The 57,671-nt window shown below is 41.8% G+C and carries 46 protein-coding genes (1 of these 46 running past the window's edge); 41 read left to right on the forward strand and 5 right to left on the reverse strand.

All coding sequences use genetic code 11. The features are described 5' to 3' along the window. The 14 genes from R2B77_RS02400 to R2B77_RS02465 form a co-directional block, all read left to right on the forward strand. The coding region (locus R2B77_RS02400) for a flagellin (RefSeq protein ID WP_322555627.1) at positions 1–651 on the forward strand (651 nt) is incomplete at its 5' end. A gap of 113 nt (positions 652–764) precedes the next feature. After that, a complete protein-coding gene (locus tag R2B77_RS02405) occupies positions 765–1,583 on the forward strand; it encodes a flagellin N-terminal helical domain-containing protein (RefSeq protein WP_203245948.1) in 819 nt (272 codons plus the stop codon). Between the two features lie 98 nt (positions 1,584–1,681). Then, positions 1,682–3,406, forward strand: coding sequence for a motility associated factor glycosyltransferase family protein (locus tag R2B77_RS02410; protein ID WP_322555650.1), 1,725 nt, complete (start codon positions 1,682–1,684; stop codon positions 3,404–3,406). Continuing rightward, positions 3,381–3,725 carry a hypothetical protein gene (locus R2B77_RS02415; RefSeq protein ID WP_322555628.1) on the forward strand — a complete coding sequence of 115 codons (345 nt, stop codon included), beginning with the start codon at positions 3,381–3,383 and terminating at the stop codon, positions 3,723–3,725. The genes R2B77_RS02410 and R2B77_RS02415 overlap by 26 nt, the downstream gene beginning before the upstream one ends. Continuing rightward, complete coding sequence (locus R2B77_RS02420) at positions 3,722–4,945, forward strand: motility associated factor glycosyltransferase family protein (RefSeq protein ID WP_203245951.1); 1,224 nt, start codon at positions 3,722–3,724, stop codon at positions 4,943–4,945. Before R2B77_RS02415 ends, R2B77_RS02420 begins: the two co-directional genes overlap by 4 nt. 46 nt (positions 4,946–4,991) lie before the next feature. Further along, entirely contained in the window at positions 4,992–5,993 is a 1,002-nt protein-coding gene (locus R2B77_RS02425) for an NAD-dependent 4,6-dehydratase LegB (protein ID WP_203245952.1), read from the forward strand. Next, positions 5,990–7,144 (forward strand): LegC family aminotransferase, encoded by a 1,155-nt coding sequence (locus R2B77_RS02430; RefSeq protein WP_203245953.1) that lies wholly within the window; start codon positions 5,990–5,992, stop codon positions 7,142–7,144. Before R2B77_RS02425 ends, R2B77_RS02430 begins: the two co-directional genes overlap by 4 nt. A gap of 4 nt (positions 7,145–7,148) precedes the next feature. Next, positions 7,149–8,276 carry a UDP-N-acetylglucosamine 2-epimerase gene (gene neuC / locus R2B77_RS02435; RefSeq protein WP_203245954.1) on the forward strand — a complete coding sequence of 376 codons (1,128 nt, stop codon included), beginning with the start codon at positions 7,149–7,151 and terminating at the stop codon, positions 8,274–8,276. Continuing rightward, complete coding sequence (neuB, locus tag R2B77_RS02440) at positions 8,273–9,352, forward strand: N-acetylneuraminate synthase (RefSeq protein ID WP_203245955.1); 1,080 nt, start codon at positions 8,273–8,275, stop codon at positions 9,350–9,352. The genes neuC and neuB overlap by 4 nt, the downstream gene beginning before the upstream one ends. Further along, positions 9,345–9,968 carry an acetyltransferase gene (locus tag R2B77_RS02445; RefSeq protein ID WP_203245956.1) on the forward strand — a complete coding sequence of 208 codons (624 nt, stop codon included), beginning with the start codon at positions 9,345–9,347 and terminating at the stop codon, positions 9,966–9,968. Before neuB ends, R2B77_RS02445 begins: the two co-directional genes overlap by 8 nt. A gap of 3 nt (positions 9,969–9,971) precedes the next feature. Beyond that, the gene (locus tag R2B77_RS02450) at positions 9,972–11,024 is read left to right on the forward strand and encodes a nucleotidyltransferase family protein (protein WP_203245957.1); all 1,053 of its coding nucleotides are present in this window, start codon (positions 9,972–9,974) and stop codon (positions 11,022–11,024) included. Beyond that, complete coding sequence (locus tag R2B77_RS02455) at positions 11,017–11,712, forward strand: acylneuraminate cytidylyltransferase family protein (protein WP_203245958.1); 696 nt, start codon at positions 11,017–11,019, stop codon at positions 11,710–11,712. The genes R2B77_RS02450 and R2B77_RS02455 overlap by 8 nt, the downstream gene beginning before the upstream one ends. Positions 11,713–11,984: 272 nt before the next feature. Continuing rightward, on the forward strand, positions 11,985–13,208 hold the full coding sequence (gene fliB / locus R2B77_RS02460) for a flagellin lysine-N-methylase (RefSeq protein ID WP_203245959.1): 1,224 nt from the start codon (positions 11,985–11,987) through the stop codon (positions 13,206–13,208). Between the two features lie 748 nt (positions 13,209–13,956). Continuing rightward, entirely contained in the window at positions 13,957–14,676 is a 720-nt protein-coding gene (locus R2B77_RS02465; protein ID WP_203245960.1) for a hypothetical protein, read from the forward strand. 170 nt (positions 14,677–14,846) lie between these two features. On the opposite strand, the gene R2B77_RS02470 is transcribed toward R2B77_RS02465, so the two are convergent. After that, positions 14,847–16,838: a methyl-accepting chemotaxis protein gene (locus R2B77_RS02470; protein ID WP_203245961.1), complete on the reverse strand. Its 1,992-nt coding sequence runs from the start codon at positions 16,836–16,838 to the stop codon at positions 14,847–14,849. Between the two features lie 295 nt (positions 16,839–17,133). Between R2B77_RS02470 and flaG the strand changes: the two genes are divergently transcribed. From flaG to R2B77_RS02570, 20 genes are all read left to right on the forward strand, one after another. Then, positions 17,134–17,505: a flagellar protein FlaG gene (flaG, locus tag R2B77_RS02475; protein WP_203245962.1), complete on the forward strand. Its 372-nt coding sequence runs from the start codon at positions 17,134–17,136 to the stop codon at positions 17,503–17,505. Between the two features lie 20 nt (positions 17,506–17,525). Then, complete coding sequence (locus tag R2B77_RS02480; RefSeq protein ID WP_203245963.1) at positions 17,526–18,965, forward strand: flagellar hook-associated protein 2; 1,440 nt, start codon at positions 17,526–17,528, stop codon at positions 18,963–18,965. 30 nt (positions 18,966–18,995) lie between these two features. Beyond that, on the forward strand, positions 18,996–19,397 hold the full coding sequence (gene fliS, locus R2B77_RS02485) for a flagellar export chaperone FliS (RefSeq protein ID WP_203245964.1): 402 nt from the start codon (positions 18,996–18,998) through the stop codon (positions 19,395–19,397). Continuing rightward, positions 19,394–19,750 carry a hypothetical protein gene (locus R2B77_RS02490; RefSeq protein ID WP_203245965.1) on the forward strand — a complete coding sequence of 119 codons (357 nt, stop codon included), beginning with the start codon at positions 19,394–19,396 and terminating at the stop codon, positions 19,748–19,750. The genes fliS and R2B77_RS02490 overlap by 4 nt, the downstream gene beginning before the upstream one ends. A gap of 330 nt (positions 19,751–20,080) precedes the next feature. Further along, positions 20,081–21,547, forward strand: coding sequence for a methyl-accepting chemotaxis protein (locus R2B77_RS02495; RefSeq protein WP_203245966.1), 1,467 nt, complete (start codon positions 20,081–20,083; stop codon positions 21,545–21,547). 108 nt (positions 21,548–21,655) lie between these two features. Next, positions 21,656–23,131 (forward strand): methyl-accepting chemotaxis protein, encoded by a 1,476-nt coding sequence (locus R2B77_RS02500; protein WP_203245967.1) that lies wholly within the window; start codon positions 21,656–21,658, stop codon positions 23,129–23,131. Positions 23,132–23,194: 63 nt separating this feature from the next. Next, positions 23,195–23,572: a PilZ domain-containing protein gene (locus R2B77_RS02505; RefSeq protein ID WP_203245968.1), complete on the forward strand. Its 378-nt coding sequence runs from the start codon at positions 23,195–23,197 to the stop codon at positions 23,570–23,572. 107 nt (positions 23,573–23,679) lie between these two features. After that, positions 23,680–24,246, forward strand: coding sequence for a ribosome hibernation-promoting factor, HPF/YfiA family (gene hpf / locus R2B77_RS02510; RefSeq protein ID WP_203245969.1), 567 nt, complete (start codon positions 23,680–23,682; stop codon positions 24,244–24,246). 450 nt (positions 24,247–24,696) lie between these two features. Further along, entirely contained in the window at positions 24,697–25,143 is a 447-nt protein-coding gene (locus tag R2B77_RS02515) for a hypothetical protein (RefSeq protein ID WP_322555629.1), read from the forward strand. Between the two features lie 1,161 nt (positions 25,144–26,304). Further along, positions 26,305–28,812: a preprotein translocase subunit SecA gene (gene secA, locus R2B77_RS02520; RefSeq protein ID WP_203245970.1), complete on the forward strand. Its 2,508-nt coding sequence runs from the start codon at positions 26,305–26,307 to the stop codon at positions 28,810–28,812. Between the two features lie 36 nt (positions 28,813–28,848). Beyond that, positions 28,849–29,950, forward strand: a protein-coding gene (prfB, locus tag R2B77_RS02525; protein ID WP_212391128.1) for a peptide chain release factor 2 whose coding sequence is annotated in 2 segments (ribosomal slippage) — positions 28,849–28,920 and positions 28,922–29,950 — 1,101 coding nt in all. Because the reading frame shifts where the segments join, the coding sequence is not laid out codon by codon here. A 503-nt stretch (positions 29,951–30,453) separates the two neighbouring features. After that, entirely contained in the window at positions 30,454–30,780 is a 327-nt protein-coding gene (gene cccB / locus R2B77_RS02530; protein WP_203245971.1) for a cytochrome c551, read from the forward strand. Between the two features lie 332 nt (positions 30,781–31,112). Further along, complete coding sequence (ftsE, locus tag R2B77_RS02535; protein WP_203245972.1) at positions 31,113–31,799, forward strand: cell division ATP-binding protein FtsE; 687 nt, start codon at positions 31,113–31,115, stop codon at positions 31,797–31,799. Then, positions 31,789–32,673: a permease-like cell division protein FtsX gene (ftsX, locus tag R2B77_RS02540; RefSeq protein WP_203245973.1), complete on the forward strand. Its 885-nt coding sequence runs from the start codon at positions 31,789–31,791 to the stop codon at positions 32,671–32,673. Before ftsE ends, ftsX begins: the two co-directional genes overlap by 11 nt. A gap of 53 nt (positions 32,674–32,726) precedes the next feature. Beyond that, complete coding sequence (locus R2B77_RS02545; protein ID WP_212391129.1) at positions 32,727–34,016, forward strand: murein hydrolase activator EnvC family protein; 1,290 nt, start codon at positions 32,727–32,729, stop codon at positions 34,014–34,016. 424 nt (positions 34,017–34,440) lie between these two features. Continuing rightward, positions 34,441–35,061, forward strand: coding sequence for a hypothetical protein (locus tag R2B77_RS02550; protein ID WP_203245975.1), 621 nt, complete (start codon positions 34,441–34,443; stop codon positions 35,059–35,061). Further along, on the forward strand, positions 35,054–35,620 hold the full coding sequence (locus tag R2B77_RS02555; protein WP_203245976.1) for a peroxiredoxin family protein: 567 nt from the start codon (positions 35,054–35,056) through the stop codon (positions 35,618–35,620). Before R2B77_RS02550 ends, R2B77_RS02555 begins: the two co-directional genes overlap by 8 nt. Positions 35,621–35,822: 202 nt before the next feature. Beyond that, the gene (locus R2B77_RS02560) at positions 35,823–37,262 is read left to right on the forward strand and encodes a S41 family peptidase (RefSeq protein ID WP_203245977.1); all 1,440 of its coding nucleotides are present in this window, start codon (positions 35,823–35,825) and stop codon (positions 37,260–37,262) included. A gap of 1,953 nt (positions 37,263–39,215) precedes the next feature. After that, positions 39,216–40,403 carry a PDZ domain-containing protein gene (locus tag R2B77_RS02565; protein ID WP_203245978.1) on the forward strand — a complete coding sequence of 396 codons (1,188 nt, stop codon included), beginning with the start codon at positions 39,216–39,218 and terminating at the stop codon, positions 40,401–40,403. A 27-nt stretch (positions 40,404–40,430) separates the two neighbouring features. Continuing rightward, a complete protein-coding gene (locus R2B77_RS02570) occupies positions 40,431–40,682 on the forward strand; it encodes a CsbA family protein (protein WP_203245979.1) in 252 nt (83 codons plus the stop codon). 77 nt (positions 40,683–40,759) lie between these two features. Here the strand turns inward: R2B77_RS02570 and R2B77_RS02575 are convergent, their stop codons facing one another. Beyond that, the gene (locus R2B77_RS02575; protein WP_203245980.1) at positions 40,760–41,068 is read right to left on the reverse strand and encodes an AzlD domain-containing protein; all 309 of its coding nucleotides are present in this window, start codon (positions 41,066–41,068) and stop codon (positions 40,760–40,762) included. Continuing rightward, positions 41,068–41,784, reverse strand: a complete 717-nt coding sequence (locus R2B77_RS02580; RefSeq protein ID WP_203245981.1) for an AzlC family ABC transporter permease — start codon at positions 41,782–41,784, stop codon at positions 41,068–41,070. Before R2B77_RS02580 ends, R2B77_RS02575 begins: the two co-directional genes overlap by 1 nt. Positions 41,785–41,944: 160 nt before the next feature. On the opposite strand from R2B77_RS02580, the gene R2B77_RS02585 reads away from it, so the two are divergent. After that, the gene (locus R2B77_RS02585; RefSeq protein WP_203245982.1) at positions 41,945–42,583 is read left to right on the forward strand and encodes a TVP38/TMEM64 family protein; all 639 of its coding nucleotides are present in this window, start codon (positions 41,945–41,947) and stop codon (positions 42,581–42,583) included. A gap of 30 nt (positions 42,584–42,613) precedes the next feature. On the opposite strand, the gene R2B77_RS02590 is transcribed toward R2B77_RS02585, so the two are convergent. Both R2B77_RS02590 and fdhF read right to left on the reverse strand, forming a co-directional pair. Continuing rightward, positions 42,614–43,096, reverse strand: a complete 483-nt coding sequence (locus tag R2B77_RS02590) for a DUF1641 domain-containing protein (protein ID WP_203245983.1) — start codon at positions 43,094–43,096, stop codon at positions 42,614–42,616. 6 nt (positions 43,097–43,102) lie between these two features. Beyond that, entirely contained in the window at positions 43,103–46,042 is a 2,940-nt protein-coding gene (gene fdhF / locus R2B77_RS02595; protein WP_404830731.1) for a formate dehydrogenase subunit alpha, read from the reverse strand. A 182-nt stretch (positions 46,043–46,224) separates the two neighbouring features. Between fdhF and fdhD the strand changes: the two genes are divergently transcribed. The 6 genes from fdhD to R2B77_RS02625 all read left to right on the forward strand — a co-directional run. Further along, on the forward strand, positions 46,225–47,022 hold the full coding sequence (gene fdhD, locus R2B77_RS02600) for a formate dehydrogenase accessory sulfurtransferase FdhD (RefSeq protein ID WP_203245984.1): 798 nt from the start codon (positions 46,225–46,227) through the stop codon (positions 47,020–47,022). Positions 47,023–47,522: 500 nt separating this feature from the next. Beyond that, the gene (gene addB / locus R2B77_RS02605) at positions 47,523–51,020 is read left to right on the forward strand and encodes a helicase-exonuclease AddAB subunit AddB (RefSeq protein ID WP_203245985.1); all 3,498 of its coding nucleotides are present in this window, start codon (positions 47,523–47,525) and stop codon (positions 51,018–51,020) included. Next, positions 50,998–54,690 carry a helicase-exonuclease AddAB subunit AddA gene (addA, locus tag R2B77_RS02610; protein WP_212391130.1) on the forward strand — a complete coding sequence of 1,231 codons (3,693 nt, stop codon included), beginning with the start codon at positions 50,998–51,000 and terminating at the stop codon, positions 54,688–54,690. Before addB ends, addA begins: the two co-directional genes overlap by 23 nt. A gap of 2 nt (positions 54,691–54,692) precedes the next feature. Next, positions 54,693–55,889 carry a DUF418 domain-containing protein gene (locus R2B77_RS02615; protein WP_203245987.1) on the forward strand — a complete coding sequence of 399 codons (1,197 nt, stop codon included), beginning with the start codon at positions 54,693–54,695 and terminating at the stop codon, positions 55,887–55,889. A gap of 46 nt (positions 55,890–55,935) precedes the next feature. Beyond that, complete coding sequence (locus tag R2B77_RS02620) at positions 55,936–56,835, forward strand: fumarylacetoacetate hydrolase family protein (protein ID WP_203245988.1); 900 nt, start codon at positions 55,936–55,938, stop codon at positions 56,833–56,835. A 766-nt stretch (positions 56,836–57,601) separates the two neighbouring features. Beyond that, positions 57,602–57,671, forward strand: the 5' end (the start) of a protein-coding gene (locus R2B77_RS02625) for a YisL family protein (protein ID WP_322555630.1). The gene runs 314 nt beyond the window's last position; the window shows 70 of its 384 coding nt (coding positions 1–70); its start codon is at positions 57,602–57,604; its stop codon lies beyond the right edge, outside the window.

Below are 57,671 nucleotides of genomic sequence, written 5' to 3' on the forward strand. Positions count from 1 at the left end.
CAAATCCGTGGTTTGGATATGGCGGCTAAAAACGCTCAAGATGGTATTTCTTTAATCCAAACAGCTGAAGGGGCACTAAACGAAACACACTCAATCCTTCAACGTATGCGTGAACTAGCAGTACAAGCAGCAAACGATACAAACGTTACAGCTGACCGTACATCTATTAAAGATGAATTAACTGCACTTACATCTGAAATTGACCGCATTGCTAAAAATACAGAGTTTAACACTCAAAATCTATTAGATGGCTCATTCTCAGGTAAAACATTCCATATCGGAGCGAACTCTGGACAAGCAATTACACTAACAATTGGTAGTATGGATTCTACAAAATTAGGTGTTAATACTATTTCTGTAAGTAATACATCTAAGGCAAGTGACGCTATTACAAAAATTAATACAGCAATTGAATCAGTTTCAACACAACGTTCTAAATTAGGTGCTGTTCAAAACCGTCTAGAACATACAATTAATAACTTGGGTGCTTCAACAGAAAACTTAACAGCGGCAGAATCACGTATTCGTGACGTAGATATGGCGAAAGAAATGATGGAGTTCACGAAGAACAATATCTTAACACAGGCAGCACAAGCAATGCTGGCACAAGCGAACCAACAGCCACAAGGTGTTCTTCAATTACTTCGATAAGATTATTAATAGTTTAAAACAGCACTTTGGGTGAAATAGGCCAAAGTGCTTTCAGAAAAAAATTCTGAGTTTGCAAGGATGCAAACAATAGACACTCAAGGAGGAAATTAAACATGAGAATTAATCACAACATCGCAGCACTTAATACGCACCGCCAACTATCTTTCAACAATGCAAATGCTTCAAAAAACCTAGAAAAACTTTCTTCAGGTTATAAAATTAACCGTGCAGGGGATGACGCTGCAGGTCTAGCGATCTCTGAAAAAATGCGTGGTCAAATCCGTGGTTTGGATATGGCAGCAAAAAATGCGCAAGACGGTATCTCTTTGATCCAGACAGCTGAAGGTGCACTAAACGAAACACATTCAATCCTTCAACGTATGCGTGAGCTAGCAGTTCAAGCAGCAAACGATACAAACGTTGCTAAAGACCGTACATCTATCCAAGACGAGCTAACTGAACTAACTGCTGAGATTGACCGTATTGCTAAGAATACTGAGTTCAACACGCAGAACTTATTGAATGGTTCGTTTTCTGCAAAAACGTTCCATATTGGAGCGAATTCTGGACAAGCAATTAAGCTATCAATTACTACTATGGACTCAAAAGCTTTAAAAGTTACAGCAGGTGCTGTGGCAGTTGACACGACAACAAATGCAAGTAAAGCAATTACTGCAATTAATACAGCAATTGAATCAGTTTCAACACAACGTTCTAAATTAGGTGCTGTTCAAAACCGTCTAGAACATACAATTAATAACTTGGGTGCTTCATCAGAAAATCTAACAGCAGCAGAATCTCGTATTCGTGACGTAGATATGGCGAAAGAAATGATGGAGTTCACGAAGAACAATATCTTGACACAAGCAGCACAAGCAATGTTGGCGCAAGCGAACCAACAGCCACAAGGTGTTCTTCAGTTACTACGATAATTTATAACAATTATACTTGGACCTTCCCTTTATATTTAGGGAAGGTCTCTTTAAATTTTACTAAATTGACCGATATAAAATAGGAGGTGAAAAAGTTGGTGCAGACTTATATAATTGAAAAAATTCCTGCGAAAAATGGTTTATTCACACTTAAAGTGAATAATTTATTTTTACATAGTAAATATGATCCGTTAAAGGAATCAGAACAATTTGCCCAAAAACATTATACAGAAAACTATTTACACATAATGTTTGGGTTTGGACTTGGCTATTATGCAAGTGCTCTTCAAAGGAAATTTGGAGAAAACGACAGGCTAATCATTATAGATCCGTTATTTGAGAAACATGAAAACAGTACTGAACTAGAGGGGATTCCAATTTTTTACGATATTGATCCCCAAAAAATAGAATCGGAAATAAAGAAATTACTTGTTGAGTATGCGGTTAATGTAAAAGTTATTTGTTTGCCAAATCATGAAAAGTTATTCCCTACAGAATATAAAAGAGTATTGAATATCGTTCAAGATGTATTGAGAATAAATGCAATTTATCGTAATACTATTAATTTTTTTGCAGAGTCGTGGCAAGAAAATTATGTTCGTAATCTAATTCATGTACTAAAGGATGAAAGTTTGACAACATTGGAGAAAAGGTTTGATTTTCCAGTAGTAGTTGCATCTGGTGGACCATCGTTAATCAAGCAAATACCGAAGCTCAAAGAAGTAAGAAATAAGATAATTTTAATAGCATCTGGCTCCACAATTAATACATTGCTTCATTACAATATAGAACCTGATTTTATAGTTTCAATTGATGGTAGTGAAAATAATTATAATCATTTTAAAGACAATGTTTTTACAAATTCTTATTTTATTTACAGTATTCGAAACCATTATAAAATCCGTAACCAATTTAAAAAAAGAGCATTTAGTTTTATACCTTCAATTGAGTCTGATGTTCGGGAGCATGTAGAAAAGATAACCCACCAAAAACTACCTATGTTATTTGGTGGTTCTTCAGTAGCGAACTATGCTTTAACAATCAGCTTATATATATCAACTGGGAAAATTGCACTAGTTGGTCAAGATCTTGCTTATACTGATAATAAAACACATGCTGAGCATAACAAATATTTTAAGAAAGTGGATGATAATTTCAAGAAGGAAAGAAGTGCATTTTATATTGAAGGATATAATGGCGATCAAGTCCTAACAGATGCCCCGCTTCTATCTATGAAAAAGAATTTCGAACAAATTTTGGAGCTTTCAAATGAAAAAGATAGACTATTTAACTGTACAGAAGGCGGAGCAAAAATTGAAGGGTTTCAACAAATAAGTTTTAATGATTTTTGTTGTGATTTATCAGATATTAATATAGATTTAAATTTTGATGAGATTAATAATATAAATATAGGGAATTTCGTGGATGAAATCGAAAAGGAAATTATAACATACGAGAAGCTAGTGGTATCATTGGACAAGGCTTCAAAGTTATTAAAAAGAAATAAAAGTAATTCTACTTTTAATAATAAAGTTATTAGAGGATTAGATAAGATTGATAAAGAAATCAAAAAAATATTTGATACTGTTTCGATGAATTCGATTGTCGAGCCGATTACTATAGACACATTAAATTACTTTTTACCGAAACAAAATGAAAGTAAAAAAGAAGAGTTTGACCGAGTCTTTAGTCAAAATGACCAATTGTATAATCGATTATTGAGTGCAGCAAAGCTATCTAAGCAATATACCGAAGAATTACTAGAAGACGTGACTAAAATAACGGAAGGTGAGAATAATGATGGATCTACACGAACTAATTGAATCTTATAATGAATATATTAAAAAAATGCCTACTGGTTGTCAAAAAGTTGCAGATAGTTTACGGGAAGACCGAATTTCCGAAGCGATGCAAGATATTATTGATTTTTCAGAAGGAGCTAATTGGTTAGCTAAAATGAGTGAATATTTTAGAGAAAATGGTATTTTGGTTAACTTGGAAACAGGTAAAATTCATGAATATTTACATGAAGTGAATAGTGGATTGGAAATTCAAGATTATATCGTTGTTGCAGATATGTTTGAATATGAAATTATGCCTTTCTTTGATGAGAACAGTCAAGATGTTAAATTGATGATATGACATGGGAAGTGGAAGAAAGTCGTAATGGTTCCTATACGTTAAAAGGAAATGGTCTATATGTTTATAGTAAATATAATCCTGAACAGGATGTTGAGAAGTTTATAACAGCCGAAACAAATTTTTTAATGGACAGCTATTTTCTAATAGGATTAGGACTTGGCTATCATATCCGGGTATTACTGGAGAAGACTAATCATCAGAAAATTTATGTTTTTCCAGTAAACGATACGGAGTTAAATGTATTTGAAACCTACAGTAATAAGGAATTGTTAAATAATGAACGGGTTTTGTTAGTGAGTTTAGAGCAAATACCAGAGATTTTAATGATGGATAATCTACAAGTCATTATACCGTTACAATGGGTTAAGGCCCTAGGAAATAAACATCCGTTACATGACTATCTTCTTGATATTAAAACGCGACAAATGAGTTATAAATCTTCAAATCAGTTATTAAAAGAAAACTTTTATAATAACATTCAAAATGAGGATCCAACTATTACTGAATGGCAACAGTATTTTGCAGGGCAGGCTGCGTGCATTGTATCAGCAGGACCATCATTAGACGAAACGATTAGTTTATTACAGAAAATTAAAGATAAAGTTTTTATTATTTCAGTGGGATCAGCGTTGAAAGTGTTAGTAAGTCATTCTATCATACCGAACGCTGTCATCATTACTGATCCATCAATACATGTAGTTAGGCAAATTGACCAAGCAAAATATGTTGGCCCACTTTTTTATTTATCAACGGCAAATCATAATATGACCCAAATCCATAAGTATAACCGATATATTATTTTTCAGGAGGGTTATCCTGATGCAGAAAATTACGCAGATACTTTAAATGCTTCGCTGTTGGAAACAGGTGGCTCGGTCGCAACAACTGCTTTATCTTTATTGGAGTACATGGGGTTTCAAAACATCTTTTTATTTGGACAAGATTTAGGATTTACTAAAGGTAGAACGCATGCGAATGGTTCGACATCAGGTGTATCAGTCAGTGAAAAATATAACTTTCAAGAAGTAGCAGCGAATAGTGACGACATGATCTATACAACGCCCAATTTATTAGCTTTTAAAAAATGGTTTGAAAGAAAAGCGAAAAGGACTCATATGAATATTTATAATACGTCTTGGAATGGTGCAAATATCAAAGGTGCTCCATTTATTGTTGAAGAAGACGTGCTCAGAATAGTTAATTTGTCGGATCTAAATTAGAAATTATTAATAAAAGGTATTTCTACAAAGAATGGGATGAATATAATTGACTAAAAAAATTCTTATAACTGGCGCAGATGGTTTCATAGGATCTCATCTAACAGAAGAACTAATCCAACAAGGCTATGACGTTCGTGCATTCGTTTATTATAATTCATTCAACTCATGGGGGTGGCTGGATCAATCATCTCCGGAAATTCAGAACAATTTAGACGTTTTTGCAGGAGATATCCGTGATCCACACGGTGTGAAAGAAGCAATGAAAGGCTGTACGCACGTTCTTAACTTGGCTGCGTTAATTGCAATTCCTTATTCGTATCATTCACCTGATACATATGTCGACACGAATATTAAAGGGACTTTGAATGTTGTCCAGGCAGCGCGGGAGTTAGGCGTTGAAAAAGTTGTCCACACATCGACAAGCGAGGTGTATGGAACTGCACAATATGTACCTATTGACGAGAACCATCCTTTACAAGGACAGTCCCCTTATTCGGCAACAAAAATAGCAGCAGATCAGATGGCTCTTTCATTTTACCGATCTTTTGATACACCTGTGTCAATTATCCGACCGTTTAACACCTACGGACCACGACAATCCGCCCGAGCGGTTATTCCAACGATTATTGGACAGCTTGCAGCAGGAAACACAACCATCAAGTTAGGTGCAATTAGCCCAACACGCGATTTTAACTATGTAAAAGACACAGTGAATGGCTTCATCTCTGTGATGAATAGCGATAAATCTGTCGGTGAAGTGATAAATATCGGCTCTAACTATGAAGTGTCAATCGGTGAAACTGCCGGAATGATTGCCGACATTATGAATGTTAATTTAATGATTGAAACAGATGAACAGCGTCTACGTCCAGATAAAAGTGAGGTAGAGCGCCTGTGGGCTGCCAATCAAAAGGCAAAGGATTTACTTGGATGGGCACCGAATTATGGTGGTAAAGAAGGCTTTAGGCGAGGCCTTGAAGAAACGATTGAATGGTTTACAAACTCCAAGAATCTCGCATCTTACAAAACGGATGTGTATAACATATGAACGAGCAATGGATTAGCTTTGCGAATGGCATAAAAGATTTATATCAAAAGGATTTTGTACCACTTCATGAACCGACTTTTAATGAAACAGAAATCGACTATGTAACGGATTGTGTCAAGTCAGGTTGGGTTTCTTCAGTGGGAAAGTATGTTGATCGTTTTGAGCAGGAGTTAGCTGAGTTTACAGGAGTGCAGCGTACAGTTGCCGTAGTGAATGGCACTGCCGCCCTTCAGATAGCTTTGAAGATAGCGGGAGTACAACAAGATGATGAAGTGTTTATGCCCTCTCTAACGTTTGTAGCGACAGCTAATGCAGCCTCATACTTGCAAGCAGTCCCACATTTTGTTGATGTGAGTGAAAAAACACTTGGACTGGATCCAGTTAAACTTGAAGAGCATATTAAAGACATTGGGGAAATGAAAAGCGGGCAATTGACGAATAAGCACACAGGTAGAATCATTCGTGCGGTCGTCCCCATGCACACATTCGGACATCCAGTTGACCTTGATCCTTTAATCGAAGTATGTGAGCGCTATAATTTTGTTCTTGTGGAAGATGCCGCTGAATCACTTGGTTCCTATTATAAAGGAAAACATACAGGTGGTTTTGGCCGCGTGAGTGCACTTAGCTTCAACGGTAATAAAATCATGACAACTGGCGGTGGCGGTGCTATTTTAACGAATGATGACAAGCTTGCCGATTATGCTAAACACATAACGACGACTGCGAAAGTTCCGCATCGCTGGGCATATGAGCATGATGAAATTGGTTATAATTATAGAATGCCGAATATTAATGCAGCACTTGGCTGTGCACAGTTGCAAAAAATATCGACATTTATTGAAGAAAAAAGACAGCTTACAGAGATATACGAGGAATTGGTTAGTGGATTAGATGGCGTATCGCTATTTAAGGAACCCACTAATACAACAGGAAACTACTGGTTGCAAACATTGGTGTTAGAGCAAAAGCATAATCGTGATGCTGTCTTGGACTTTTTAAATGAAAATGGTGTCATGTCGCGTCCGATTTGGACTCCCATGCATGAGTTAGAGTTATTTAAAAATATGCCGACAGCTGATTTAACGATTACGAAGAAGTTAAAAAATACATTGATTAATATTCCAAGTACACCGCTGAAAGTGAAGTGAGATAATGCGTCGGAAAATATGTATTGTCACTGGGACACGTGCGGAATATGGACTGCTGTATTGGCTCATGAAAGAAATTCAACAAGATGCCGAGTTTGAATTACAAATCGTTGTCACGGGTATGCATTTGTCGCCAGAATTTGGTTTGACCTATAAGCAGATTGAGCAGGACGGCTTTGTTATTGATGAGAAGGTAGAGATGCTGTTGTCATCAGATACCTCAGTCGGAGTAGCTAAATCAATGGGACTTGCAACAATCGGCTTTACAGACGCATTGGATCGTTTAAAGCCGGATCTCCTTATTATTCTTGGCGATCGATTTGAAATGCTAGCGGTAGCACAAACGGCGCTTGTGATGCAGATTCCTATCGCTCATATTCACGGCGGTGAATTAACTTTTGGTGCCTATGATGATGCCATTCGCCATTCGATTACGAAAATGGCGACTTGGCATTTTGTCAGTACAGAATCACATCGTAAGCGAATTATTCAGCTTGGGGAACATCCAGAACGTATCTGGAATGTCGGGGCACTTGGGATTGAAAATATATTAAAAATTCCTTTGTTATCTAAAGCCGCATTATATAAAGAACTAAAAATTGATGATAACATGCCGTTGTTTTTAATTACCTATCATCCGGAAACAAATGGAGCTACAAATGGTATGCAACCGTTGTTATCTGCTTTGAGCCACTATCCGAATCACAACCTTGTTTTTACAAAAGCAAATGCAGATAATGGCGGAAGAAAAATTAATGAAGCAATTGAACAATTTGTATTAAACAATGCGAATGCATTTCTATTTGAATCGCTGGGACAATTACGTTATTTAAGTGCAGTAAAGCATTCAACTGCTGTGATTGGTAATTCCTCCAGTGGACTAATTGAAGTGCCTTACTTGCAGACACCGACGGTTAATTGTGGTGATCGTCAGTTAGGAAGGCAACGTCCGTCTTCAGTTATAAATACTTCCCTTGATGAAGAATCTATTGAAGAAGCAATTGATGTAGCGCTGAAATTTGAAGGACCCTACGGACAAATATTTGGTGATGGAGAAGTTTCGACAAAAATCATCAAACAAATTAAAAACTTATCGTCCTATTCAATTCAAAAGGAGTTTTATGACTTATGAGTAATCAAACGTACATCATCGCCGAAGCAGGCGTCAATCATAATGGCTCTCTTGATATGGCAAAAAAACTAGTAGATGTCGCAAAACAAGCTGGTGCAGATGCAGTGAAGTTTCAAACGTTTAAAGCGGAAAATTTGGTGACACGAGCTGCACAGCAAGCTGGTTATCAAGTGAGTAATTTAGGAGAAACAACATCACAATTTGAGATGTTGAAAAAACTTGAATTATCCTATGAGGAGTTTGCTGAGCTGAAGAATTACTGTGATTCTACTCAGATTGAATTTTTATCGACGCCTTTTGATTTTGAAAGTGTTGATTTTTTATTAGATGATATTGGGATGAATACGCTCAAAATACCATCTGGTGAGTTGACAAATAGTCCTTTTATTCACTATATCGCAACAAAGAGAAAGCCGATGATTATATCGACAGGTATGGCGACGATGGATGATATCCATGAAGCATTGTCTTTCTTGGCCTATGGTTTAGCCTTTCCAGATCAATTGGTTGAATTGGAAAAAGTGGAAATACATTATCAAACACTAGAGGCCAAAACACTTTTGAAAGAATTTGTGACCGTTTTACATTGTACTACGGAGTACCCTGCACCATTTGAAACTATTAATTTAAGAGCTATGAATGAGATGGAAAAAGAACTTCGATTGCCGATTGGCTTTTCAGATCATTCTGAGGGAATCGCGGTCCCAATTGCTGCGGTGGCACTAGGTGCAGTAATAATCGAAAAGCATTTCACGTTAGACTGTAATTTACCGGGACCTGATCATCGGGCATCATTGGAGCCGAAAGAATTAGAGGAAATGGTGGTTGGGATTAGAGTAATTGAGCAATCTCTAGGCTCAGGAAATAAGCAGCCAACTTCAATTGAGCTTGAAAACCGTCTAGCGGCAAGGAAGAGTATTGTTGCCAAAGTGCAAATTGCGCCAGGTGACATACTGACCGAAGCTCATTTAGCCATTAAGCGACCTGGCAATGGGATGCCACCAACTGCTTATTGGTCCTTAATTGGAAAAACGGTCAAGCAATCATATGAAGTGGATGCACTGATCGATGAATAGGCCTATTATTATGATTGGAAACGGTGGACATGCATCGGTTTTAGTAGAAACGTTGATTGCTCAGCAAAGAGAGATAAAGGGGTATACAGCACCTCAAGAAGAAAAAAACGTTTTTAACTTATCACATTTGGGGACTGATGATGTAATCGCTACATATGACCCGAATGAAGTGGAGCTTGTTTTGGGATTAGGTATGATTGATGTTTCAACTCTAAGGAAGTCGATATTTGAACAATTCATAGCAAAAGGCTATACGTTTGCTGACGTGATTCATCCAACGGCTATTGTGACATCTTCAGTGAAAATGGGGCATGGAGTTCAAATTATGGCGGGTGCAATTCTTCAGACGAATGTATCCATTGCTCATAATACTGTTATTAATACAGGAACGATTGTTGATCATGATGGTGTGATCGGTAGCCATGTTCACCTTGCTCCGGGAGTTACTTTATCAGGCGGAGTTAAAATAGGCGATAATTGTCATATCGGCACTGGAACTTCTATTATTCAAGGAATTACGATAGGTGATAAAACATTAATTGGCGCAGGCTCAATCGTTGTGAAAAATATTGGAGATAGGAAAACTGCCTATGGAGTTCCAGCAAAGGAAGTGTAGTAGATGAAAAGTTGGAAGGACGTTGTCATTCAACCAGAAACAACGATTTTACAAGCCATGAAAATCATCGATGCTTCCACTATGCAATTTGCAGCGGTCGTAGATGATACTATGCATTTACTCGGAACTGTAACAGATGGTGATATACGTCGTGGTATTTTAAAGGGGCTCCCGCTTGAAAGTGCAATCTGCGAAGTGATGAATACCTCTCCGTTTAGTGAACAAGATGGTAAAAATCTTGTTCACTATAAAAAAAGAATGCGCGAACGAAAGTTAAAGCAATTGCCAATCATTTCGGGGGATAATGTGTTGCAACGCATACTATTTTCAGATGAGCTTGAGTTAGCCATTCAGAAAAAGAATACAGTGGTGTTAATGGTTGGAGGACTCGGTACAAGACTCCGACCGTTGACTGAGACAGTACCTAAGCCGATGCTTATCGTTGGAAATAAGCCAATCGTCGAAACGATTATTGAAAGTTTTAAAAATTACGGTTTTACAAATTTTGTCTTGTCAGTTAACTATAAAAAAGAAATGATTATGGATTATTTCCAAGATGGCACACATCTCGGAGTGACAATTGAGTATATTGAAGAAACGAAAAGGTTGGGAACGGCGGGGGCGTTGTCATTGTTGTCAGAAAAACCAACCGAACCTTTTTTCGTGATGAATGGTGATTTACTAACCAAAATCAATTTCGAACAACTACTTAATTTTCATAATGAAACGAATTCTACGGCAACCATGTGCGTACGTGAATATGAGTACCAAATTCCTTATGGAGTTATTGAAACGGAAGATCATCGATTGTTATCTATAGTAGAAAAACCAGTACATAAAAGCTTTGTGAATGCGGGGATTTATGTGTTGAATCCTGCTGTGTTAGATTATGTCCCGAATGGTGAATTTTACGATATGACTGAATTATATAAGATATTGATAAATGAAAATGATAAAGTTTCAGCATTTCCATTGAGGGAATACTGGTTAGATATAGGTCGGTTGGATGACTATGAAAAGGCGAATGGGGAATATAAGGAGACTTTCAATGATTAATGACAAAAAAGTTCTTGCAATCATTCCAGCCCGTGGTGGTTCAAAAGGAGTTCTGCGGAAAAATATAAAAGAGTTAGCAGGAAAGCCACTCATTGCATGGACAATTGAGGAAGCAAAGAAATCAAAGTATATTGATCGATTAATCTTATCATCTGAAGATGACGAGATAATTAAAATTGCAAAAGAGTTTGGTTGTGAAGCTCCTTTTGTTCGTCCTAGTGAATTAGCACAGGATGATACCCCTGGAATAATCCCTCTTCTACATGCGCTTGAGGAAGTCATAGGATATGATTATATCGTCTCCTTACAGCCAACATCCCCTTTGCGTATTGTGGATGATATAGATGCTTGCATTGAAAAAATGATTGCGACGAGGTCGCCTGCTTGTGTTAGTGTGGCGGAGCCGACAAATTCTCCGTATTGGATGTATACAGTAGATGAAAAAGAGAACATGGTGCCATTGATTAAACAGGATAACCTTACGACTAGACGACAGGACTTGCCATCAGTTTATTTATTGAATGGTGCAGTGTATGTAGCGGAAGTAACATGGTTAAAGCAAACAGCATCCTTTTTAACAGCAGAAACTACTGCATTTATAATGCCCAATAATCGATCGCATGATATTGATACAGAAGAAGACTTTTTATTGGTCGATTCCTTGTTGAGAAAATTATTTGTGATTTAGGATATATCGCTGTTTAAAAAGTAGTTCACTAAACATTTTTTTTAATTAGAAATAAATATATTGATATCAAGGGTTTAGTAACAGATTATTTAAAAAATTAATTGTGGATATTGCTTAGTAGATAGTTACGTTACTGATTTATTCAAGGATGTCGTTGTAGCCTTGTGGAATATAATAAGATAAGGTAGTTTTGAAGGAATATAGGATGGTAGAGAAGTCGAAGTACTCAATATTGGTTTATTTTACTTTTTTAAAAAGGAGTGAACAAGTAAATGAAAGAACAAAAGAGAGAAATTATACTTCCTGAATATATGACTAAGTTTCAATGTATTGGTTCAGCATGTGAAGATACTTGCTGTGCTGGGTGGAAAGTAATTGTTGATAAAGAGACGTTCAGAAATTATAGAAATACGAAGCATCCTGAAATGAAAGAACTGTTGAAGAAAAATGTAAAAAGGAATCGTTCAGGGGCGGCTACTGATGAAAACTATGCCAAAATCAATATGGATAGTTCCGGGAATTGCACTCTTTTAGATGAGAATCGTCTATGTAAGATTCAAACAGAATTGGGTCCGGAATTCTTATCGAATACCTGCGCGATTTATCCAAGAACATTAAACCTAGTGGAAGATGTAGTTGAAAAGAGTGCTACATTATCTTGTCCTGAAGTGGCAAGGCTTGTTCTCTTGAAGGAAAATGGAATAGATTTCATCCAGGATGTCGAACCAAGTGATACAAGAGGATTTGTAAAACAGAATACCATGTCAAAGACACAGCAAGCACTATTTTGGGATATGAGAATATTCACGATTAAAACTTTACAGGACCGGAGAATGACGATTGAAAATAGACTTATTATTCTTGGGTTATTTCTTAAGAAATTTGATGAACTAGGTTCTGATAAGGAACCTGAAAAAGTTCAATTATTAATGCAGGAATTTGAAAAAGGTATTAATGATGAAAGTTTAGTGAATTCGATTAATCAACTTCCTACCAATATTTCATTTCAAATTAGCTTGTGTAAAAGTTTGATTGAATATCGGTCGACAACTTCGATAAATAGTCATAGGTATATCGAATGTCTTGAGGAAGTAGTAGAAGGGCTTGGCATGAATGGGAAAGCTACTGACGAGGAGATTATTCATCGTTATAAAACTGCTTATGAAGTGAATTATAAACCATTCATGGAAGACCATGAGTATATTCTTGAGAACTATTTAGTAAATTACATTTTTATAAATTTATTCCCGTTCGAAAAACAGACAGTTACAGATAGTTTTGCAATGCTCGTCATTAATTTCTCGATGATTAAATTACACTTAATTGGGATGGCTAAGTATCATGAAAATTTAAATCTTGACCTTGTCATTAAACTTGTTCAATCTTACTCGAAGACGATTGATCATAATGCGGCTTATTTGAAGAATGTCGAAAGTCAAATGAAGTTGCAAGGATATATAACTTTGGCCCATATGGCAGTGCTTGTTAGAAGTTGAGGCGAGTATTCTGTGACGTAGTACATAAACTAATAATTGGGAAAACAGGTATCATTTGGTGCGCGCATGAAAAAATGCATTCTTGTCTTATGGCAAGTAATCTATTGACGATGATGACATTGCGGCGGTAGTGGAAACATTACTGGGGTCGATTATACGGCGGAAATAGTGACGGGGATGTGAGTTAATTAACAACGTATATTACGTTTGTAGTGATATCAAACGCAGTGTTATATTGCGGTGTAACACCAGTTTTTCGGACGTTGATGAGCAGAAGTAAAATATTAATTCGCAAGAAATTAAGAAGGAAATTATTGCAAAAAAAGCTATCATGCCAATAGATTTTACGGGACAAGCAATTAGTCAAGATGCCATTATGGAAGCCGCTAATCGCAATAACCAAACTTGAATAGAAGATGGTGCTCATTCTGAGTATGCTTTTTGGTTGAAGGAAATTTGAAGGTCATCACTTAATTGTGATGGCTTTATTTGTAGTTTTATAATAAGGAACCTAGCATCTCTAAATAACCGTCGTAAGAAAGTAAGTCTTATAGTATAGTATAATATAACTAATGATGAATGAATGTATAGGACTATTAGGTAGCGTATTTCTGTGTTTCTGAATTGATAATTTAGGATAGCGTGATAAACTATGGTTTTGTTCATGAATTAGTCACTTAACAACTAGTTATTTGTATTGCTGTAGCTAATAAATTTTGATTTTAATAAACTGTAACGGGGTGGAATGATGGGTTTTCTAAAAGAGGTCTTTTCGTTTGTAGGGGAAGTTGCGGGAGAAGTGGTGGGTGGTACGGTTAATAAAATCGGTGATGTAACAGGCAGTGAATTTATAGGAGAAATTGGTGACGGCATTAAAAAAGCCTCTTCCTTTGCGGGTGATAAGTTAGGTGAAGCCGCAAGTGGTACATGGGATATTGCTGCCGGCATTATTACGCAAGATGAAGCACAATTAGATGTTGGACTGAATGATATGGGAAAAGCGATAGGAGATACCGCTAGAGCGGCAGGTCATACAATTTGTAATGTCGTTGAAAATGGTACGGATGTTGTAGGCGGTTTAATAGATGGGGATAATGAGCGCTTGAAGGAAGGGGCAAAAGGTGTTTTAAAAGTAGGGGTTGTCGGTGCGCTATCATTTGGGATCATCGATTTGGTTGATGGGGCGGACGCAGTTGATGGTAATTCTACGGCAATTGCCATGGATGGAGCAAATGGACAGACAGCGCTAGCTTATGATCATTCGCCAAGTGTAACGAGTGACCCTGAAATACCTGCTTCCGATAGCGATGTGACATTGGTGGACAACCCTAATAACCATCATGTCGAGCCGCATTGGAGAACATTGTCGGATGGTACAAAAATTTGGGTTGATGGCGATGGCGATACATCCGTTAATACATTTGAAGGATGGAATCAATCAAGCCCGGATTATAGGGTCGAAGGGTAATGGGTTGAAGGAGTGTAAGTTAACAAATCTAGATAGTACGTTTTGAAACATTTTACTTCATATCCTGTATAAGTCGTCAATCGAGTTTCGTCATCACTAAAAATAAGTATATTCGAATAACAGACAAAACCCGCTGTAGACATAATGTCTAAGCGGGTTTTGCTATTTTTTTACACCTTAAACCGATTAACCGCCAAGCTTAATTCCTCACTCAACTCCGTTAACGTTTCCGCTGCATCTGTTACAGATTGAATCGCACGTAGTTGTTCGTCTGTTGATGCGCTTACCTCTTCACAGGCAGCTGCTGTTTCCTCTGAGGTTGCCGCCATCGTTTGAATCGTTTCTGAGACATCTTCTTTATGTGCCGCGACTTTTTGAATTTCAGAGTAGACAGCATCGATGGAGTCTTGCATGTCAGCCATCAATGTAGAAATTTCCCCGAAAGTAATTTCAGTGTCGTTGACGACAGTTCCTTGACGCTGGAAGTTTTCGCGTGTGTCGTTCATTTGCTGGGTTACGAGCTGCGATTCTGCTTGCAGTTCTTGAACGGTCACTTTCACTTCTTCCGTCGAACGTGCGGATTGTTCTGCGAGTTTGCGGACTTCATCAGCAACTACGGCGAATCCTTTACCGTGTTCACCTGCGCGTGCAGCTTCGATACTAGCGTTTAAAGCAAGTAAATTCGTTTGTGATGAAATCTCCGTGATGGTTTCCATGACGCCACCGATTGCTTTTACTTTCGTTTCCAGTGTGCTAATAACTTCGGACATGGATTGCAAATTCGTTTCCCAATCGTTGAAGGACAGTTTTAGCTGTTGCATTTGGCCCTGACCGTTTGCATTCATGTCTCCGGCTTTCGTTGCAATATCGGACATAACGCCTGCTTTGACAGTGATTTCATTAATTTGCTGGCCGAGTAAATCTGCACGCTCCGTGACAATTTCGGCATCCTCGGCAGATTTTGATGCGCCATGCGCAATTTCTGTAACCGCATGTGCAACTTCTTCGCTCGATGCACTCGTTTCCTCTGCAACAGCACTCAAGCTTTCAGAACTGGCCCGAACATTGGAAGCTGAGTTATTGACGACAGTAATAATAGCATTCATATTGTCAATCATTGTGTTGAAATTACGACCTAGTTCACCAATTTCGTCCTTTGTTTTAATGTCGGTTCGAACGGTTAAATCACCTTGAGAGACAGAGTCCATCAGTGTGTTAACCTGCCCGAGTGGTTTAATCGTCCGACTGATGAGGAAATAAAGTGCAACAAAGATGACGAGTAATGTGATTAGGGCAACAGTAATCATGGAGATACGTAAATCATTTGCCATTGCAGCAATATTTTTCTCATCATAAACGGCTAATACTTTCCATCCAAATTTCGGAATGGTTGAGTAAATTAACGCTTTGGGAACGCCTTCATATACATAATGAATAGTATCACGGTCAGCTCCCTCATACATTTTAGCGATGAATGGAAGATCTATGAGATTTTCTCCCCCCAGTGTTGGATGTACAACGGCTGTCCCTTCTAAATCGAATACTGCGGGGTAGCCACCATAGCCAATTTCACTCGCCATAATTTTATCGGTTAATGCGGCGAGCTGAACGTCTAGGCCGACAACGCCAATGACTTTCCCATTCGCTTGTACAGCTTTTGAAGCACTGACAACAAATTGACCAGTTGCTTGGTCAATATAAGGACTTGTCCACTGAACAACGTCAGGAGTAGCAACTGCTAATGTATACCAACTACGTGTTGTTGGATCGAAATCTGCTCCAAGATCTGCGTAAGGCATTATAATAGTTTGTTTGGTTGGTAGTGAAAAATAGACTCCCGAAGCATCTGCATAAGGATCAAGAAAGTTTTTAAGCGTTGTATTTAGTGCTTGAAGCGTATCATGCCCCGTATCATTATTCATGCTGGCAAATTCAATGATCGTGGTTGAGGTAGAAAGTTGAGTAAGACCTTTTTCATATTGACCGAGAAAGTTCTCGATAGCATAACTCATCTCATTGACAAGTGCACCGCTCGAGTCAATAACGCTGTTCTCCGTATTTCTTTTTACTTGCGTACTGCTAATCGCAGTCATAACGGAGACGCCGACTAGGAATAATACCATGACTGTCATAATAATTTTTGTTTTTATTGATTTGAACATATCGCACCTTCGCTTTCTCCCTAAATTAGTCTTACTATATGAATTTCGGTTTATTCCTTCGTTTGTTTAGATAAAATGAAAGAGTGAGAATAGTAGATGTTATTAAAGTACCCACATGTGATTACGAGAAAACCTACAGGACATAACTCTGTTTGTAAATGAAGATGTTTAGTGCTGTGAAAAAAAGGATTTCAGAAAGCACTTTCATACTTTTTATTGCCAATTAACTCAACTTCCTTTTTGCCATGCCGATATAAATCATAAGTAAGTTCTCGAGAACAGGGAGGTTTGAGGAATGGTAAGTCGTATGGATGGTGGAACGGTAACGCGCCAAGCAAGCGTTTCAGTAGAAAAAGCAGCTCCGGACAAGGAAGTTACGGTAGTGCAAACACAGCCAATTACGGAGCAAGTACAGCCGCAAGCTGACCAAGAACAACAACTTCCGGCAGATAAAGCAAAACAGATGACGGACAGTATGAACACGTTTTTGGCAAGTGCTAATACGCAGCTGCGTTTCAAATTTCATGACAAACTCAACGAATATTATGTAACGATTATCGATTCGAACACGGATGAAGTCATTCGAGAAATTCCATCGAAGAAACTGATGGACATCCATGCGGCGATGCGTGAGTTTGTAGGTTTACTAGTAGATCGAAAAATATAATGATGAAGGTGTGAAGGATTATGAGGATTGGTGGATTAGCATCAGGGATGGATACAGATTCGATTATCAGAGATTTGATGAAAGCAAATCGTATACCACTCGACAAGATTACGCAGAAGAAAGCATATTTGGAATGGCAATTGGAAGATTACCGAAGCATTAACCGCAATCTTCAAACCTCTATTTATAAAATTAACGATACAGTGTTGCGGGCAGGTACGTTTAGTGCAAAGAAAGTTACTGTTTCTAATCCGAATGTAGCAGATATTAAGAGTGTGAACTCGACAGCAGATTTTTCAGGTACTCTGGCGGTTGGACAATTAGCAACGCAGGCAACTTGGCAATCGGATGAATTAGCTAAGGATAAAGAGGGAAAAGATTTAGTTACTGAACTGGGCGTTACTGGTAATATAATGATTAATGATAAAGAAATTGAGGTTGATACTAGCACAGATACTATCGATTCTTTAATTTCAAAAATAAATGCGGATCCAGATGCAGGTGTAAACGCATTTTACGATTCACATACTGGGAAAATTGTGATGACAGCTAAAAATAGTGGTGCTGATCATAATATTACGGTCACTGGACTCGGTTCTGGCTCAGGAACATTGGACCCAGGCAAAAATGCGAAGTTTACATTTAATGGTCTTGTAACGGAACGATCATCTAATACATTCCAAATCAATGGCTTTGAATTTGTATTAAAACAAGTTACTGGAACTGAGGCAGATCACGGAGTGCCAATCACGTTCAATTCAACTGCGGATACAGATAAAATTGTCGATTCAGTCGTTCAATTCGTCGATGATTATAATAAAATGATTGAGGAATTAAACGCAAAAATTAGAGAGCCGAAATATCGTAACTTCCCAGCACTTACAACTGAACAAAAGAGTGATATGAAAGAAAATGAAATTAAATTATGGGAAGAAAAAGCAAAGAGCGGCACGCTTAAAAGTGACCCAATTCTTTCAAGTATGTTATCCCAAATTAGAACAGCGTTAGTGGATGCAAAAATAGGTGAAAAAACGCTAAGTGATATTGGGATAAAACCATCTAGTAATTATTCAGACAATGGAAAACTTATTATTGATGAAGTAAAACTTCGTGCTGCAATTGCTGAAGATCCTGAAAAAGTATCCCAATTATTCAACGAAAAGAAAACAGATCCAACTAAACCAGCTGGGACAGAAGGCGGAGTTGCTGTCCGGATGCGTGATATTATGGACGTGAGCCGCCAAGCGATTGCTGAACGTGCTGGAAGTGTGGGATCTGGAAATAGTACATTTACACTTGGCCGAAATTTAGAAGATATGAACGAACAAATTACTCGTTTCGAAGATCGTTTGAAAATGACAGAAGACCGACTATGGAGACAGTTTACGGCGATGGAACAAGCTATCAATCGTGCAAACGCTCAGTCGGCACAACTTATGAGTGCATTTGGCGGTATGTAATACAGCAATACAAAAGGAGATAGACATTAAATGGCAATGAACAATCCATATGCAAAGTATCAGAATAACTCAGTCAATACTTCTACACCTGGTGAGCTGACACTCATGCTGTACAATGGCTGCTTGAAATTCATCCAACAAGCGAAAAAAGGTTTGGAAGAAAATAATATTGAAGAGAAAAATATGGCCATTCAAAAAGCACAGGCTATTATTTCTGAGCTGATGTTAACACTTGATACGTCCTATCCAGTCGCAGAAAACATGCTCATTCTTTACGAATTTGCCAATAGTCGTCTCATTGATGGCAATATTAAAAATGATAGTGCGTTGTTTGACGAAGCATCGGCTATTATTATGGAGTTTCGTGATACGTGGAAGCAGGTTATTCAAATTAACCGGCAGAAGCAATATGCGAATGTGGATGAGATATGATTCGGCCCGCGATGATGGCTTGGCGTGATGTGACAGAGAAACTATTAGCATTGCCAGCAGGTGAGATTTCAGAAGAACAGCGCGATGCCATGATTTTGGGCATTGAAGGATTTCTAGATGATCGGGACAAGTTACAAGCGCAAATCGTTGCACCGTTTACTTCTGAAGAAGAAGTGTTCGGTAAGGAACTTGTCGCAATGGAAGCAGATGTTCAGAAAAAACTTGCCTTCTTCACCAAACAAATCCGTATGAATATTTCAGAAAGTCAATCCAAAAAAGACCATATGAAAAACTACATCAATCCCTACAGCAATGTAGCGCGAGATGGAACGTTTTACGATACGAAACAATAGCAAGACCTTGGTAGAGGATTTTTCTCTATCAAGGTCTTTTTATGTTTTTATAGTATCTATGTTGAACTAATGATCCCGGGTAATATCCAGTGAAGGCGCCTTACTGGGGTAGCCGAAGCGGTAAGACGGACAGGGGTCTTCTGTCTGGCTTATTGCGGTAGGCATCCCCTAGCGCCGAGCGTTGTTAGTAGGCTTTTTTTATATCGATAAAGTATAAAGAATAATTAGTTAGTTTCACCTATATGAATGGTCATTCATTAATGATACATTTTACATAGTGGTTTATTTCTGTGTAAAAAAGAACAATTGTTGCTTAAGGAGTGATTGTGAATGAATATACATCAATTAAAACGGGAAGATTGGCTTCGGAAAAATCAAATTATGATGATTGGCTTTGCGCTTGCAGCTGGACTGGGCTTGGTAGCACAGCTTATACAGCGGTCACCGATGACCATTATTTTACCGGTGGCAATCCCTTTTGTGCTAGCAATCCTTTTCTATAGCTTAAGTGTAAAGATTCAGAGGGTATCGCGACTTCTCCCATACATACTGCTTACCTTAAATTTTGCAATTGCGATGGGTGTCATCTTTTTCTCGGAAGCAAATCTTGGAACAATCGGCATTATTCTACTCATTATTGTGCTTGCCTCCATTCATGGACAGATGCGCATTATGGCGTTTGGATTTGTACTCGGAGCGATTGCAGTTATCGTGAATAATCAGTTATTTGTTGCGCCAGAGCTTATCGAGAAAAGCGGGACAAATCTAATCATTTTATATCTCCTATCAGGAATTTTACTATTTTTACTCGTTCGCCAAAATAGACAGGTATTTATGCACGTCGAGCAATTGGTTGAATTGACAGAGACGAAGGTACGAGAAGAGGAAGCGTTAACGGAAAAACTGAATCAGGCAGTTGAAAAAATTACCGCCAATCTTGGTCATCTTCGTTCCAATACAGAGACATCTGCTACATCGCAACGTGAAATGCTTGCCGCTGTCAATGAAGTGAGTGGTGGTAGCCAACAGCAGGCAGATCATATTGCAGATATTGCGGAAAATGCGGAGCGAACACATGAGTCGGTTCAGGTCATCGCAGAAGGACTCGGACAAATTGTCATACAGACAAATGAAGCAGGTCGTAAAGCGGGTGATGGCACGGAAAATATCACGAAGCTCAAACAAAGCATTGATACTTTCTCTACATTTTTTACCGAGCTTCATGAAACGTTTACTGTCTTATCTGGAAAGATTGAGGAGACCAATGCATTTGCTGGTTCTATAAAAGAAATAACAGACCAAACCAATTTATTGGCGCTGAATGCATCGATTGAAGCAGCAAGAGCGGGTGAACACGGCAAGGGCTTTGCAGTTGTTGCTGAAGAAATACGGAAATTGGCTGGCTTAACAGATGAGACATTGAAGAAAATTGATAGTAATTTGCTAGAAGTGAACAATTATAATGAGCTCGCTGTTCAAAAGCTGGGGGATGGATTGCAGCAAGTCGCTATGCAAACGACTGTGGCTGATGAATCGAGTGCGTCGTTTGAAGACCTTTTTGACACGATGACGGTTTTGCAACAGGAATTATCATCGTTTATTCAAGACTTTAGTAAAATTACAAACGACAGTGAAACGATCCGTGAACGCACGATGGAATTCGCGGCGATTGTTGAACAAAGTACGGCGGCTGTTGAAGAGTTGAATGCAACACTAACTGAAATGACAGAAGAACAGCAACAAATTACTAACTATATTAATGAAACACATGAAGAAGCATTGTTGATGAAGCGATAATTCAAAATCGTCCTGAACTTGGGGCGATTTTTTCACAGATTCGATTATCAGTTAAGTCGTATAATTCATTACACGACTATAGATAAAATCTTCTGGGGGGATGAAAAGATGAATCATGTAGAGACGATGCGGCAGAAGGAATTTGCGAATAAGAACTTCATTTTATTCATAACGCTAGGCGGTTCGAGTTTCATTGGTTTGATTTTTTATTTCGTAACGGGTCAAGAGATGCTGAAAACGGCTAGTATGGGAATACCGGTAGTGATTACACTATTGTTCTACGGGCTTTCAAAAAAAATCATCATTGTAGAACGATGGTTTCCATGGATCGTTCTTGGCGTGACAGCCTTTGCAGCGCTCTTGAACGGAGTCATTGGAGAGCCTTCGATTGCGACGGCGGGCATTGCCTTTTTCATCGCCGGTATTGCAAGTGTGCATTTGTCGATGAGGATTATGACATACGGGTTTGTGTTATCACTTGCAGTTTTAGGTGTGTTTATTGTGAATTATCCTTTTCAGGAGCAGATTGCTGATAGTAAAGGCAGTTTGGCGCTCGTTCTCATTTTAATGGCAGTAGGGCTTTTCATTCAAATAAAACAGACGAAAAAGCTGGAAGAGCAAGTGAATTTATTTACAGCGGAGCAGGCGTTACATGCGCAGGTAGAAGCGGATAAGCATCGTGCACTCAATGCAAATGTAGAGCAAGTAGCGGATGATTTGACGACGATTGGGGAGACGGCTACGCGGCATTTGGCGGCGCAGAAAGAGTTGTTAGAAATTATGGATAGTGTTGCGGCAACGGTTGAGAAAGAAACGGTTCAAATTGCGAAAATAGCTGACAATACGGAGCGAACGCAAAGTGAAGTTAGCGACATGCATAAGGAAACACGGACGATGAATGTGGATACGGCCAATTTAAGCTTGGAGTCTAGTGAAATTGTTGACCTGATGCAAAGTTTGCGTGGAGGGATGCAAGAGGTACAGTCGTTGCTAGACGATTTAAATGGCTCGTTCGATGCGCTAACGGAAAATATCGATAAGACGAATACGCTTGCGAAGTCGATTGCGACGATTACTGAACAGACGAATCTTCTGGCATTGAATGCGTCGATTGAAGCAGCACGGGCGGGTGAAAATGGCAAAGGCTTTGCAGTAGTAGCCGATGAAATCCGTAAACTGGCGGGACTGACTGCAGTCACGCTCACGGAAATTAACAGCAATTTAGCTGATGTCAATGCGATGAATGAACGCTCACGCGACAATTTGACGAGCAGTACAGGAAGACTTGTGACGCAGACGGCATTGACGGTGGATGCAGAAGCAAAAATTGGTCTCATGCATCATACATTGAATGAGCTTCATCAGAAGTTTGGGATGTTTGATGAGAAAATGGCGTCAATCACACGAGAGACGACAGATATCGGACGTATGACTGGTATGTTTGCCGATATGTTGACGGAATCAAGTGCATCACTCGAAGAGGTCAATGCGACGATTCATACAACCGTTGCTGATAATGAACAAATTGTCGCTACGTTAGATGGGACAATGCGAAGAACGAAACATTTGGCTGAAGTTCGATGAAAAAATGTCCATCTGGTATACTGGAGGAAATTAGTCGCGGTGCGATGGAACGGAGTGTGTGGGATGCTTTATAAACGCCATGAGTATTTCAGGTATACCTTTGGTCAGCCGCTTGAGGGCGAATTTCGAATTGTAGTAGAGGATAAGCAAGGGCGAGAATCAAGTCCTGGCCACTGTCAGCTTGTTGACATTAGCCCAGGCGGTGCAAAGCTTTTTGCTAAGTTTAATATTCCAGTAGAAAATGGAACAGTTCATTTGCGTATTAAATTTAAGTTGCTTGAAGAGACGAGGGAAGTTTCAGGTGTAATTGTCTGGAGAAAGCCATTTAAAGACGGCTATTTATATGGCTATGATTTTGATGAGGATGCTGAGCTTGAAAATATCATTGTGGAAGAACTTAAATTACGTAGGCGCTCTGAAATGAATTTAGATGAGGTTTGAAAAAACGTCACAATTCGACAAAAATAAAAAATAAATAATGTTTCTAGAAGGACTTTAAAGGGAAGATGTAGAAGAGTACTATATGGTCAACTAAAGGAGGAGTTCATATGTTAAACTTCAACATCCGCGGTGAAAATATTGAGGTGACTCCGGCGATTCGTGAACACGTCGAGAAGAAAGTCCAAAAACTCGAAAGGTATTTCACAGAAGGCACAGATGCAGCAGCTAATGTGAATATGAAAGTGTACAATGATAAGCAAACAAAAGTGGAAGTCACAATTCCAATGAAAAACTTGACACTTCGTGCTGAAGAACGCCATAACGATCTATATGCAGCCGTTGACTTAATCGTAGATAAGCTCGAGCGTCAAATTCGCAAATACAAAACAAAAGTAAACCGCAAGTTCCGCGAACGCGAAGGCGTTGCTGCATTTTTTGCATCCGTTAATAAGAGCGACGATAGAAATGGCGATGCAGCTGTTGAAGAAGACAACGCATTCCCAATCGTTCGTACAAAGCAATTCGATTTGAAGCCGATGGACCAAGAAGAAGCCATCCTGCAAATGAATATGCTGGGCCACAATTTCTTCATCTTCACAGATGCAGAATCGGACGGCACACATATCGTTTATAAACGTAAAGACGGCAAATACGGTTTAATCGAAACAAATTAATCCATTGAATAACTTGAACCCCTAAGTGAATGCGCTTAGGGGGTTTTGCTGTCTATAAGGGGAATGGAAGGCTGCGGGTGGAGGTTGTACACTTTGCGTGTTATGTTGTACGCTCTCTCGCTTTAGTTGGAGGCTTTGCTGTTAATGTTGGAGAGTTCCCCCGATGTTGTACACTTTGCGTGTTTTGTTGCACGCTTTCTCATTTTTGTTGGAGAGCTTGCCGTTAATGTTGGAGAGTTCCCCCGATGTTGTACACTTTACGTGTTTTGTTGTACGCTCTCTCGCTTTAGTAGGAGGTTTTGTTGTTAATGTTGGCGAGTTGCCAGATGTTGTACACTTGCCCGCTTTAGTTGGAGAGCTTGCCGTTAATGTCGGAGAGTTCCCCCGATGTTGTACACTTTACGTGTATTGATGTACGCTCTCTCGCTTTAGTTGGAGGCTTTGCTGTTAATGTTGGAGAGGTCCCCCGATGTTGTACACTTTACGTGTATTGATGTACGCTCTCTCGCTTTAGTTGGAGGTTTTGTTGTTAATGTTGGAGAGTTGCCAGATGTTGTACACTTTCCCGCTTTAGTTGGAGAGCTTGCCGTTAATGTTCGAGAGTTGCCCGATGTTGTAAACTTTGCGTGTTTTGTTGTACGCTCTCTCGCTTTAGTAGGAGGTTTTGTTGTTAATGTTGGCGAGTTGCCAGATGTTGTACACTTGCCCGCTTTAGTTGGAGAGCTTGCCGTTAAGGTTGGAGAGTTGCCCGATGTTGTACACTTTGCGGGTTTTGTTGTACGCTTTCTCACTTTAGTTGGAGGCTTTGCCGTTAATGTTGGAGAGTTTCCCCGATGTTGTACACTTTGCGTGTTTTGTTGTACGCTTTCTCACTTTAGTTGGAGACTTTGCCGTTAATGTTGGAGACTTTCCCCGATGTTGTACACTTTGCGTGCTTTGTTGTACACTTACACGCTTTAGTTGGAGACTTTGCCGTTAATGTTGGAGAGCTTCCCCGATGTTGTACACTTTGCGGGTTTTGTTGTACGCTTTCTCACTTTAGTTGGAGACTTTGCCGTTAATGTTGGAGAGCTTCCCCGATGTTGTACACTTTGCGGGTTTTGTTGTACGCTTTCTCACTTTAGTTGGAGACTTTGCCGTTAATGTTGGAGAGCTTCCCCGATGTTGTACACTTTGCGGGTTTTGTTGTACGCTTTCTCACTTTAGTTGGAGACTTTGCCGTTAATGTTGGAGACTTTCCCCGATGTTGTACACTTTGCGTGCTTTGTTGCACACTTTCTCACTTTAGTTGGAGGGTCTGCCATTAATGTTGGAGTGTTGCCCGGATGTTGTACTCTTTGCGTGCTTTGTTGCACACTTTCTCCCTTTAGTTGGAGGCTGTGCTGTTAATGTTGGAGAGGTACCCCGATGTTGTACACTATGCGTGCTTTGTTGCACACTTTCTCCCTTTAGTTGGAGGCTGTGCTGTTAATGTTGGAGAGGTACCCCGATGTTGTACACTATGCGTGCTTTGTTGCACACTTTCTCCCTTTAGTTGGAGGCTGTGCTGTTAATGTTGGAGAGGTACCCCGATGTTGTACACTATGCGTGCTTTGTTGCACACTTTCTCACTTTAGTTGGAGGGTTTGCCATTAATGTTGGAGAGTTGCCCGGATGTTGTACACTTTGCGTGCTTTCTTGCACACTTTCTCACTTTAGTTGGAGGCTTTGCTGTGAATGTTGGAGAGTTACCCCGATGTTGTACACTTTGCGTGCTTTCTTGCACACTTTCTCACTTTAGTTGGAGGCTTTGCTGTGAATGTTGGAGAGTTACCCCGATGGTGTACACTTTGCGTGTTTTGTTGTACGCTTTCTGGCTTTAGTTGGAGACTCCGTCAAAATGGTTGTACACTTCGAGCAAATGGTTGGAAACTCCGCCGAAATAATTTGACGCCACATCAATTTTTCACCCACTCCACCATGCTACGACAGATTTCTCTACACTTCGGACTAGACCATTTGCACCTAGCATTTTACAATGTTAAAATGAAGAGTGAACCTAATGAGGATGTGACCTAAATGCTTGGCGTATTGAATAAAGTGTTTGATATGAATAAACGAGATTTAAAACGTCTCGACAAGATTGCAGATAAGGTTGAACAGCTTGCTTCACAAATGGAGCAGCTAACGGATGACCAGCTCACTGCTAAGACAGATGAGTTTAAAGAGCGCTTTGTAAAAGGCGAAACGCTGGATGATCTTCAAGTGGAGGCATTTGCAGTCGTTCGTGAAGCGTCACGTCGTGTACTTGGCATGTATCCGTTCCGTGTGCAAATCATTGGAGCAGCTGCTTTACATGAAGGAAATATTGCTGAAATGAAAACTGGTGAAGGGAAAACGTTGACGTCTACACTGTCGATTTACTTAAACGCGCTTGCGGGTAAAGGTGCGCATGTCGTGACGGTGAACGAATACCTTGCCAGCCGTGATGCTGTGGAAATGGGACAGCTGTATGAGTTTCTTGGTATGTCGGTCGGTTTGAACTTGAATAGTTTATCGAAGGATGAAAAGCGTGAAGCGTACAGTGCAGATATTACGTATAGTACGAATAACGAGCTTGGCTTCGACTATTTACGTGATAATATGGTGCTTTACAATGAACATAAAGTGCAACGCCCGCTGTTTTACGCGGTTATAGATGAGGTTGACTCGATCTTAATTGACGAAGCGCGTACACCGCTTATTATTTCTGGACAGGCTGCGAAGGCGGCTGAGCTGTATCGTTTGGCGAATATGTTTACGAAAACGCTCAAGAATGAAGAAGATTATTCATATGATGAATCAACTAAAGGCGTTGTTTTAACGGAAAGTGGTATTGAAAAGGCGGAAAAAGCGTTTAGCATTGAAAACTTATTTGACTTGCAGCATGTAACGTTGAATCATGCGATCAACCAATCGTTGAAGGCACATGCAAGTATGCATAATGACATCGATTATGTTGTGCAGGAAGGCGAAGTTATCATTGTCGATTCATTCACAGGGCGTTTGATGAAAGGGCGTCGTTATAGCGATGGTCTGCACCAAGCAATTGAGGCGAAAGAAGGTCTCGAAGTCCAGAATGAGACGATGACGCTTGCAACGATTACATTCCAGAACTTCTTTAGAATGTATGAAAAGCTGTCGGGGATGACAGGTACAGCTAAAACGGAAGAAGAAGAATTCCGTAATATTTACAATATGAATGTTATTGCGATTCCTACAAATCGTCCGATTGCGCGGGACGACCGTGCGGATTTGATTTACGCCTCGATGGATGGTAAGTACAAAGCCGTTGCGGAGGACATTAAAGACCGCAATGCTAAAGGTCAGCCGGTGCTCGTTGGTACGGTTGCGATTGAAACGTCTGAAATTATTTCGAAGTACTTGACGAAGTTTGGTGTGAAGCATAATGTGTTGAATGCGAAAAACCATGGTCGTGAAGCTGAAATCATTTTGGAGGCGGGGCAAAAGGGCTCTGTGACAATTGCGACGAATATGGCTGGTCGTGGTACGGATATTAAATTAGGCGAAGGCGTGCAGGAGCTTGGTGGTCTTGCGGTTCTTGGTACGGAGCGACACGAGTCACGCCGTATTGATAATCAGCTGCGTGGTCGTTCAGGTCGTCAAGGCGACCCAGGTGTGACGCAGTTCTATTTATCACTTGAGGATGAATTAATGCGCCGTTTTGGTTCGGATCAAATGAAGTCGATGATGACGAAATTAGGGATGGACGATACAACGCCGATTCAGTCGAAAATGGTGTCGCGTTCGGTTGAGTCTGCGCAAAAACGGGTAGAGGGTAATAACTTCGATGCACGGAAACGTTTGCTTCAGTATGATGATGTGTTGCGTCAGCAGCGTGAAATCATTTACAAAGAGCGTAACGAAGTGTTGGAATCGGATAATATTCGTGATGTGCTGGAAAATATGTTGGCAAATATTGTCGACCAGTCCGTTGCGATGCATACGACAGAAGAGAAGCAGGAAGATTGGAATTTAAAAGGGCTTGAAGATTTCCTTGGTGCGAATTTATTGCCAGAGGATCGTTTGAAAGCTACTAATATGGCCGGCAAATCAGTGGAAGAGCTGACGGCATTGATTCAACAGGCAGTTACGGAGCGTTATGATGAAAAAGAGGCTGAAATGTCGGAAGAGCGTATGCGCGAATTCGAAAAAGTCGTCTTGTTGCGTGCCATTGACTCGAAATGGATGGATCATATCGATGCGATGGACCAATTACGTCATGGCATTCATTTACGTGCTTATGGGCAAACAGATCCGCTGCGTGAATATCAGTCGGAAGGCTTTGCGATGTTCGAGGAGATGCTGGCGTCGATTGAGTCAGATGCGTCTAAGTACGTCATGAAGGCAGAAATCCGTAATAATCTTGAGCGTGAAGAAGTTGTCAAAGCGCAGGCAGTCAATCCGAAAGAGGATGGCGAAAAAGTAACGAAGAAACCAGTGCGTCGTGCAGTAAACATCGGACGAAATGACCCATGTACTTGCGGTAGCGGGAAGAAGTATAAAAACTGCCACGGTAGAGCATAAGCGCCGGGCAACCCAAATTCAGGAGGAATAACAATGATGGAATTATCCGATGTACGTAATGAGCTAGACAAATCAGCTAAGAAATTAGCGGACTTTAGGGGGTCTCTTTGACTTAGAAAACAAAGAGGCACGTATTCAAGAGTTTGACGAAATTATGCTGGATCCACAATTCTGGAATGATCAGGACAGTGCGCAGAAAGTAATTTCAGAATCAAAGGCATTAAAAGACATTGTTGGCGATTACACAGAGCTGACTGACGAGCAGGAAAACTTGGAAATGACGCTTGAATTATTGCGCGAGGAATTCGATGCTGAAATGCAAGAAGACCTCGGAGCAGAATTGAAGGAATTTAAAACGAAGCTAGAGGCATTTGAATTACAAATGCTGTTAAGTGACGAATTCGATAAAAATAGTGCAGTTCTTGAACTTCATTCAGGCGCTGGTGGTACGGAGTCTCAGGACTGGGCATCTATGCTGCTGCGGATGTATACACGTTGGGCAGAGCATCGTGGTTTTAAAGTGGAGACACTCGATTACCAGGCGGGTGACGAAGCGGGCGTAAAGTCGGTGACGTTGTCCATTAAAGGGCATAATGCTTACGGCTATTTGAAAGCAGAAAAAGGTGTTCATCGCCTTGTTCGAATCTCGCCATTTGACTCATCTGGCCGCCGTCATACGTCATTTTCTTCTATTGAAGTCATGCCGGAGTTTGAAGGAGACGTTGATGTAGAAATCAAAATGGAAGATGTCAAAATTGATACGTACCGATCAAGTGGTGCGGGTGGTCAGCACGTCAATACGACGGATTCTGCTGTACGAATGACGCATATTCCAACGGGTGCGATTGTAACGTGTCAAACGGAACGTTCACAAATTAAGAACCGTGAGCGAGCGTTAAATTTATTGAAGGCAAAAATTTACCAAATTCGAATTGAAGAAGAGGAAGCACGTCTTCTCGAAATTCGAGGAGATCAAAAGGAAATCGGTTGGGGCAGTCAGATTCGCTCTTACGTTTTCCATCCGTATTCTATGGTAAAAGATCACCGGACGAGTGCGGAAACAGGCAATGTTGGTGCAGTGATGGACGGCGACATCGATTTATTCATCAATGCGTATTTACGTTCACGCATTTCATAAGAATTGTTAAAAAGAAAAGTACACTTTACGGTGTGCTTTTTCTTTGCAATCAATCGCGCCTAGGCGTGATTGCGTCCAGATTTTGAATTGCGCTTGCGCAATTGACTTCCTTCAAAATCTGTGACATCCGCCGGAGGCTTAACTTTATTCAGCAGAGGTTTGGCCCCTCACTGAATTTGAGGGCATATTTAGCATTCATCCTTCAACTTATAGAAGTGGAGGACTTCTGCTGGATTAAGTTAAAAAATGTTTGTTAAAGGGTTTAGAAATGCGGGAAAGGTGTATAGTAAGCGATAGAGGCGTAAAAGAGCATTTTACTATTGCGTAATAGGGAAAATAATCATGTTCACAAATTTGGAACAATTCGCGAAGCCTTGATATGGATGCGTTTTTCGTTAATTTAAGTTATAATTGATTTCTTGAAGCGCGGAAGTTTTTTGAATCCGCGGATAGTTTTGGTATACTTATATATGTAATATAACAATTAATGAAGGAGGAAGAAAATGAAGAGCAAACTTTTAGCAGTCATGTTCGGAGCGGTACTCGTCCTTGGCGCATGTGGTGGCGATAAAGCCGGCACAAGCACAGACACTGGTGGAACGACAGCAACTGCTGATGCAGAAGCAATCGTTAACAAAAGCTGTATCGCATGTCACGGCAGTAACCTTGAAGGACAAGGGAATGCGCCTGGAATAGCTGATATCGGTGCACGTATGTCTGAAGAGGAAATCCATACAGTCATTGAAAAAGGTCAAGGTAGCATGCCAGGTGGTCTTATCAAAGGTGAAGACGCTACAGCTGTAGCAAAATGGCTTGCCGAGAAAAAATAATATTAAAAATGAAACCGTTTGGGCTAAGCTTCATGCCTGAGCGGTTTTTTTATTTTTTCGCGGGATCGAATGTGTACTTACTTCAGAAAATTCACCTCCATTACAGATGATTTATAGAATAATAGATGATTATTCTTGTTTGGGTCGAATAAGGTAAAGGGGTAGTCCTTCAGTCACGATTTTTGTATATGAGAAAAGTACTTATATATACGATTATCAAGGTTTATTGGGAAGCGCAATTGAAACACAACTGTAATGCTTACATAGATTATTCATGTTATAATGGGCTTGTTGGTTAAAAAGAGGGAAATTTATTTTCAGGTGGTCTTAAGATGATTGTAATGAAAAATGTGTACAAAAAGTATCCCAATGGGGTTGTAGCTGCAAACGGCATTAATATTGAAATTGACAGAGGCGAATTCGTCTATGTGGTCGGACCGAGTGGAGCTGGAAAGTCGACATTCATCAAAATGATGTATCGTGAAGAGGCTTCTACAAGCGGTGACATTATAATTAACGGCATCAACCTTTCTACAATTCGCAACAAACGAGTGCCATATTTGCGTCGTCAAATTGGTGTTGTTTTCCAAGACTTCAAATTATTGCCGAAGTTAAATGTATATGAAAATGTCGCGTTTGCTCTTGAAGTGATTGAGGAGTCGCCCGCACAAATTAGAAAAAAAGTAAATGATGTCCTTGGACTTGTGGGATTAACTCAAAAGGCAAGAATGTTCCCTAATGAGTTATCAGGTGGAGAGCAGCAGCGCGTTTCAATTGCAAGATCAATTGTTAACGTTCCTAAAGTTGTTATTGCAGATGAACCGACAGGGAACTTGGATCCTGAAACATCATGGGAGATCATGAGGATTTTCGAACAAATCAATGCTCGCGGAACGACAATTGTCATGGCCACCCATAACAGGGAAATCGTAAATACCATTCGGCATCGTGTCATTGTTGTGGAAGGCGGACTTATCACCCGTGATGAATACGGAGGTGAGTACGGCTATGAAGGCTAGAACCTTAGGACGGCATTTACGTGAAAGCTTGAAAAGCCTACGTCGTAATAGCTGGATGACATTTGCTTCGGTGAGTGCTGTTACCGTTACACTATTACTAGTCGGTGTCTTTATCGTCATTATGATGAACTTAAATCAGCTGGCGGAAAATATTGAAAATGATGTAGAAATTAAGGTGGTAGCGGATCCGGCGGCAAATGAGGAAGCTGTGAAGGCGCTACAGAAAAAGGTAAGTGAAACAGAAGGTGTTTTGGAGGTTGTTTATTCATCGAAGGATGAAGAATTAGATAAGCTGATTCTATCTTTCGGTAAAGAACTAAACTTATATAAGCAAAGTAACCCACTTGGTGATGCTTTGTTTGTGAAGGCGAAGGACCCACAGCAAACCGCGGCGATTGCGGGGATAATTAATACATATGATTACGCATATGAAGTAGAGTACGGAGAAGGAAAAGTTGAAAAGCTATTCAGTATTCTGAATGCGAGTCGTAACGTTGGTCTTGTACTCATCTTGGCCTTGCTGTTCACAGCGATGTTCCTCATTTCGAATACGATTCGTATTACAATCGTAGCGCGAGGAAGAGAAATTGAGATTATGAAGTTAGTAGGAGCAACGAATAATTTTGTTCGTGTGCCATTTTTACTCGAAGGGATTTGGCTTGGTGTTCTAGGGGCAATTGTTCCGATGCTCATCATTTCGATTGCCTATTATAATCTTTTTGAATATTGGGAGCCAAGACTGCAAGGAGAGCTGTTTCAATTATTGAATACGATGCCGTTTATTTATCAATTGAATGGCTTGATTTTATTCATGGGAATTTTTATCGGTATTTGGGGTAGCTTTATGTCCGTCCGGAAGTTTCTTAGAGTGTAATTAATTCTAGTACGATTTCTTAGTTAGTGCGTGAAAGGGGAACGAAGACGTTGATGAGAACGAAATGGTTGATTTCGAATAGTATCGTCATTCTTTTGCTTTCCACGATGTTAGGTGGAGCGGCTGTTTTAGCAAGCCCGTTGAGTGATTTGAAACAAGAGAAAAAAGAAGCTGAGCAGAAGAAGAATGAATTGAATCAAGGTATAGAGCAAAAATCAGCGGAAATTAAAACAAACGTATCGACAATTGATAAAATCCTCAAACAAATTAGCGAGCTGAATAGTAAAATTGACAATACGAATACTAATATTAACCGTGTCATTAAACAAATCAATCAGACAACAGTTGAAATTGATGAGCTAAAAGCTTCCATCGTTGATCTTGAAAAGAAAATTGCCGAGCGTGATGCAGTTTTACGTGAACGCGTTCGTGCGATGCAAGTGAAAGGTGGAAAAGTGAACTATTTAGATGTGCTCCTTGGGGCAAATAGTTTTGCAGATTTCATCGACCGATTTTCGGCTGTCAATACATTGATGGAAGCGGATCGTAAAATCATGAAGCAGCAGGCAGAAGACGTTGAGCAGCTGGAAAATGAGAAGGCACTTGTCGAACAAAAGCTTGCGCAACAGGAAGTTGCTAAAGCTGAGCTTGAAGGTTTGAAGGCATCTCTGTTAACGCAGAAAAAGGATAAGGACAAGCTGATCGATCAGTTAGAAATCGAGCAGGCCGAGTTAGAGGATGAAAAGGATCATCTTGAAATGGAGCTTGATGAAGTTGTTGAGGTAGAGGAAGAGCTTCAGCGTCAAATTGCAGTAGAACAAAAAAGAATTGCTGAAATTGCACGTAAGGCAGCAGAAAAGAAAGCTGCTGAAGAGCGCGCAAGACGAGAAGCGGCCAAAAATAATGCAAGTCAAAGCATCCCTTCTGTATCGAGTGGTAGTTGGACAAGACCGGCTAATGGTCGGTTCACATCGTCATTCGGTTGGCGTTCACTTGGTGGGATAAGCCGCCAACACCGTGGTGTAGATATTGCCAATTCGGTTGGAACATCAATCGTGTCTGCCGCTGATGGAGTTGTTTCATATGCCGGTTCGCTAGGCACATATGGAAATCTAGTGATGGTGACACATTATCTTGAAGGTCAGACGTTTACAACTGTCTATGCGCATTTATCTTCTATCGGAGTGAGTGTTGGTACGCAAGTTGATAAAGGACAATATATCGCTGCAATGGGGAATACCGGTCGTTCAACTGGCCCTCACTTGCATTTCGAAATCCACGTAGGCAACTGGACAGCAAGTGGTCCAAGTGCAGTCAATCCACTACGTTATGTATCGTTCTAATCATTTGTTAAAAAGGTCCGTCTACAGTCGACGGGCCTTTTTGTGTGTTAGGATTTTGAGTGGGGGTAGACGAGTTTGCCTGGGGTAGCTCAGTTTGCCATCGAGGTAGTTGAGTTCGTCGTCGGGGTAGCCCAGTTTGGGAATGTGGTAGTCGAGTTTCCTCGAGGTAGCTTAGTTTAGCGAAAAGGTAGTCCAGTTCGCAGCCGGGGTAGCCCAGTTTGTGAATGAGGTAGTCGAGTTTTCCCGAGGTAGCTCAGTTTGACAAAAAGGTAGTCCAGTTCGCAGTCGAGGTAGCCCAGTTTGCGAATGAGGTAGTTGAGTTCCCCCGAGGTAGCCCAGTTTCCCATTTTGGGCAAAAAAGTCGCCTTCATATCTCATATCCGCTAGCATAGAGGATATACATAGTAGAAGGAGACAGTCGATAATGCCTGTGACAGATTATTTTACAATCGTCAATACATCCGTCCCGTCTTCTTGGATTGCACTCATTGTGGCGTTCGTTGTCGCATATAGTGCAATCCGGATTCGTTATGGAAAAAAGTATGCAGAAATTTTGTCAGATGCGTTTTTTTATCTAATTATTGTGTGGAAATTAAGTGTCCTCCTTACTGATTTTAGTTCGGTAATCCGCTCACCGCTCTCGTTGATTTATTTCGATGGAGGTGTTGTTGGTTTTTATCTCGGCCTGGTGTTTGTTGCAGGAAAAATTTTATGGGACAGTAAAAAGAAACGGCTGACTGCAAAGGGAATTCAAGCTCTTCTGACGGGTGCAGTTGTTGTGCAGGCAGTGTATCAGGTGATGATGGTTTTATTGAATGACGGAGAGTTAGTTGTGCAGGTCGTGACCGTTGTCGCATTTGTATTGTTTGTGATTGTTTATTGGATGAAAGGTGATGGATCACTTCCATTCATAGGGTTGTTCGTGGCGGTTCATGTCTTTGTTGCTGTATGGCAGCCAGCTGGACTTCTCGATACGCCATTTATAACCACTTTACTAATAGGTCTTTTTTTCATGGTGTTAGATCGGAGGAACAGATATGAATAAGAAAATAATTGGCTATTTGATCACAGTGCTACTTATTGGCTCGATGGTAGTGCTGATGATAAAGTCGAATTTAGAGAAGACGGAACCGATTGAGAATTACCTCGCCGGCTCGGAGGAAATGCCTGGATTGAAAAAGGGAACGACGCCACCTGACTTTGAACTTACGACGCTGGCAGGGGACGTTGTGAAACTTTCCGATTTGAAAGGTAAAAAAGTCGTATTGAACTTTTGGGCATCGTGGTGTGGACCATGTAAGGTAGAAATGCCGCATATGGAAAAGTATTATAAGAAAAACAAGGACAAAGAAAATGTTGAATTTCTGGCGGTGAATTTGACAACTGGCGAGAAGAGGGGCATTGAAGGCGTCGAGCAATTCGTTGACGCTTATGGATTAACCTTTCCGATACCAATGGATTTTGATGGGACTGTTATGAAGCAATATGAGGTCATGACGATACCTACGACTTATATGATTGGGACAGATGGAATCATCGCCTTTAAAAAGGTCGGACCGATGGATGAAAAAATGTTGAAGGCACTTATAGATAATTTGAACTAAATTCAACGGGGTTCAAAACCCAAAAGCTGATGCTTCGCTTTCGGTACAAATATATTTGCTGAATGAAGTTAAGCCTCCCAGCGGATGTCATAAACCTGGACGCAATCACAACGAGGCGTGATTGATTTGAAGAAAGCCGGTTCTCTCTGTCGTAATGTACCTTTTCCGTTCATATAGTGGACGGAGGAGGGGACATTGCATAATGCAAAGAAGCCGGTTTTTGCTATTCGTAATTTTAGTTGTGATGTTGCTCGGCTTATTTTTAATACTAGATGGCTGTGCGGCGAATAACGAGCAAGGGACGGGTACGGCAAGTACGTTCCCGGTAATTGATGAGGCGCTGGATGTGATTAAGGACAAAGGGGTTTATCCGGTTGAACAGGAGTTGCTGATTGAAGGGGCGCTGCGTGGCATGGCCGATGTGATTGGCGATCCGTATTCGACCTATTTAACGCAGGAAGAGGCGGCTGCGCATAAGGAATCGCTTGCAGGTGAACGGATTGGTATCGGTGCCGAAGTGACAAGGTCGAATGGGAAATTCATTATCGTTGCGCCAATGAAAGGTTCACCTTCTGAGAAAGCAGGCTTGCAGCCTTATGATGAAATTGTTCAGATTGACGGAGAGCGCTTGGACGGAAAATCGTTGCAGGACGTGGTGCAGCGTATTAGGGGTAAGCGAGGAACGACGGTGACGATGACTATTTACAGACCAGACTTGAATAAACATCTTGAAGTGCCAGTCATGCGTGATGCGATTGCTGTAAAGACAGTGTCAGCAGAAGTGATGGAAATGCGTGGCAAAAAGATTGGTTACATATCACTGACGAAATTTGCTGAAGAAAGTGCAAAAGAGTGGGAGAAGGCGACCAATAAGCTTATTAGTGAAGGTGCGCAGTCGTTAATAATTGATGTACGTGGCAATCCGGGAGGGTATTTGCATACGGTCGGTGACATCGCGGGTAGTTTATTACCGGAGGATACGGTTTTTGCCTTCATGCAAGATGCGAAAGGGGCGTTGACGCCACTTGTGACAGAGGCATCGGAGAAATATACCTATGATGAAAAGCTGAAGAAAATGCCTGTCGTATTGCTACAGGATAAAGGGAGTGCCTCGGCGAGTGAAGTACTGAGCGGGGCGTTGAAGGATTTGAAAAGGGGCTATATTATGGGTGTGACAAGTTTTGGAAAGGGAACCGTCCAAGATATTACGGAATTGTCGAATGGCGGAGAGATGAAGCTATCAACACATAAATGGCTTACACCCAAGGAAAGCTGGATTCATGGCAAAGGAGTGAAAACGGATCTTGAGGTTGCCCAAAAAGCGTTGTTTAGCGAGCATATCCGACTCGTCGCGGAAGTTTATAATGACGGCGATTACCATGATAATGTCGCGTATGGACAGCGTTTACTCGAGGGACTTGGTTATACTGTTGGACGACAAGACGGTTATTTTGACGAGTCAACAGCTCGAGCGGTCCATGCGTTTCGCGTCGATTCGAAAGTGAAAGCAGCTGAAAGCATGGATCGCATCTTCTTTACTGCGCTGAAAGGGCAAGTGGAGGCGTTCCGAGACGATCGCGAAAATGATGAACAGCTACAAATGGCGCTTGGTTATATGCACCATAAGATGAATGAGAAGTGAAAGCGGGGCTCCTGGCGATGTGCTGGGAGCTTTTTTGGTAGGGAGAGTATGCTGAGGGGTTGGGCTTGCTCTGACGGTTTGTCTGCTTACTCTTATGGTTCACGAGTTAACTCTGACAGTTTGCCCACTTACTCTTACAGTTACGGCATTAACTCTTACAGTTCGGCATTACTCTTATAGTTCACGAGTTAACTCTGATAGTTTGCCAGCTTACTCTTACAGTTATGGCATTAACTCTTACAGTTCAGCTTTACTCTTATAGTTCAGGGGTTAACTCTGACAGTCTGCTAGCTTACTCTTACAGTTACGGCAGTAACTCTTACAGTTCGGCATTACTCTTATAGTTCACGAGTTAACTCTGACAGTTTGCCCACTTACTCTTACAGTTACGGCAGTAACTCTTACAGTTCGGCATTACTCTTATAGTTCACGAGTTAACTCTGACAGTTTGCCCACTTACTCTTACAGTTACGGCAGTAACTCTTACAGTTCGGCATTACTCTTATAGTTCAGGGGTTAACTCTGACAGTTCGCTAGCTTACTCTTACAGTTATGGCATTAACTTGTACAGTTTGGCATTACTCTTATAGTTCAGGGGTTAACTCTGACAGTCTGCTAGCTTACTCTTACAGTTACGGCATTAACTCTGACAGTTCGCCGGTTTACTCTTACAGTTCAGCTTTAGTCTTATAGTTCAGGGGTTAAGTCTGACAGTCTGCTAGCTTACTCTTACAGTTCCGGCATTAACTCTGACAGTTCAGCTTTACTCTTATAGTTCAGGGGTTAAGTCTGACAGTCTGCTAGCTTACTCTTACAGTTCCGGCATTAACTCTGACAGTTCAGCTTTACTCTTATAGTTCAGGGGTTAAGTCTGACAGTCTGCTAGCTTACTCTTACAGTTCCGGCATTAACTCTGACAGTTCAGCTTTACTCTTATAGTTCAGGGGTTAAGTCTGACAGTCTGCTAGCTTACTCTTACAGTTATGGCATTAACTTGTACAGTTTGGCATTACTCTTATAGTTCAGGGGTTAACTCTGACAGTCTGCTAGCTTACTCTTACAGTTACGGCATTAACTCTGACAGTTCGCCGGTTTACTCTTACAGTTCAGCTTTACTCTTATAGTTCAGGGGTTAACTCTGACAGTTCGCTAGCTTACTCTTACAGTTATGGCATTAACTTGTACAGTTTGGCATTACTCTTATAGTTCAGGGGTTAACTCTGACAGTCTGCTAGCTTACTCTTACAGTTACGGCATTAACTCTGACAGTTCGCCGGTTTACTCTTACAGTTCAGCTTTACTCTTATAGTTCAGGGGTTAACTCTGACAGTTCGCTAGCTTACTCTTACAGTTATGGCATTAACTTGTACAGTTTGGCATTACTCTTATAGTTCGCGAGTTAACTCTGACAGTCTGCCAGCTTACTCTTACAGTTACGGTATTAACTCTTACAGTTCACGAGTTAACTCTGACAGTTTGCCGGTATACTCTTACAGTTATGGCATTAACTCTGACAGTTCAGCTTTACTCTTATAGTTCAGGGGTTAACTCTGACAGTTCGCTAGCTTACTCTTACAGTTATGGCATTAACTCTGACAGTTCAGCTTTACTCTTACAGTTCACAGGATTACTCTGACAGTTTACCGACTTACTCATACAGTTCTCCCGTTCTCCCTTACAGTTTCCGATATAGCCCTTACAGTTGGCAAAATAGCCATTAGAGTTCGACAAATAGCCCCTATAGTTTGCCTTCGCCATTACAGTTCACCTATTCTCCCTTACAGTTCCCGAAATAGCCATTACAGTTAGCAAAATAGCCATTACAGATCGGAAAATCACCCTGACAGTTTCCCAATCCCCCTTGACACTTGCCCTCCTTCTGATAGTTTCCAAGATTCTTTTACATTTCCTCTCATTATTTTGATACAATGAGAGGAAATGAGGTTGTGGAAGATGGGATGGTGGCGGTTCGTGTCCGAGAATATATTGGTTGATGTATTACAGGCGGTTGCACTATTTTTCTTAAATCCTTTACTCCTAGTGACACTTCTAGTTGCTGTTGCTTTAGGGTATTTTCGTGTGAAGCGCGAGCGTCGTAGTTTTAAGGTGCGTTTATTGCCTGGCTTGACTGAGCTGAAGCGATTGTTGGCGGAGTCGTGGTTATATGCGCTTTTGTTGTCGATTATTATTTCGGTGGCTGGCTTGCTCGTTGATCCAGGGTGGCTTGTACTGTTTACGGCGGCATCGCTTATTGGACTTGTTTCATTTTATTATAAAATAACTTCACCTATCTATTTTGCAGCAACGGCTTTTTTCGCCCTTTATTTTATTGGGAAATATGCTGGGACATTTACATTTAGGGGCTGGAGTCCGGGACACGTCGATTTGTTTGGTGAGCTGGCGATTACGATTCCTGTCATTGCTGGCTTGTTGCTTGTGGCGGAGGGGCTTCTCATTGGTCGTTCGACTACGAAATATGCATCACCTTATTTAATGGAGACGAATCGCGGGCTGCGGGCGGCGGTATTTAAGGCGAAACGACTTTGGTTGTTGCCGATTGTATTTGTGATTCCTGGGGATATGATTTCGGCTTATCTCCCGTATTGGCCTCAGTTTACACTTGGAGAAAAGGCGTTCAGCTTTATTCCACTTCCGGTTATCATCGGATTTTCGCAAGTGGCGCGCTCGATGTACTCAGATGTTTTATTGCCAAAAGTGGGTCGTGCGGTTGGTTGGGCAGGTATTATTGTGATTGGTATAGGTTTAACGGCGATATGGATGCCGATATTAGGATGGGTGGCGCTGTTAATTGGCGTAGGTTGCCGAATTACGATTTCCATTTTATTTTCTATTCGTGAACGTCAGGGAGGATTTGCAGCTAGTCCCCATCCTACTGGTGTTGTGATTGCAGGTATATTACCAGATTCTCCTGGGGAGAAGATGGGTTTAGTAGTTGGGGAATGTATTCGCTCTGTGAATGGTATTCAAGTGAGCAATGAAAAAGAGCTGTATGACGCGATTCAGATCAATGCAGCGCATTGTCGTATGCAGGTGGTCGATCGGAACGGAGAAGTGCGGCTGATGCAGCAAGTCATTTACAGACATGATCATCATCGCCTTGGCCTTCTCGTTGTGCGATAAACCTGTATGCTGGAAGGAATGTGTGACATGGATTCATTTGAAACGAAATTGTTGCTAGCCTTTTTGCTGCCTGGGCTTCTTGTCATTTTCTTTACACGTGTGACTTTTCACCATGTCGTCGGTCTAATATTGACGGTTGCGCTAATTGCTGCTTCGGTCTATGCAGGCTATACGCATAATTGGCTGTTATATGTGGCAGACGCGCTGTCGTTAACGGTAGGCTTCTGGTATGCAACACGTATGGTGAATAAAGCCCGGCAACATACCGAGGATGAATAAAATGCGAGACCGCTTCTTTTCGGAGGAGTGGTCTCGTATTTTATTCATCAAAAAAAGGACCGCATTTAAGCAGTCCCTTACATAAACAAACTATAAACAGCAAGTACGCCAATCGTACCGAGCACGACGGACATGACGCCGCCTCCCAAAATCGCAATCAAAAATGCAACCCCGGCACCAATGACGCCAAATAAAATATTGCCCTCCTGCACGAATAACACGGCGGGGAAGATGAGTGCACCGAGGACTGCGTATGGAATATTACGCAAAACGCCTGATACGATGGGGGGCAATTCCTTACCATCTAAAAATGTCAACGGAATCATACGAGGTATGTATGTTACAAGTGCCATGCCGAACAGCATCCACCAATAAGTTGGTCCCATTAAGCTTCCTCCTTTTGGCTATACATAGTGGCTTTACCGAGTCGAGCATAGACAATTTCGATTAAAATAGAAGAAACTAATGTTGCGATTAAAATGGACCATCCGGTTGATACACCCGTGACATACAGCAAACAGTGGGTAACTGCTGCTATGCCTGCCAGCATGACGACTTTGCGGTTGCCTTTCATGGAAGGGACGAGCAGGCCGATAAACATCGCATAGAGCGCGATGGACATGGCGGCTTGTAAAAATTGCGGCAGGTTAGCCCCGATGACATGACCGATAGCGGTAAAAATGACCCAGCTTCCATAGGCGATGAGCGCGACACCAAATGCAAAGGCGGTCGGGATTCTGCCTTTTTTACTTGTTGCAAGGACAGAAAATGATTCATCCGTAATGCCGAAAGCATAGATAGATTTAATCCATTTTTTCGCGGGCTGCATCTTTTCATTAAGCGAAGCCGTCATAAGAAAGTGTCGAATGTTGACGACGAAGGTATTCATGATGATTAATAATGGATCGACTCCATATGTAATCAAGCTGAGCGACATATATTGCGCTGCGCCCGCATAAACGAAAATGCTCATCGCTGTTGCTTCGACGATGGACAACCCTGCTGTTTTCGCAAGAAGTCCAAATGTGAGGGCAACGGGGAAGTAGCCAATAGCGATACTTGTACCGGCTTTTAATCCGGCTGAAAAATGGTTATTCTCCATATTGTCACATCTTTCTAAAGGTTTCCTGTGATTATACTATAATTCCGTGCTTTAATGGGTATATATAAGAGAATTCTAAATTAAAGACATCTTATTTATTTATAAGTAAAATTGGATAGAATGATTGGTGTAGAATTAAGTGTTTTGGGAGGTGTTTGGGATGAATGAATGGCTAGATGTAGATAAAATTGTAGAATTGGCGCAGCATTACAAGGCGTTAGGGCCGTTCATTGGACTTTTATTGCCATTCATCGAGTCATTTTTGCCGTTCCTGCCCTTGTTTGTTTTCGTTTTTGCAAATGCAACCGCGTATGGTCTTTGGTATGGATTTATTTTGTCATGGGCTGGGGCGGTAGTCGGATCGTATGCAGTATTTCTAATTATCCGGAAATATGGTCGGAATCGACTATTACAATTTTTGACGAAAAAACCACGGGTCCAAAAATTAATTAGATGGGTGGATGGGCATGGATTTGGCCCACTGTTTCTATTGATTTGTTTTCCGTTTACACCATCTGCACTTGTCAATCTCGTTGCGGCTCTATCCAATATGAAGAAAACATATTATTTGGTAACGCTAATGGCGGGGAAATTGGTAATGATTTTCACGATTAGTTTCATTGGCTATGATTTAAAAGCGCTGTTAACGCAGCCGGATCGGACGGTTATTGTTGTGCTGACGATTGTGTTACTATGGCTTCTTGGCAAAGGCTTTGAAAAGCGCTTGAATGCAAAGGTTGAAGCCGATTTTCGTGCAGTGGCAAGTCGTGGGGAGCAAAAAAGCGAAGCGCCTAAATGAGGCTGCTCCGCTTTTTCTACTATTTAGGGACTATGCTTTCCCTAGCTCCTTCCCCATTCCCTTCAAGAAATCGAGTCCAAATTTAGCGGCGCGATTAATATCCGGGTCGTTCAAGGCTGTCATCAGCTGATAGATGCTTAGTTTTTCTCCGTTACCACTGTAGAGCTCGGCTTCGTCGAGTCCTTTTTTAATGCCGTTTGCGAGTTTTTCTGTGATGGCAGGGTCGATGGACGATAGGGCTCCGGATGCTTTTAATACATGGTTAATAAGATTTGTGACTGGTTCTCGTGAAGCCTGTGTGACTGCGATTTGTGCTAGATTTTCCTTCGCTTTGACCATTGCCTGTAATGCATCGAAAATGCCCGCGTCATCTAGCTCGCCTGTAATCGCAAGGATTTTTTGAAGCGCTTCGTCTTGTTCGGCAATGAATGACTGGAGCTCTGTCAGTTTCTGCTGTTTGATATCTTCGGGTGACAACTCATTTTTATGAATCGTCGTAATTGGTATCGCCATCGCTAATCACCTTTCCTCCAAATAATCCGTTAAATGAACATAACCCGGCCGTGCCCATTTGCGCTCCACTTCAACACCGTTTTGTGGGTGACGCACTTTATTGCGTGGATTGGATGCAGGCAGAGGATTTTCTCCGTCTTTTCGAAGGACCTCCATTCGCACCATCGTTTGTTTATAGGCAGGTGTATTCGTGCGCTGATCCACTGCAGGCCCTGTTAGGAAATTAATAGCTGATTCTTTTTCCACTGAATTCATCGGTAAAAATAATTCATTCTCCTTGACCCGGTCTGTGACGAGAGCGGGTAGTTTTAACGCTCCATACGGTGAAACTAAACGGACGAGTGAGCCGCTTACTACGCCGCGCTCTTTAGCAAGTTCAGGTGATACCTCGACGAAAATTCCTGGAACCTTCTCTTGAATACCATCCGACTTATTCGTCAAATTGCCTTCATGAAAATGCTCTAGCAAGCGCCCGTTATTAATATGAAGATCGTATTCTATTGGAAATTCAACAGGCTCTACCCAGTCGGATAGTGCAAAGCGCGCTTTTTTATCTGGGAAATTAAAGCCATTCTCATACAGAAGAGGAGTGCTTGATCCATCTAAACTGCCCCATAAGAAACTATTCCAGCCTTCCATTACACTATAATCTGCTTGACTGAATAAAGGAGATAGGCTTGCCATTTCTGCAAAAATATCAGCAGGATGGCTAAAATTCCAGTTCTGCCCGAGCCGGCTCGCTACCTCTTGAATAATCCACCAGTCCGCTTTGGCATCGCCGAGCTCCGGGAGTGCTTTGTACAAGCGCTGTACACGTCTTTCGGTATTCGTAAAGGTGCCGTCTTTTTCAAGCGAAGGCACTGCTGGTAAAATGACGTCGGCGTATTGGGCGGTTCTTGAAAAGAAAACATCCTGCACAACAAGGAAATCGAGCTTCGCCAATATGTCATGCACGAAGTTGGAATTGGAATCGACAAGTGCCATATCCTCCCCAACAATGTACATGGCTTTCATGATGCCGTCATCTACAGAATGGAGCATTTGAATATTATCAAGCCCCGGCTTATCATCGATTGACACACCATATGCGCGTTCGAATTTTTGACGTGCCGCGTCATCAGTCACATGCTGATAGCCGGGCAGCCAGCCTGGTAAAGTGCCCATATCGCAGGCGCCCTGCACATTATTATGCCCGCGCAGTGGGTAGGCTCCTGCGCCAGGTCGTCGATAGTTGCCAGTTGCAAGCAGCAGGTTCGAAATGGCGGCGGATGTATCAGAGCCACCTGTATTTTGCGTTACCCCCATGCCCCATAGGATACAAGTGCCATCTGCATCGCGAATCAATTCAGCTGTTTTAATGAGCATATCTTTCGGTACGTTACAAATTCTCTCTGCATAATCGAGTGTGTATGTTGAAAGAACGTCTTTAAACTCTTCCAAGTAATGGACATTGTCATCAATGAAAGACTGATCATGCCAGCCTTGCTGAATGATATAGTTGGTCACAGCCATCAGCCACACCTGGTCCGTTCCTTGCTTCGGACTGATGAAAATATCGGAGCGCTCCGCCATTTCGTTTTTCCGCAAGTCAGCGACAATCAGTTTTTGACCATGCAATTTATGGGCGCGTTTGACACGCGTTGCGAGAACAGGATGACCTTCAGCTGGATTCGCACCAATAATAATGACAAGGCCAGCCTTGGCAATATCTTCAATCGTTCCGGCATCGCCGCCCATTCCGACAGTACGGAAAAGACCATCCGTTGCGGGAGACTGGCAGTAACGTGAACAGTTATCGACACTATTCGTTTCAAACACTTGGCGGGCAAGCTTTTGAATGACGTAGTTTTCCTCATTCGTAATCTTCGATGAAGAAATGATGCCGACAGCTTCCTTGCCATGCTCTTTTTTAATCGTTCCTAGTTTGAGCGCGACAAGGTCAAGCGCCTCCTCCCACGATGCCCCAACAAAGGAATCCCCTTTGCGAATAAGGGGCGTGGTGAGTCGTTTATCACTATTAATAAAATCCCAGCCAAATTTTCCTTTGATACAAGTGGAAATCGCATTGACGGGTGCATCGGAAACAGGTTGGATTTTTAAGATTTTACGGTCCTTTGTCCATACTTCAAATGAACAGCCAACCCCGCAAAATGTACAAACGGTTTTTGTTTTTTTCGTCCGTGTATCGCGCATCGCTGCTTCCGCATCTGAAATGGCCATAATGCCGCTGTATCCTGGCTCGACATCTTTGACGAGGTCAATCATCGGCGTTAGGATGTCTTCTTTTAGTCCGGTCACGAAGCCAGCTTCACCAAGCATTGATTTTTCCATTAGCGCATTACATGGACAAGCTGTTACACATTGGCCACAGCCGACGCAGGAGGAGTCGTTAATTTTTGCGCCGCCATCCCATAACACAATAGGACGATCTCGTTCCCAATCGATGGACAAGGTTTCATTGACCTGCAAGTTTTGGCATACCTCGACGCATTGGCCGCAAGCGATGCATTGGTTCGGATCGTAGCGATAAAATGGGTGGGTAAAATCAACCTCATTTGTCGAACACTTCGGCTCAAACGGATACTTTTGGTGCTCAACTTCCATCAAATCTACTGTATTATGTATTTTGCAGTTGCCATTGTTATTGTCGCAAACTGTACAATACAGCAGGTGATTTTCAAGAATGCGATCCATTGCCTCGGTCTGCGCTTCCTTGGCGCGTTTAGAAGAAAGCTGGACATCCATCCCAGCAACGGCTTTTGTAGAACAAGCCCGCATCAGTTGACCATTGACTTCGACAATACATGTATCACACGTCTCAATCGGGTCGACTTCTGGTAGATGACAAATTTGAGGATGGGAAAATTGATGGTGGTTGATGAGCTCAATTAGCGTTTGACCTTCTTCAAAGTTGAAATCTGTCCCATTGATTTTAATTACCAAAATGGCACCTCCTTTAATTAATAAAAAACCACTATGAAAAAAATACACCGACGTAATGCGTGCACTTTCATAGTGGGTTCGTTTTGAACAAGGTAGGATTATCTCTACTTTCTAGTATAATAGAAAGTAAATGAATCTACAATCTATTTTTTGATTATTGAAATAGTATAGAGGGGGAGAGGCGGATGGAATTGGAAAAGGGGCGGACGGTCGTTCATTATACGCAGGGGAAGTGCGTGAACAAGGAAGTCCGTGTTGTGACGGAGCATCCTGTGACCATTCATATAAACGGGCAGGAATTTGCCACTATCGTCTGCTCGCCGGAGTATATGGAGGATATGGTGGTTGGATTTTTGGCGTCGGAAGGTGTGATTCCAAAGTACGAATCGATTCAATCGATTCGTGTGCAGGAAGAGACAGGGATTGTGCATATTGAAACGGATAAGCTGTATCCTTTCTATGAAAAATTAATGAATAAGCGCTATATTACTTCTTGTTGTGGCATGAGTCGCCAAGGATTTGTTTTTGCCAACGATGCTTTGACGGCCAAAAAGATGACGGAAACACGTGTGACGTTGACGCCAGACGATTGTTTTTTCTTAATGGATCAGATGGACCAATCGGCAGAGATGTTCCGTCAAACGGGTGGTGTGCATAATGCAGCGCTCTGTGATTCCGGTGGTATTGTGCTGGCACGGATGGATATTGGCAGACATAATGCTTTAGATAAAATATATGGATATTGCTTGAAGCATCAAATTCCTGTCGGGGATAAAGTAATTGTATTCAGTGGGCGGATTTCTTCCGAGATTTTATTGAAAGTCGCTAAAATTGGTTGTGAAATGGTACTGTCCAAGTCAGCACCTACTGAGTTGGCGTTAACGTTGGCGGAAGAACTGGGCATTACAACCGTTGGCTTTATTCGTCAGCAGTCTTTCAATGTGTACACGCATCCAGAACGAATTATTTTTGATGGAAAATGAGTGCATAGATTTCCTGAAGAGCTGCATATAATAGGGATAGCAGGACATTATGAAAGCTCCTGTCAAGTAGTATGCGGGTGATGATTAGGCCCCGTGAAAAAAGTGATGGTCCTACCAGACTTTGGGTGCTGGGCGTTGGGGAGCAATTTAAAAACGTGATTCACTTGTCGGACTGCGGGTGCCGGATGTTGGGCAGCAAACCTAATCATTATAGGGAAAAAGAGGGCGAGTAATTATACTTCGCTCTTTTTTTCTGGGTAAATATTTGTCTTCGCGTGAGTGTCCAACTAAATGCGTAAAGTTTCCAACCAAACTTGAAAAGTGTGCAACCAATTCCTCGAAGTGTCCAACCAAACTCAAAAAGTGTGCAACAATCGTGCGCTCTATAAGCAACAAGAAAAGATTCCATCTCCAAATCAGTACCTCCCCCTCCAAACTTTCTGTACAATAGAAGTATAGATTTGAATACATACGTCATTACGAAAAAAGGAGGGACTTTCATGTCATTACGTTTTATAACAGGGCGATCAGGAGCAGGAAAAACAACGTTCATCAAACGAGAGATTGCCGCAGAACTTGAACGAAATCCGGTAGGGGCACCGATCATTGTCATTGTGCCTGACCAAATGTCGTTTGCGATGGAGCATAGCTTATCTGTCGATTTTGGTTTGCAAGGGATTATTCGTGCACAGGTGTTGACGTTTAAGCGGCTGGCATGGCGCGTGCTGCAGGAAACCGGTGGCATTACACGTAAGGAAGTGGATGGCTTCGGTTACCGGATGCTTGTACGCAGCGTATTGGAGGACAATCGGGACGAATTTAAATTGTTCCGGCAGGCGGCGGGTAAACGTGGATTTACGGAAATGATTGGGGATTTATTGAAGGAGTTTAGTCGTTATTGCTTGGATCATCAAATGATGGGTAATCTCTACGACGAACTTGTGGCCGCTAATGCACCGCGTACATTGCTCGACAAAGCGAGTGACCTGTCGCTACTGCTGACGAAGATTGAGGAAAAGCTAGGGACAAGTTTTGTGGACAGTGAAGGACATCTTGCTCTTTTAGCTGCGCAAATTAACCATTCGGAGTTGCTGCAAGGGGCTGATATTTACCTTGATGGCTTTGAAAACTTTACGACACGGGAATATGAAATTGTCGCCGAACTAATGAAGCATGCCAAGCGTGTCACGGTTGTGCTACCAATGGAAGGTGCGCATGCAGGCTTTGCAGACCATGAGCTATTTTTCAATCCAGTCAAAACTTCACTAAAATTACGTGAACTAGCGCGCGTTGAATCAGTAGACGTAGAAGAAGATGTTTATTTGGCGCGAACTCAACGTTTTCAAAACAGGGACCTACAGCATTTGGAAGCAGAGTTTGACCATTATCCAGCGCAAGAGAAAGAGTCGGAAGGTCATGTTGTGCTTATTGAAGCGGCAAATCGTCGTGCAGAAATTCATGCGGTGGCACGCCAGATAAGGTCACTTATGCTAGCGGGTAAACGGTATAAAGATCTTGCCATTTTGTATCGCCAGCCTGAAAAATATGATGAACTCATTGAAACTATTTTTCCACAGTATGATATCCCGGTATTCATTAGCCAGAAAAAGCCGATGCTGCACCATCCACTGATTGAGTTTTCACGTTCAATTTTGGAGGCGGTGACGTCGGGCTGGTCGTATGAATCGGTGTTTCGCGCGGTGAAAACAGATCTCTTTTTCCCGCATCGAGAAAATAAGCTACTCTGGCGTGATCGAGCGGATCGTCTTGAAAATTACGTTTTAGCGCATGGCATTTATGGCAAACGCTGGTTCGATGACAGCCGTTGGCGGGTGAAGAAGTACCGAGGATTGGAATTATATACCGATGTACAAACCGATGAAGAACGAGCGATGGAGAAGGAATTGCATATCATTCGCGATGAAATTCGTGAGCCACTTGCTGGTTTTGAAAAACGGTTGAAAGGTTCGAAAAGTGGGCGCGATGTAGCTGAAGCATTATTTTTACTGATGGAAAAGCTCCATGTCTTTGATAAAATTATCGATTTGCGTGCAGATGAGGAACGGGCGGGGCGATTGCTTGGTGCAACGGAGCATGAACAAGCGTGGAATGGCTGGATCAATGTGCTTGATCAGTTTGTGCTAATGTTTGGAGAAAAAGATATGCATCCAAAGGAAGCGATACGTATTTTGGATGAAGGCTTCGATTCACTTGAATTTGCGCGCATTCCGCCGTCCCTCGATCAAGTGACAGTATCAAATATCGAAGTGTCGAATTTGATGGAAATTGATGCTGTATTTGTTGTTGGTGTCAATGATGGTGTCTTACCAAAACGAGTGGACAATGAAGGGCTATTATCTGACGCGGACCGCGAGTGGTTTACGGATATCGGCTTTGAACTGGCACCGACTTCGAAAATGAAATTGATGGATGAAACATATATGGCGTATAGGGCGTTTACTGCGCCGCGCGAACAACTTTTTGTATCTTATCCGGTTGCCGATGAAGAGGGGAAATCCTTAATACCTTCCCTGTATAGTGCACGTATTCAGCAGCTTTTGCCTGGCACTCAAACAATCATGGCAGTGACCGAACCATCTGAATTACCGTTTGAAGCCGATCAATTCGATTATATTAGCCATCCACGCGCAGCGCTGCCCTATGTTTCGATGAAAGTAAAGGAAGCACAGCATACGGGAGTAATAGAGCGCGAATGGCGTGCGGTCCTGGCTTATTATGAAACCGATCCGTATTGGTCATCTGTCTTTAAACAAATTATTCGTCCTATGCATGACAATCATAAAACGGGCCGTTTGCGTCCAGAGTTGACGGCAGGCTTATACGGGGAGTCATTTGTCTCGAGTGTGTCCCGTATTGAGTCTTATTATAGTTGTCCGTTCCAGCATTATGCATCGTTTGGGCTCGGCTTGCGTGAACGGACGGAATTTACATTGGAGGCACCAGCTATCGGTGATTTATTCCACGCGGCGCTGAAGTGGGTGTCTGATGAGACGATGCGTCTCGGGAAATCATGGGCAGAGTTGACGCGGGAAGAGTGCTGGCAGCTAGCAAGGGCAGCAGTTGACGATATTTCACCGTATTTTTTCAATCGAATTTTATTGTCAACGAGTCGTTATGTTTATATTAAGCGTAAGCTCATGCATATTATTCAGCGCACGATTTATTCGTTGAGTACGCAAGCAAAAGTGACGGTATTTAAGCCTGTTGCAATTGAAGCAGCTTTTGGACCAGGCGAAGAATTACCTGCGCTTGAAATTCCATTACGTCGTGGCGATGCTATGAAGTTACGTGGGCGTATTGACCGAGTGGATGCCTCAGAAATTGGTGGTAAAAACTATGTCCGTGTCGTCGATTATAAATCATCAGCACGGGGTCTGGATTTGACGGAAGTATATTACGGCTTATCGCTACAAATGATGACCTATCTTGACGTGGCTCTTGAAAATGCCGATGAATGGCTCGGATTCCATGCAGATCCGGCAGGGGTATTGTATATGCATATCCATAACCCGATGATTCGTTCCGGTTCAGAATTAACACCTGCACTATTAGAAGCTGAAATTGCAAAATCGTATAAGATGAGAGGCTATTTACTAGATAATCAAGAAGTGGTTATCGGCATGGACGCAGATATTGGGCGTTCCTCTGCTATCGTACCCGCTTCTATTAAAACAGACGGCACTTTTGCGAAATCATCGAAGGTATTAGCTTCTGATGATTTGCAGATGATGCGCTCCTATGTGCGAACACGGCATCAAAAGGCGGGAGATGCCATGCTGGCAGGGGATACGCGCGTTTATCCATACAAATTAAGGGATAAGATGCCATGCCAATTTTGTTCGTATCGTGCCGTTTGCCAATTCGACCCAACTGATCCAACGCAGCCGCATCGTTCGTATGCGGAAATGGATACAGAATTGTCATTAGAGAAAATGCGTAAGGAGGTTGCCGATGATGCACATACCCGTGAAACCTGAGGGACTGACGTTTACGGATGCCCAGTGGAAAGCGATTTGGGCAAAAGGGAAGGATATTCTCGTTTCCGCTGCTGCTGGTTCGGGCAAAACGAAAGTATTGATCACCCGGATGATTGAAAAAGTATTGGATGAAAAAAATCCAATTGACGTTGATGAATTGCTTGTTGTGACGTTTACAAATGCATCTGCTGCGGAAATGCGTCATCGGATGGCGGAAGCGTTAGAGGAAGCGATTGCTGAAAAACCGGGGTCCGTTCATTTACGTAGGCAGTTGAATTTATTGAATAAAGCACAGATTTCTACTTTGCATTCATTTTGTTTAAATGTTGTGCGACAGTATGCTTATCTACTCGATATTGACCCTGGCTTTCGCATTGCGGATAGTACGGAAGCGGCATTATTGCGAGATGATACGATCGGTGATGTATTAGAGGATGCATATAGTACGGAAAATCCTGATGCAATGTATCGACTCGCGGATAGTTTTACATCTGATCGTAATGATCAGTCAATTGAGACGCTCATTGATCGGTTATATGACTATTCTCGTGTTCATCCATCACCAGAGCAATGGCTGCGCCTCATTCCACAGCAATATGAGCTTGAAGAAACGGTTACGATTGACGACTTGACCTTCATGGAGCCGCTAAAAATGGCGATTCGCCATTCACTAGAGGAAGCGGCGGCACTAACGGGGGATATGAAGCATATTGCGCTTATGGTAGATGGACCAGAACCACTCGCGGCTACAGCAGACGCAGATTTACTTTGGATAAATGAAGCGAATCGCCGTATAACAGCAGGCACTTGGCAGGAAACGTATGAATTTTTCGGCTCGCTGAAATGGGCGAAAGCAGGTACGATTCGGAAAGATTCATGTGATGAAGAGCTAGCTAAGCGAGCGAAAGCGCTGCGCGATGCGGTGAAGAAAATTATTAATACATTAAAAGAATCCTATTTCACAAGAACTCCGGACCGTCTACTTACTGAAATTCGCTTAATGGCCCCAACCATGCATACGCTCATTGAACTGGTCGTTGATTTTGGTAAACGCTATGAGCAGTTGAAAATTGATCGTGGGATTGTCGATTTCTCAGACTTGGAGCATTATGCACTGCGTATATTATCGCAAGAGCAGGACGGTAAGCTGGTAGCATCTGAAATCGCGGAGGATTATCGCAAGCGCTTTGAGGAAGTATTAGTCGATGAGTATCAGGATGTCAACTTGTTGCAGGAGACGATTATTCAACTTATCAAGCGCGGTGGCGAACACGATGGCAATTTGTTTATGGTAGGCGATGTTAAACAGTCTATTTACCGCTTTCGTCTAGCTGAGCCGATGTTATTTCTCGGGAAGTATAATCGGTTCACAGAGGGAGTTGGCGAGCAAGGCTTAAAAATCGACTTGAACGCCAATTTCCGTAGTCGTAAAGAAGTGCTGGATGCGACAAATTTTGTCTTTGCACAAGTGATGGGGGCACGAGTCGGGGAAATCGATTACGATGATGCAGCGGCGTTAAAGTATGGAGCGCAGTACCCTGAAAAGGCTGTAACAGCAGGCTTGACGCTACTGTATGAGGAAGAGGAAGAAGAACTGGAGGAATCACCAGAGCTACCAGAACAAAGTTTAAAAAGCTCACAGGCAGAAGCACGCTTTATGATTAAGAGAATTCAAGCTTTAATAGAGTCTGGTGCTGAAGTGGCGGATGCGTTTAGTGGTAAAAAACGTCCGATGGAATACCGAGATATCGTTATTTTAATGCGGTCGATGACGTGGTCAGGTGAAATTGCAGAGGAATTTAAGCTGGCAGGTATTCCGATCTATACTGAATTGTCGCGTGGTTATTTCGATGCCCTTGAAGTAATGATTATGCTGAATACATTGCGTATAATTGACAATCCGTATCAGGATATTCCGCTAGCTTCTGTTTTACGTTCCCCGTTTATTGGCATGACGGAAAATGAATTAGCACAGATCCGATTGGCTGGAAAAAACGAGCCGTTTTTTGAAGCATTGAAACGTTTTGTACGAACGGGCGGGGCAGGTATGGCGAGTGACACGCAGGAGAAATTGCAGCGCTTCTTCATACAGTTTGAGGATTGGCGTAATTTGGCGCGACGAGGCTCATTGTCGGAGTTAATTTGGAAAGTGTATGCCGATACGCATTATTACGAAATGGTTGGTGCGATGCCAAATGGTAAGCAACGCCAAGCTAATTTACGTGCTTTACATGATCGCGCTATTGATTATGAAAAAACATCATTCCGTGGATTATTCCGCTTCTTGCGTTTTATAGATCGGATGCAAAAACGGGGGGATGATTTGGGTGCCGCCCGTTCCATGAGTGACAAGGAAGATGTTGTGCGCATGATGACGATTCATTCATCAAAAGGATTAGAGTTCCCTTATGTATTTATCGCAGGGGCTGGACGAAAATTCAATAAGATGGATTTCAATGAACCGTATTTATTTGACCAGCATTTTGGGCTTGCGGTGAAAGCGATTGACCCGGATAATCGCATTACTTACACGTCCTTGCCATTCCTTGCGATGAAAGAACAGAAAGAGCTCGAAATGCGTTCTGAAGAAATGCGCGTGCTGTACGTTGCGATGACGCGTGCCAAAGAGCATCTTGAAATCATTGCCTCGGTCAAGGATATCGAGAAAACGATTGGAAAGTGGCAGGCTGCGCAGTTAATAGATCCACAGCTGATGCTGCCCGAATATACCCGGTCACGTGCCAATGGCTATTTGGATTGGATTGGTCCGTCGGTTGCGAGGCATGTATCGTTTGGGAAATTCGGCGGTATTCCAGGAGGTCAGCTGATGGTGGATCCTTCTGTTTGGCAAATTGACGCATTTCCGGTATCTTCATTACTGACGACGAGTGAGGAAATGACTGTGGAAGGCGAAGTAGGGATAATACCAGAAGAGGTCGATGTTGATCTATTGGCAGAAGTGAAACGACGATTTGATGTGAAATATCCATTTGACGCTTCTGTTTTGAAAAGGTCTAAGCAAACCGTGAGCGAGCTGAAGCGTTTAGCGATTCTTGAGCAGCAGCGGGAGGAAGATGTCGCTGTTGTGAAAAGTGACGAAGTGAGTACGGCTTATTTACATGATCGTCCAGCATTCATGCAATCAAGGGCATTATCCGCCGCAGAAATCGGTACGGCCATGCATACGGTTATGCAGCATATTGCTATCGGACAACAATGCACGGTTGGAGAGGTTGAGCAGTTGGTCACGGAATTGACGAATCTTCAGCTGCTGACTGCAGAGGAAGCGCAGATGGTTGATGTTTCATCTGTTGCAACTTTTTTTGAGTTACCGATTGCAAAAAGACTGCAAAATGCTAAGCAGGTGTTGCGTGAATTGCCATTTACGTATGCACAAAGCGATATAGATGGGGATTATCAAATTTTGCAGGGAATTGCGGATTGTTTATTCGAAGAACAAAATGGCTGGGTTTTGTTGGATTATAAAACAGATAAAGTTCTCGGGCGATTTAGTTCAGATGAGGATGTAGAGGTTGAAATGCAACACCGCTATGGCATTCAGTTGAATTTGTATAAAAAAGCAATTGAAGCGATTATGAAAATAGATATACAAGAAATGGTCCTTTATTTATTTGATGGACAGAGGACCATCACAATTCGGGAGGAATGAGTTTGAAGATAACACCAACAACGCTTACTAATCGAATCGAAGTGCTTGATTTACTGCGAGGATTCGCATTACTAGGTATATTTATAGCGAATATGATTCATTTTCAGTCTCCTTATTTGTATGTGGATCCATATACATGGTTTAGTAGTCCAAGTGACGCGGCAACATTTAAAGTGATTGATATTTTTGTAGAAGGCAGCTTTTATCCGATATTTGCAATGCTGTTCGGCTACGGGCTCAATATGCAATATGAAAAAACGTTGGCAAATAGGTCAGCCTTTGCACCAATGATGGCGCGACGGTTAGCTGTTTTACTAGGTATCGGTGTCATTCATGCATGGTTCGTTTGGTCGGGCGATGTATTGTTCACTTATGCGGCAATGGGCTTTATTATGATTGCATTTGTGAAAATATCTAAAAAGTGGATTTTGCCGATTGCAGCGCTTTTGTATATCATTCCAAATGCTTTCTTTTACGCTGCGACTCGCTTTTTAGAAGCAGTGAGTCCAAATTCAGTGTTGGCGGGTTATGTGGATATCCAGCAAATTGAATTGGCGATCAGTGCTTATGGTTTAGGTTCTTTCGGCGAGATTTTTAGCTTTCGCTTTTTCGAGTGGTTAACATTTGGCTTGTTAGGTGCACTGAGTGGGCTCGTGCTTATTTTACCACTCATTATGCTAGGTGCAGGACTATCCAAAAGACGAATTTTCGAGCGTGCTGGGGAAATGAAAGGACGCATTGCGATTATAACTGTCCTTGCATTAGCTGTAGGAATTTGGTTAAAAGCAGTACCGTTTATTGGAGAGCCAACGTTATCGGCTCAAATGCTGCAATCGGTGTTCGGTGGTCCCATCCTAGCTGCGGGTTATGTCGGATTGCTATTACTACTCAGCCAAATTTCATTGCTCCGCACGGTATTCCGACCGGTTTCTAAGGCAGGACGAATGTCGTTAACAACGTATATTATGCAGTCCATTGTCGCGACAACAATCTTTTATTCCTACGGCTTTGGCATGTATGGCAAAGTCGACTTGGAAACAGGTGTCTGGATCGCGGTTGGTATCTTCGTCATTCAGGTTATTATTGCTGAGATTTGGTTGATGAAGTTTAGAATGGGGCCGATTGAATGGGTATGGAGAAAAGCAACATACGGAAAAAAGTTGTCGAATAAAGAGGGAAAAGGTCATCGAATGTCGTAACAGTAGAGGATAAGGGAAAACACTTACTGAGGGGATGGGTTTACAGATGAAACTATTGTCGTTCCGTTATGAAGGTCAGACATTATTCGGTCCAAAAGTGAAAAGGGAAGATGCAGTATGGGATATGTTAGCGATAGCAGAAGCATATGGAGATACTGATTTTCCACAAACAATCACAGAAGGTATCGCAGACGGAATGGATTTTGTTGAACGCGTGAGAAAGCTTGCGGAACAAGCACGAGCAGATGCTGACTCTGGTCGTTTTAAATATGCATTTACAGCTATCGAGTGGTTGTCACCCCTTCCAAGAACACCGAAAAATGTCCTGTGCGTCGGCAAAAATTACGCAGACCATGTGGCAGAAATGGGCTCAGATGCACCACCTGAAAAGCTAATGATCTTTACAAAATCTCCAACTGCTATTGCGGCAGATGAACAAGAGTTACCGATCCATGACGATGTTACAAATAGCTTAGATTATGAAGGTGAGCTGGCAGTTGTCATTGGTAAAAAGGGACGTCATATTCCGAAACAATTAGCTTATGATTACGTTTTCGGTTACACAATCGCTAACGATGTGACAGCACGTGATGTCCAAGCAGCCCATGGCCAATTTTTCCTTGGAAAAAGCTTAGATGGCTCTTGTCCAATGGGTCCATATATCGTCACGAAAAACGAAATTCCAAATGCACAAAATTTGTCGATTGTTACGAAAGTCAATGACGAAGTTAGACAAAATGGCAACACTGCCTCTATGATTTTTAAAATTGACGAACTAATCGCGGAAATTTCACGCTATGTAGCGCTTGAACCAGGGGATATCATTTTAACAGGTACTCCATCAGGTGTTGGTAAAGGGATGACACCACCAACATTCTTGAAAAAAGGCGACACGGTGAAAATTTCAATTGAAGGTATTGGTACGTTGGTCAATCGTTTTAATTAAGCTCGGTGCCAGGTGCAGCCGCAATATGAAGAGCATGAATGATGTCTATACCAGGCATCATTTATGCTCTTTTTTTAGGTGTCTATCTGAATGTCGACTATCAAAAAGTTTATTCGAAAATATGTGAGGTCAGTGTACAGCACACTAATTGGTAGCTATTCACTACCGATTAGCGTGCTTTTTTGTAGTAAGGTAGCAGCATGAACCAATAATGCGTAAAATTTAATTTTGAGGGGTGTTCAATTTCGTTAGAAAGTCCTTTGTAAAGGGGTTTAAAGCCTATTCACCTATAATTCACATCGCTTAAATTACACATTTAAGTGCCGAAAAGGTGGTAAATTTAACTTGAATCAGCAAATTCTTTTGTACTGAAAGCGAAGCGTCAGCTACAGAAGTCCCCCATTTCTATAGGGGAGGAATTTAGTTCCATTTCCCTTTAGTGCTGGGGTGAATGCCAGAAAAGTACTTCAAACAGGGGGAGTTCAAACTCCCAACGCAATTACGCCGTGGCGTAATTGTTGAGAAGCGGTGCAGGCGTAGTCACCCTTCGCATGGTGGTTACTCCTGCACCGCGTCTCATCAATTACGCCGCGGCGTAATTGATGAGAAGCGGTGCAGGAGTAGTCACCATTCGAATGGTGGTTACTCCTGCACCGCTTATGCTTTTTTTGAATGCCCGGGTACCGGGTTCTCAACCTTGTAACTAAATTTCTACCCAGTAGAATTATAATATGGTACGATTAGTAAAGTAGAATAAAAAAATGAGGTGGCTAATTTGGATTTTTTAGCGAGTACAACCCATTTTCATATCCTTACATGGGTTGCAGGAATTATTA

The organism is Sporosarcina beigongshangi (assembly GCF_033485195.1).
Classification (GTDB): Bacteria; Bacillota; Bacilli; order Bacillales_A; family Planococcaceae; genus Sporosarcina; species Sporosarcina beigongshangi.

Excerpts from the sequence above, each read along its gene's own strand:
- R2B77_RS02565 (WP_203245978.1), top strand. The coding sequence starts at position 39,216 with ATGGGATGGTGGCGGTTCGTGTCCGAGAATATATTGGTTGATGTATTA.
- R2B77_RS02560 (WP_203245977.1), top strand. The coding sequence starts at position 35,823 with ATGCAAAGAAGCCGGTTTTTGCTATTCGTAATTTTAGTTGTGATGTTG.
- R2B77_RS02465 (WP_203245960.1), top strand. The coding sequence starts at position 13,957 with ATGGGTTTTCTAAAAGAGGTCTTTTCGTTTGTAGGGGAAGTTGCGGGA.
- R2B77_RS02415 (WP_322555628.1), top strand. The coding sequence starts at position 3,381 with ATGATGGATCTACACGAACTAATTGAATCTTATAATGAATATATTAAA.
- R2B77_RS02515 (WP_322555629.1), top strand. The coding sequence starts at position 24,697 with ATGTTGGAGAGGTCCCCCGATGTTGTACACTTTACGTGTATTGATGTA.
- R2B77_RS02590 (WP_203245983.1), bottom strand. The coding sequence starts at position 43,096 with ATGGCGATACCAATTACGACGATTCATAAAAATGAGTTGTCACCCGAA.
- R2B77_RS02550 (WP_203245975.1), top strand. The coding sequence starts at position 34,441 with ATGCCTGTGACAGATTATTTTACAATCGTCAATACATCCGTCCCGTCT.
- addB (WP_203245985.1), top strand. The coding sequence starts at position 47,523 with ATGTCATTACGTTTTATAACAGGGCGATCAGGAGCAGGAAAAACAACG.
- ftsX (WP_203245973.1), top strand. The coding sequence starts at position 31,789 with ATGAAGGCTAGAACCTTAGGACGGCATTTACGTGAAAGCTTGAAAAGC.
- R2B77_RS02455 (WP_203245958.1), top strand. The coding sequence starts at position 11,017 with ATGATTAATGACAAAAAAGTTCTTGCAATCATTCCAGCCCGTGGTGGT.
- fdhD (WP_203245984.1), top strand. The coding sequence starts at position 46,225 with ATGGAATTGGAAAAGGGGCGGACGGTCGTTCATTATACGCAGGGGAAG.
- R2B77_RS02545 (WP_212391129.1), top strand. The coding sequence starts at position 32,727 with ATGAGAACGAAATGGTTGATTTCGAATAGTATCGTCATTCTTTTGCTT.
- ftsE (WP_203245972.1), top strand. The coding sequence starts at position 31,113 with ATGATTGTAATGAAAAATGTGTACAAAAAGTATCCCAATGGGGTTGTA.
- R2B77_RS02620 (WP_203245988.1), top strand. The coding sequence starts at position 55,936 with ATGAAACTATTGTCGTTCCGTTATGAAGGTCAGACATTATTCGGTCCA.
- R2B77_RS02585 (WP_203245982.1), top strand. The coding sequence starts at position 41,945 with ATGAATGAATGGCTAGATGTAGATAAAATTGTAGAATTGGCGCAGCAT.
- R2B77_RS02495 (WP_203245966.1), top strand. The coding sequence starts at position 20,081 with ATGAATATACATCAATTAAAACGGGAAGATTGGCTTCGGAAAAATCAA.
- R2B77_RS02445 (WP_203245956.1), top strand. The coding sequence starts at position 9,345 with ATGAATAGGCCTATTATTATGATTGGAAACGGTGGACATGCATCGGTT.
- R2B77_RS02405 (WP_203245948.1), top strand. The coding sequence starts at position 765 with ATGAGAATTAATCACAACATCGCAGCACTTAATACGCACCGCCAACTA.
- cccB (WP_203245971.1), top strand. The coding sequence starts at position 30,454 with ATGAAGAGCAAACTTTTAGCAGTCATGTTCGGAGCGGTACTCGTCCTT.
- R2B77_RS02555 (WP_203245976.1), top strand. The coding sequence starts at position 35,054 with ATGAATAAGAAAATAATTGGCTATTTGATCACAGTGCTACTTATTGGC.
- fliB (WP_203245959.1), top strand. The coding sequence starts at position 11,985 with ATGAAAGAACAAAAGAGAGAAATTATACTTCCTGAATATATGACTAAG.
- R2B77_RS02420 (WP_203245951.1), top strand. The coding sequence starts at position 3,722 with ATGACATGGGAAGTGGAAGAAAGTCGTAATGGTTCCTATACGTTAAAA.
- R2B77_RS02575 (WP_203245980.1), bottom strand. The coding sequence starts at position 41,068 with ATGGGACCAACTTATTGGTGGATGCTGTTCGGCATGGCACTTGTAACA.
- fliS (WP_203245964.1), top strand. The coding sequence starts at position 18,996 with ATGGCAATGAACAATCCATATGCAAAGTATCAGAATAACTCAGTCAAT.
- R2B77_RS02470 (WP_203245961.1), bottom strand. The coding sequence starts at position 16,838 with ATGTTCAAATCAATAAAAACAAAAATTATTATGACAGTCATGGTATTA.
- R2B77_RS02450 (WP_203245957.1), top strand. The coding sequence starts at position 9,972 with ATGAAAAGTTGGAAGGACGTTGTCATTCAACCAGAAACAACGATTTTA.
- R2B77_RS02580 (WP_203245981.1), bottom strand. The coding sequence starts at position 41,784 with ATGGAGAATAACCATTTTTCAGCCGGATTAAAAGCCGGTACAAGTATC.
- R2B77_RS02490 (WP_203245965.1), top strand. The coding sequence starts at position 19,394 with ATGATTCGGCCCGCGATGATGGCTTGGCGTGATGTGACAGAGAAACTA.
- R2B77_RS02430 (WP_203245953.1), top strand. The coding sequence starts at position 5,990 with ATGAACGAGCAATGGATTAGCTTTGCGAATGGCATAAAAGATTTATAT.
- neuC (WP_203245954.1), top strand. The coding sequence starts at position 7,149 with ATGCGTCGGAAAATATGTATTGTCACTGGGACACGTGCGGAATATGGA.
- secA (WP_203245970.1), top strand. The coding sequence starts at position 26,305 with ATGCTTGGCGTATTGAATAAAGTGTTTGATATGAATAAACGAGATTTA.
- neuB (WP_203245955.1), top strand. The coding sequence starts at position 8,273 with ATGAGTAATCAAACGTACATCATCGCCGAAGCAGGCGTCAATCATAAT.
- addA (WP_212391130.1), top strand. The coding sequence starts at position 50,998 with ATGCACATACCCGTGAAACCTGAGGGACTGACGTTTACGGATGCCCAG.
- R2B77_RS02480 (WP_203245963.1), top strand. The coding sequence starts at position 17,526 with ATGAGGATTGGTGGATTAGCATCAGGGATGGATACAGATTCGATTATC.
- hpf (WP_203245969.1), top strand. The coding sequence starts at position 23,680 with ATGTTAAACTTCAACATCCGCGGTGAAAATATTGAGGTGACTCCGGCG.
- R2B77_RS02500 (WP_203245967.1), top strand. The coding sequence starts at position 21,656 with ATGAATCATGTAGAGACGATGCGGCAGAAGGAATTTGCGAATAAGAAC.
- flaG (WP_203245962.1), top strand. The coding sequence starts at position 17,134 with ATGGTAAGTCGTATGGATGGTGGAACGGTAACGCGCCAAGCAAGCGTT.
- R2B77_RS02505 (WP_203245968.1), top strand. The coding sequence starts at position 23,195 with ATGCTTTATAAACGCCATGAGTATTTCAGGTATACCTTTGGTCAGCCG.
- R2B77_RS02570 (WP_203245979.1), top strand. The coding sequence starts at position 40,431 with ATGGATTCATTTGAAACGAAATTGTTGCTAGCCTTTTTGCTGCCTGGG.